Annotated in this window: 57 protein-coding genes (1 of these 57 running past the window's edge); 32 read left to right on the forward strand and 25 right to left on the reverse strand. The window is 50.9% G+C overall.

The genetic code is table 11. The features are described from left to right. The 3 genes from LWL52_RS09965 to LWL52_RS09975 all read right to left on the reverse strand — a co-directional run. Positions 1–342, reverse strand: the start of a protein-coding gene (locus LWL52_RS09965) for a 1-phosphofructokinase family hexose kinase (RefSeq protein ID WP_242919377.1). 624 nt of this gene lie to the left of the window's left edge; 342 of the gene's 966 nt are visible here — the first part of the coding sequence; it begins with the start codon at positions 340–342; the stop codon falls past the left edge of the window. A gap of 246 nt (positions 343–588) precedes the next feature. Further along, entirely contained in the window at positions 589–1,428 is an 840-nt protein-coding gene (otsB, locus tag LWL52_RS09970; RefSeq protein WP_242919379.1) for a trehalose-phosphatase, read from the reverse strand. A gap of 135 nt (positions 1,429–1,563) precedes the next feature. After that, positions 1,564–1,734: a hypothetical protein gene (locus tag LWL52_RS09975; protein ID WP_242919381.1), complete on the reverse strand. Its 171-nt coding sequence runs from the start codon at positions 1,732–1,734 to the stop codon at positions 1,564–1,566. A gap of 230 nt (positions 1,735–1,964) precedes the next feature. Here LWL52_RS09975 and pgi point away from each other — a divergent pair, with 230 nt between their 5' ends. Then, entirely contained in the window at positions 1,965–3,617 is a 1,653-nt protein-coding gene (pgi, locus tag LWL52_RS09980) for a glucose-6-phosphate isomerase (RefSeq protein WP_242919383.1), read from the forward strand. Positions 3,618–3,757: 140 nt separating this feature from the next. Here the strand turns inward: pgi and LWL52_RS09985 are convergent, their stop codons facing one another. Beyond that, complete coding sequence (locus LWL52_RS09985; RefSeq protein WP_242919385.1) at positions 3,758–4,501, reverse strand: HAD family hydrolase; 744 nt, start codon at positions 4,499–4,501, stop codon at positions 3,758–3,760. A 423-nt stretch (positions 4,502–4,924) separates the two neighbouring features. Between LWL52_RS09985 and LWL52_RS09990 the strand changes: the two genes are divergently transcribed. Further along, positions 4,925–6,532 (forward strand): hypothetical protein, encoded by a 1,608-nt coding sequence (locus LWL52_RS09990; protein ID WP_242919387.1) that lies wholly within the window; start codon positions 4,925–4,927, stop codon positions 6,530–6,532. Position 6,533: 1 nt separating this feature from the next. Here the strand turns inward: LWL52_RS09990 and LWL52_RS09995 are convergent, their stop codons facing one another. Further along, entirely contained in the window at positions 6,534–7,595 is a 1,062-nt protein-coding gene (locus tag LWL52_RS09995) for an NAD-dependent epimerase/dehydratase family protein (RefSeq protein ID WP_242919389.1), read from the reverse strand. A gap of 163 nt (positions 7,596–7,758) precedes the next feature. Next, complete coding sequence (locus LWL52_RS10000) at positions 7,759–8,847, reverse strand: DNA topoisomerase IB (protein WP_242919391.1); 1,089 nt, start codon at positions 8,845–8,847, stop codon at positions 7,759–7,761. Between the two features lie 147 nt (positions 8,848–8,994). Here LWL52_RS10000 and LWL52_RS10005 point away from each other — a divergent pair, with 147 nt between their 5' ends. The 7 genes from LWL52_RS10005 to LWL52_RS10035 all read left to right on the forward strand — a co-directional run bounded on the left by LWL52_RS10005 (position 8,995) and on the right by LWL52_RS10035 (position 14,566). Further along, positions 8,995–9,399: a hypothetical protein gene (locus LWL52_RS10005; RefSeq protein WP_242919393.1), complete on the forward strand. Its 405-nt coding sequence runs from the start codon at positions 8,995–8,997 to the stop codon at positions 9,397–9,399. Positions 9,400–9,761: 362 nt separating this feature from the next. Then, positions 9,762–10,601 (forward strand): M48 family metalloprotease, encoded by an 840-nt coding sequence (locus LWL52_RS10010; RefSeq protein WP_242919395.1) that lies wholly within the window; start codon positions 9,762–9,764, stop codon positions 10,599–10,601. A 49-nt stretch (positions 10,602–10,650) separates the two neighbouring features. Further along, on the forward strand, positions 10,651–11,793 hold the full coding sequence (locus LWL52_RS10015; RefSeq protein ID WP_242919397.1) for an App1 family protein phosphatidate phosphatase: 1,143 nt from the start codon (positions 10,651–10,653) through the stop codon (positions 11,791–11,793). A 148-nt stretch (positions 11,794–11,941) separates the two neighbouring features. Continuing rightward, entirely contained in the window at positions 11,942–12,574 is a 633-nt protein-coding gene (locus tag LWL52_RS10020; RefSeq protein ID WP_242919399.1) for a hypothetical protein, read from the forward strand. Between the two features lie 31 nt (positions 12,575–12,605). Next, positions 12,606–13,007: a VOC family protein gene (locus LWL52_RS10025; RefSeq protein ID WP_242919401.1), complete on the forward strand. Its 402-nt coding sequence runs from the start codon at positions 12,606–12,608 to the stop codon at positions 13,005–13,007. A gap of 249 nt (positions 13,008–13,256) precedes the next feature. Then, positions 13,257–13,907: an NUDIX hydrolase gene (locus tag LWL52_RS10030; protein WP_242919403.1), complete on the forward strand. Its 651-nt coding sequence runs from the start codon at positions 13,257–13,259 to the stop codon at positions 13,905–13,907. 50 nt (positions 13,908–13,957) lie between these two features. Further along, positions 13,958–14,566, forward strand: coding sequence for a pseudouridine synthase (locus tag LWL52_RS10035; protein ID WP_242919405.1), 609 nt, complete (start codon positions 13,958–13,960; stop codon positions 14,564–14,566). A gap of 298 nt (positions 14,567–14,864) precedes the next feature. On the opposite strand, the gene LWL52_RS10040 is transcribed toward LWL52_RS10035, so the two are convergent. Next, positions 14,865–15,320 carry a YybH family protein gene (locus LWL52_RS10040; RefSeq protein ID WP_242919407.1) on the reverse strand — a complete coding sequence of 152 codons (456 nt, stop codon included), beginning with the start codon at positions 15,318–15,320 and terminating at the stop codon, positions 14,865–14,867. Between the two features lie 117 nt (positions 15,321–15,437). Further along, entirely contained in the window at positions 15,438–16,175 is a 738-nt protein-coding gene (gene mtgA, locus LWL52_RS10045) for a monofunctional biosynthetic peptidoglycan transglycosylase (RefSeq protein ID WP_242919409.1), read from the reverse strand. A 181-nt stretch (positions 16,176–16,356) separates the two neighbouring features. On the opposite strand from mtgA, the gene LWL52_RS10050 reads away from it, so the two are divergent. Next, positions 16,357–16,992, forward strand: coding sequence for an LON peptidase substrate-binding domain-containing protein (locus LWL52_RS10050; protein ID WP_242919411.1), 636 nt, complete (start codon positions 16,357–16,359; stop codon positions 16,990–16,992). A gap of 27 nt (positions 16,993–17,019) precedes the next feature. Then, on the forward strand, positions 17,020–18,249 hold the full coding sequence (locus LWL52_RS10055; protein WP_242919413.1) for a metallophosphoesterase: 1,230 nt from the start codon (positions 17,020–17,022) through the stop codon (positions 18,247–18,249). 2 nt (positions 18,250–18,251) lie between these two features. On the opposite strand, the gene LWL52_RS10060 is transcribed toward LWL52_RS10055, so the two are convergent. The 3 genes from LWL52_RS10060 to LWL52_RS10070 all read right to left on the reverse strand — a co-directional run bounded on the left by LWL52_RS10060 (position 18,252) and on the right by LWL52_RS10070 (position 20,457). Beyond that, positions 18,252–19,160: a diacylglycerol/lipid kinase family protein gene (locus tag LWL52_RS10060; protein WP_242919415.1), complete on the reverse strand. Its 909-nt coding sequence runs from the start codon at positions 19,158–19,160 to the stop codon at positions 18,252–18,254. A 138-nt stretch (positions 19,161–19,298) separates the two neighbouring features. Next, positions 19,299–19,475, reverse strand: a complete 177-nt coding sequence (locus LWL52_RS10065; protein ID WP_242919418.1) for a hypothetical protein — start codon at positions 19,473–19,475, stop codon at positions 19,299–19,301. 172 nt (positions 19,476–19,647) lie between these two features. Further along, positions 19,648–20,457 (reverse strand): M48 family metallopeptidase, encoded by an 810-nt coding sequence (locus LWL52_RS10070; RefSeq protein ID WP_242919420.1) that lies wholly within the window; start codon positions 20,455–20,457, stop codon positions 19,648–19,650. Positions 20,458–20,843: 386 nt separating this feature from the next. Between LWL52_RS10070 and LWL52_RS10075 the strand changes: the two genes are divergently transcribed. Next, positions 20,844–21,041: a hypothetical protein gene (locus LWL52_RS10075; RefSeq protein WP_242919422.1), complete on the forward strand. Its 198-nt coding sequence runs from the start codon at positions 20,844–20,846 to the stop codon at positions 21,039–21,041. 79 nt (positions 21,042–21,120) lie between these two features. Here the strand turns inward: LWL52_RS10075 and LWL52_RS10080 are convergent, their stop codons facing one another. Continuing rightward, positions 21,121–21,927 (reverse strand): murein L,D-transpeptidase catalytic domain family protein, encoded by an 807-nt coding sequence (locus LWL52_RS10080; protein ID WP_242919424.1) that lies wholly within the window; start codon positions 21,925–21,927, stop codon positions 21,121–21,123. A gap of 245 nt (positions 21,928–22,172) precedes the next feature. Between LWL52_RS10080 and LWL52_RS10085 the strand changes: the two genes are divergently transcribed. Continuing rightward, complete coding sequence (locus tag LWL52_RS10085) at positions 22,173–22,571, forward strand: hypothetical protein (RefSeq protein WP_242919426.1); 399 nt, start codon at positions 22,173–22,175, stop codon at positions 22,569–22,571. A 39-nt stretch (positions 22,572–22,610) separates the two neighbouring features. On the opposite strand, the gene LWL52_RS10090 is transcribed toward LWL52_RS10085, so the two are convergent. Then, on the reverse strand, positions 22,611–23,006 hold the full coding sequence (locus LWL52_RS10090) for a hypothetical protein (protein WP_242919429.1): 396 nt from the start codon (positions 23,004–23,006) through the stop codon (positions 22,611–22,613). A gap of 310 nt (positions 23,007–23,316) precedes the next feature. Here LWL52_RS10090 and LWL52_RS10095 point away from each other — a divergent pair, with 310 nt between their 5' ends. Continuing rightward, entirely contained in the window at positions 23,317–23,553 is a 237-nt protein-coding gene (locus LWL52_RS10095; RefSeq protein WP_242919430.1) for a hypothetical protein, read from the forward strand. A gap of 72 nt (positions 23,554–23,625) precedes the next feature. Here the strand turns inward: LWL52_RS10095 and LWL52_RS10100 are convergent, their stop codons facing one another. Together LWL52_RS10100 and LWL52_RS10105 are read right to left on the reverse strand one after the other, a co-directional pair. Continuing rightward, on the reverse strand, positions 23,626–24,084 hold the full coding sequence (locus tag LWL52_RS10100) for a DUF4199 domain-containing protein (RefSeq protein WP_242919432.1): 459 nt from the start codon (positions 24,082–24,084) through the stop codon (positions 23,626–23,628). A 49-nt stretch (positions 24,085–24,133) separates the two neighbouring features. Beyond that, positions 24,134–24,604 (reverse strand): DUF4199 domain-containing protein, encoded by a 471-nt coding sequence (locus LWL52_RS10105; RefSeq protein ID WP_242919434.1) that lies wholly within the window; start codon positions 24,602–24,604, stop codon positions 24,134–24,136. 337 nt (positions 24,605–24,941) lie between these two features. Here LWL52_RS10105 and LWL52_RS10110 point away from each other — a divergent pair, with 337 nt between their 5' ends. Further along, positions 24,942–26,567: an ABC-F family ATP-binding cassette domain-containing protein gene (locus LWL52_RS10110; RefSeq protein WP_242919436.1), complete on the forward strand. Its 1,626-nt coding sequence runs from the start codon at positions 24,942–24,944 to the stop codon at positions 26,565–26,567. Positions 26,568–26,604: 37 nt separating this feature from the next. Next, positions 26,605–27,312 carry a hypothetical protein gene (locus LWL52_RS10115; RefSeq protein ID WP_242919439.1) on the forward strand — a complete coding sequence of 236 codons (708 nt, stop codon included), beginning with the start codon at positions 26,605–26,607 and terminating at the stop codon, positions 27,310–27,312. A gap of 86 nt (positions 27,313–27,398) precedes the next feature. On the opposite strand, the gene LWL52_RS10120 is transcribed toward LWL52_RS10115, so the two are convergent. Beyond that, positions 27,399–27,548 carry a lmo0937 family membrane protein gene (locus tag LWL52_RS10120; protein WP_242919441.1) on the reverse strand — a complete coding sequence of 50 codons (150 nt, stop codon included), beginning with the start codon at positions 27,546–27,548 and terminating at the stop codon, positions 27,399–27,401. 68 nt (positions 27,549–27,616) lie between these two features. Further along, positions 27,617–27,769, reverse strand: a complete 153-nt coding sequence (locus tag LWL52_RS10125) for a lmo0937 family membrane protein (RefSeq protein ID WP_242919443.1) — start codon at positions 27,767–27,769, stop codon at positions 27,617–27,619. 443 nt (positions 27,770–28,212) lie between these two features. Here LWL52_RS10125 and LWL52_RS10130 point away from each other — a divergent pair, with 443 nt between their 5' ends. Beyond that, a complete protein-coding gene (locus LWL52_RS10130; RefSeq protein WP_242919444.1) occupies positions 28,213–29,106 on the forward strand; it encodes a 3-hydroxyacyl-CoA dehydrogenase family protein in 894 nt (297 codons plus the stop codon). A 382-nt stretch (positions 29,107–29,488) separates the two neighbouring features. On the opposite strand, the gene LWL52_RS10135 is transcribed toward LWL52_RS10130, so the two are convergent. Continuing rightward, positions 29,489–30,301, reverse strand: coding sequence for a 2,3,4,5-tetrahydropyridine-2,6-dicarboxylate N-succinyltransferase (locus LWL52_RS10135; protein ID WP_242919445.1), 813 nt, complete (start codon positions 30,299–30,301; stop codon positions 29,489–29,491). Positions 30,302–30,350: 49 nt separating this feature from the next. Here LWL52_RS10135 and LWL52_RS10140 point away from each other — a divergent pair, with 49 nt between their 5' ends. The 10 genes from LWL52_RS10140 to LWL52_RS10185 all read left to right on the forward strand — a co-directional run bounded on the left by LWL52_RS10140 (position 30,351) and on the right by LWL52_RS10185 (position 41,316). Further along, positions 30,351–31,499 carry a glycosyltransferase family protein gene (locus LWL52_RS10140; protein WP_242919446.1) on the forward strand — a complete coding sequence of 383 codons (1,149 nt, stop codon included), beginning with the start codon at positions 30,351–30,353 and terminating at the stop codon, positions 31,497–31,499. A gap of 65 nt (positions 31,500–31,564) precedes the next feature. Then, the gene (locus LWL52_RS10145; RefSeq protein ID WP_242919447.1) at positions 31,565–32,563 is read left to right on the forward strand and encodes a 3-oxoacyl-ACP synthase III family protein; all 999 of its coding nucleotides are present in this window, start codon (positions 31,565–31,567) and stop codon (positions 32,561–32,563) included. 132 nt (positions 32,564–32,695) lie between these two features. Then, positions 32,696–33,352, forward strand: coding sequence for a metal-dependent transcriptional regulator (locus tag LWL52_RS10150; RefSeq protein WP_242919448.1), 657 nt, complete (start codon positions 32,696–32,698; stop codon positions 33,350–33,352). 44 nt (positions 33,353–33,396) lie between these two features. Beyond that, positions 33,397–35,292 carry an Nramp family divalent metal transporter gene (locus LWL52_RS10155; protein ID WP_242919450.1) on the forward strand — a complete coding sequence of 632 codons (1,896 nt, stop codon included), beginning with the start codon at positions 33,397–33,399 and terminating at the stop codon, positions 35,290–35,292. 226 nt (positions 35,293–35,518) lie between these two features. After that, positions 35,519–36,082, forward strand: coding sequence for a thioredoxin family protein (locus LWL52_RS10160; protein WP_242919452.1), 564 nt, complete (start codon positions 35,519–35,521; stop codon positions 36,080–36,082). Positions 36,083–36,767: 685 nt separating this feature from the next. Beyond that, positions 36,768–38,156, forward strand: a complete 1,389-nt coding sequence (gene mnmE, locus LWL52_RS10165) for a tRNA uridine-5-carboxymethylaminomethyl(34) synthesis GTPase MnmE (protein WP_437179355.1) — start codon at positions 36,768–36,770, stop codon at positions 38,154–38,156. A 227-nt stretch (positions 38,157–38,383) separates the two neighbouring features. Beyond that, on the forward strand, positions 38,384–39,019 hold the full coding sequence (locus tag LWL52_RS10170) for a hypothetical protein (RefSeq protein ID WP_242919456.1): 636 nt from the start codon (positions 38,384–38,386) through the stop codon (positions 39,017–39,019). A 665-nt stretch (positions 39,020–39,684) separates the two neighbouring features. Further along, positions 39,685–40,002 carry a hypothetical protein gene (locus tag LWL52_RS10175; RefSeq protein ID WP_242919458.1) on the forward strand — a complete coding sequence of 106 codons (318 nt, stop codon included), beginning with the start codon at positions 39,685–39,687 and terminating at the stop codon, positions 40,000–40,002. A 271-nt stretch (positions 40,003–40,273) separates the two neighbouring features. After that, a complete protein-coding gene (locus LWL52_RS10180) occupies positions 40,274–40,681 on the forward strand; it encodes a hypothetical protein (RefSeq protein WP_242919460.1) in 408 nt (135 codons plus the stop codon). Between the two features lie 257 nt (positions 40,682–40,938). Beyond that, a complete protein-coding gene (locus LWL52_RS10185; protein WP_242919462.1) occupies positions 40,939–41,316 on the forward strand; it encodes a hypothetical protein in 378 nt (125 codons plus the stop codon). Positions 41,317–41,554: 238 nt separating this feature from the next. On the opposite strand, the gene LWL52_RS10190 is transcribed toward LWL52_RS10185, so the two are convergent. From LWL52_RS10190 to LWL52_RS10205, 4 genes are read right to left on the reverse strand one after another with little or no spacing between them, the layout of a single operon-like run. Further along, positions 41,555–42,373, reverse strand: a complete 819-nt coding sequence (locus LWL52_RS10190; protein ID WP_242919464.1) for a hypothetical protein — start codon at positions 42,371–42,373, stop codon at positions 41,555–41,557. After that, positions 42,370–42,546: a hypothetical protein gene (locus LWL52_RS10195; RefSeq protein WP_242919466.1), complete on the reverse strand. Its 177-nt coding sequence runs from the start codon at positions 42,544–42,546 to the stop codon at positions 42,370–42,372. The genes LWL52_RS10190 and LWL52_RS10195 overlap by 4 nt, the downstream gene beginning before the upstream one ends. Continuing rightward, positions 42,546–43,631 (reverse strand): toxic anion resistance protein, encoded by a 1,086-nt coding sequence (locus LWL52_RS10200; protein ID WP_242919468.1) that lies wholly within the window; start codon positions 43,629–43,631, stop codon positions 42,546–42,548. The genes LWL52_RS10195 and LWL52_RS10200 overlap by 1 nt, the downstream gene beginning before the upstream one ends. A 4-nt stretch (positions 43,632–43,635) precedes the next feature. After that, entirely contained in the window at positions 43,636–44,076 is a 441-nt protein-coding gene (locus LWL52_RS10205; protein WP_242919470.1) for a hypothetical protein, read from the reverse strand. 288 nt (positions 44,077–44,364) lie between these two features. On the opposite strand from LWL52_RS10205, the gene cphA reads away from it, so the two are divergent. From cphA to LWL52_RS10220, 3 genes are all read left to right on the forward strand, one after another. Further along, the gene (gene cphA / locus LWL52_RS10210) at positions 44,365–47,007 is read left to right on the forward strand and encodes a cyanophycin synthetase (RefSeq protein ID WP_242919473.1); all 2,643 of its coding nucleotides are present in this window, start codon (positions 44,365–44,367) and stop codon (positions 47,005–47,007) included. A gap of 607 nt (positions 47,008–47,614) precedes the next feature. Next, on the forward strand, positions 47,615–48,508 hold the full coding sequence (locus LWL52_RS10215) for a phosphorothioated DNA-binding restriction endonuclease (protein ID WP_242919475.1): 894 nt from the start codon (positions 47,615–47,617) through the stop codon (positions 48,506–48,508). 46 nt (positions 48,509–48,554) lie between these two features. Continuing rightward, on the forward strand, positions 48,555–48,863 hold the full coding sequence (locus tag LWL52_RS10220; protein ID WP_242919477.1) for a hypothetical protein: 309 nt from the start codon (positions 48,555–48,557) through the stop codon (positions 48,861–48,863). 331 nt (positions 48,864–49,194) lie between these two features. Here the strand turns inward: LWL52_RS10220 and LWL52_RS10225 are convergent, their stop codons facing one another. Both LWL52_RS10225 and LWL52_RS10230 read right to left on the reverse strand, forming a co-directional pair. After that, positions 49,195–50,598, reverse strand: coding sequence for a S8 family peptidase (locus LWL52_RS10225; RefSeq protein WP_255748974.1), 1,404 nt, complete (start codon positions 50,596–50,598; stop codon positions 49,195–49,197). Between the two features lie 1,178 nt (positions 50,599–51,776). Next, positions 51,777–53,027, reverse strand: coding sequence for a metallophosphoesterase (locus tag LWL52_RS10230; RefSeq protein ID WP_242919479.1), 1,251 nt, complete (start codon positions 53,025–53,027; stop codon positions 51,777–51,779). A 389-nt stretch (positions 53,028–53,416) separates the two neighbouring features. On the opposite strand from LWL52_RS10230, the gene LWL52_RS10235 reads away from it, so the two are divergent. Beyond that, positions 53,417–53,728, forward strand: coding sequence for a hypothetical protein (locus LWL52_RS10235; protein WP_242919481.1), 312 nt, complete (start codon positions 53,417–53,419; stop codon positions 53,726–53,728). A gap of 40 nt (positions 53,729–53,768) precedes the next feature. On the opposite strand, the gene LWL52_RS10240 is transcribed toward LWL52_RS10235, so the two are convergent. After that, positions 53,769–54,665, reverse strand: coding sequence for an aldo/keto reductase (locus tag LWL52_RS10240; RefSeq protein WP_302467789.1), 897 nt, complete (start codon positions 54,663–54,665; stop codon positions 53,769–53,771). Between the two features lie 366 nt (positions 54,666–55,031). Here LWL52_RS10240 and LWL52_RS10245 point away from each other — a divergent pair, with 366 nt between their 5' ends. Next, the gene (locus LWL52_RS10245; RefSeq protein ID WP_242919483.1) at positions 55,032–56,318 is read left to right on the forward strand and encodes a citrate synthase; all 1,287 of its coding nucleotides are present in this window, start codon (positions 55,032–55,034) and stop codon (positions 56,316–56,318) included. Positions 56,319–56,494: the final 176 nt, after the last annotated feature.

Here is a 56,494-nt window from a genome sequence, read left to right on the forward strand (position 1 = left end):
GCCAAAGCGGTATTGGTTACCGGTGCTGTCTTCTTTCACCATCAGGTTTTCGCGCGTCCAGTTTTTGGTTTGCACGGCCCAGAAATCAACCCCTTCCTCCTTTAACAGGTCGCACAGCACCTTGCCGGCAGGGCCACCTGCCAGCAACCAGGCACACGACCGGCCTCCCAGTTTATGCACTGCCCGGGAGACATTAATACCGCCCCCTCCCGGTTCGTAAACCGGCGTTTCGCAACGCAGTTTCTTATCCGGCTGCACCTGCCTGACATGCGTGCTCTTGTCGAGCGCCGGATTGAGCGTGATGGTGATGATGTTGTGCATGGTGTTTTTATTTGGGGACATAAGACAAAGGGCGTTTTGGGACGTAAGACAAAGGACACAAGACATAGGACTCGTTTATATTACCTTATACTTACATACACGATTACATAACTCGCTTTGGTTAAGTATAAACATACTTCTCTAAGGTTTTACGGCTCATCTTTTTAGGCGCAATGCAACTGCCCGCTCCTTCCTGCAGGGTACTACTAAACAAAGTATAATTCTAGCCCCTTATGCCACTGTATACCTCTGCTCAGAACAAATCTTTTAAGAAGCTGCAGGATGCTGCCGGATCGTATGGGTAAGGGATTTCAGGAATGCCTGCACCTCTTCTACGTCCTCTAACCGGTAGGCTGCTGCCGTTTGTTCATCGTGTTCTCCTACCATAATCCCGATGCCGCGGCCCTGCAGCGTAGCAAAAGCATCTTCATCCGTTAGGTCATCTCCAATGTAGAGCGGCACGATGCCAGGCTGGTTTAACTCCAACTCACGGAGCAGCCATTCCACCGCCTTCCCTTTATGCCAATCCAGGTTTGGTTTCAGTTCAAGCACCTTTTTGCCGGGACCTTTCTTTAGCTCCGGATGATTTGCGATCACCTCATTTGTAACACGCAGTACCTGCTCCACCTGCTCATCGGGTACATTGCGGTAATGCACGGCAATGGCATAGCGCTTCCGCTCCACCAGCACGCCTTCCGCCTCCTGTAACTTCTCATTCAGTTCCTTGTAGGCTTCGTCCAGTGCAGACAAAGCAGCTTTGGCGCCGCCCGGCTCGGTATGCATGTTGTTAGGTCCGGAGATATCGAAGCCGTGGGAACCGGCATAGTAGAGGTTGTCCAGGTGCACCAGTTGTTTTACATCAGCTCGGTCGCGGCCACTCACCACAGCCACCAGGCAGACCTCTGCCAGCTGCTGTAACGTTTCGCGCATGTGGGAGCTCAGGATGGCTTTTGTCGGATCTTTTACAATGGGGCTCAGGCAGCCGTCATAATCCAGGAATACCGCGGGCTTTTTGCCTTGCAGCAATGCCGGAACATTGCTTAAAGCGGAGGGCAGCTCGTTCGCATCCTGTTTCTGAACAGCTACTCCGGGTTGATTTTTTGTCATACTATGGTCTGAAATGAATGCCGCACTAGCTTGGCGCTGTGTGGCAAAGGTATTTTTTGTGTTCGATACGATTATAGGCCCGGTTCCTTCCGGCAATAGCGCCGGAAAACTTCACACGGCAACTGGTACAGCGTTTTACGGAATCCCTTCTGTCTGCTGCTGTGGCGGCACATGCGGTCCTTGCTCTGGCCGGGTCGCGGGCTGTTTGCCGCCATTCACATAGCCTTTATGCGGCGAGCTGCCTGTTTTTTTCTTTTCCTGCTCAGTTTGGTCGGCTTTATCAGGGGGTAAGTGCTGCTTTTCCATAGTTGCTTCTGTTCGCATCAATTTGCTTATACCTGGGAGTGGCCATTGCCATTCCCTTAGCACTACGCAGCTGCTCTTTAAATGATACTGCTACCTGTTGGACAACGAATATCCAGTGTGCGCAACGCCACCTGCATTCTAACGCGTACAGTAGTATAATCCGGAGTAAACTAAATTACTAAAAAGTAGTAGTTTTGCGCTCTACAACCTTCATCACAAAGAGGAAAGCTATGCTGAAAAACGATAACCCAACCGATACCAAAGCCTGGCAGCAACTGCAGGCGCATTTCCGGGAGTTGGCTCCCCAACACCTGCGCGACCTTTTTGCTCAGGATCCGGAACGATTCAGCAAACTCTCGCTGCAGGCCAACGACATGCTCTTCGACCTTTCCAAAAATCGCATCACCGAAGAAACGCTGGACCTGCTCACGCAGCTGGCCGAAGAGGCGGATGTGCCGGGCGCCATTGAAAGTATGTTTACAGGCGAGAAAATAAATGTAACCGAGGGCCGGGCGGTATTGCATACGGCTCTACGAAACTTTACTGATACAACGCTGGAGGCAGAGGGCGAAAATGCCCTGCAGCAGGTACGCCAGGTGCAGGAGCAAATGCGGCAGTTCAGCGATAAACTACAAAACGGCACCTGGCTGGGGTATATGGGCAAGCCTATAACACAGATCGTGAACATTGGCATCGGCGGCTCGCACCTGGGCCCGCAGATGGTAACCGAAGCGCTCAAGAGCTATCAGAACCGCAACATCAATGTATACTTTATCTCCAACGTGGATGGTACCGATGCGGCCGAGACCCTGCGCCTGCTAAACCCGGAAACAACATTGTTCATTATCGCCTCCAAGACGTTTACCACCAAAGAAACCCTGGCCAACGCCCACACTGCCCGCAGCTGGTTTCTGGAGCAAGCAAAAGACGAAAAACAGATCAGCAAACACTTTGTGGCCCTCTCCACCAACATCGAAGCAGTGACAAAATTCGGCATCGCGCCGGAAAACATCTTCCAGTTCTGGGATTGGGTGGGTGGCCGTTATTCGCTTTGGTCAGCTATCGGGCTTTCTGTTGCTTGCGCCCTGGGGTATGAGCATTTCGAGGAGCTGCTGCGGGGCGCCGAAGCCATGGACAAACACTTCCGCCAGACGCCGCTACGCCAGAATATTCCGGTACAGATGGCCTTGCTGAGCATCTGGTATACCAACTTTTTTAACTGCCAGACACACGCGGTGCTGCCCTACGACCAATACCTGCGCCTGCTGCCCGACTACCTGCAACAGCTGCAAATGGAGAGCAACGGCAAAAGCACCGACCGCAACGGTCAGTTTGTTACCTACAACACGCAACCCATCGTATGGGGAGCTGCCGGCACCAACGGGCAACACTCCTTTTACCAGCTCATCCACCAAGGCACGTTCCTAATCCCCTGCGATTTCATTGCGCCGGCACAAAGCCATAATCCGCTGGGCCAGCACCACCCGATCCTGTTGTCCAACTTTTTTGCGCAGACAGAAGCGCTGATGAAAGGCAAAACAGCCGAAGAAGTGCGCGCAGAGCTGCAGCAGAAAGGCGGCATGAGTGCTGAGGAGATTGAAGAACTGGTGCCCCACAAAGTATTCCAGGGCAACAAGCCTTCCACGTCCATCATGTTCCCGATGCTCACGCCTTTTATACTTGGCGGGCTAGTAGCCATGTATGAGCATAAGACCTTTGTACAGGGCGTTATCTGGAATATCTATAGTTTCGATCAGTGGGGCGTGGAACTGGGCAAGCAACTTGCCGGCACAATTGAAGCAGAGATTGAAAAAGGCAAGCCGGGTCAGCACGACAGCTCCACCAACGGGCTGATCAACTACTACCTGGCAAACCGCGGCTAAGATCTGCTAAAGCTAAAAAGAAGCGGGGCGAAGAAAACTTCAGAAGTTTTCTTCGCCCCGCTTCTTTTTTCTGTCCGGTATATGCAGCTAAAGCGGCTTATACTTGTTTAGCCCGCATGTTACCTGCTGCCGGTGGGCATTCAGGCATTCTCAAATCCTTGTATGATGAGGTCGGCGCCACTTTCCTCTAAGGGTGCTTTATTTCCGCCGCGGTCTATCCCTACCACAAGAGCAAAATTGCCAGCTTTGGCGGCCTGAATGCCTTTCGGAGCATCTTCAAAAACAGCTGTTTCGGATGGGCTTACGTTCAGGCGTTTAGCGGTCTCCAAGAAAAGGTCTGGGGCCGGTTTGTGCTGCAGTCCTTCTGTTGCTGCGGTGAGGCCATCTACGCGCTCTTCAAAAAAGCGCTCCAGTCCTGCCCGCTGCAGAATATCGTGGCAGTTTTTGCTCGAAGAAACCACGGCAATGCGGCGGCCGGCTTTTTGCTGTTGCTTCAGCCACTCTACCGTATCCTCGTATACTTCCACACCCTGTTTAATCATCTCCTGGAAATACATGTTTTTTAGGTTTCCCAACCCTACCACAGTCTCTTTGCCAGTATAGTCTTCCGGCGTACCTTCCGGCAGCTCGATGCCTTTTGCTTTAAACAGGTTGCGCACGGCTGTATGGCGGGGCACGCCGTCTACATAAGCGCTATAATCTTTTTCCGCATCCATCGGCTCGTAAGCCTTCCCGTCCTGCTCGCCACGCTTACGCAAAAACGTATCTACCATGCGTTTCCAGGCTTCGGCATGGATCATCGCTGTATGCGTAATAACGCCATCCATATCCAGAATAAGAGCTTTTATATTTTTTTCCTGCAGTAGGTTATTAAGGGTGCTCATGCTGTTCGTGTTAAAGTTTTATAATACACTCACTTTACTGATGATCGAATTTTGATGGTTGAAGGTAGCAGATTTTTTTCGGTTTCTGAACTATGTACCCCTAAAAGCACTATCCGAATCAAAGAATTATGCCCCGAAATGCCTGCTCTCTTACGCTTATCAAAATTAAAGGATCAAAATATTTTCTATCTGATATATACTTACTAATCCGGCATCTCCCGTAAAACGTCAGGTAAACCTACCTGCACCGGGCAGGACTGTTTAAAACCAGGGCCAGGCATTGCCAGAACTTTTGTGTCGCAAAAAAGGTACAACCCGCTGCAGCCGCGCTGCTGTTGCGGCAAAACCTGCAGCCAAGCTTTTGATGGGTGTCTGACACCAGATTTCCGGACCTTAACGTATGATCCTCTTTACCCGACCCTTATGCCGATGCAGCTGAAGAAAGCATGCCTGGGAGTGCTGCTACTTTTAAGTATGCTGCTTGGCAGCTGTGCCGATGCTGATTTTTTCCAGAAGGATGCGCGGGCTACCCCTGCAGAACGAGGCGGCCAGGCACCGGCCGGCCCGGACAGCGCCTGGGTAGTAGCCGGCCGCCATTACGACCGAAACAGCCTGTTCCGCCTGCTTTGGGGCAACCATAACCGCAACCTTTGGGCTACGCCGGTCAAGCTGCCCGTTTTTCGCCTGCACCAGGTAAAAGGAGGCCTGCGCGTAGAGGAGAAAGGCGGCGGCTTCCAGACCACCAGCTTCCACCTGCTGGATGCGGAAGGGCGCGCTTATACTTTCCGGTCCCTGGACAAAGATCCGGCCGAGGTGGTGAGTGCTTTCTGGCGCCGCACCTTTGTGACCAACGTGCTGCGCGACCAAACCTCGGCCGCCAATCCGTTTGGCGCGCTGGTGGTGCCTGTGCTGGCTGAAGCTGCCGGGGTACGCCATACGAATCCGGCGCTATACTATGTTTCCGCTACCGATACATCGTTTGGAGAATATGCTCCGCTGGTACAGGGTAAGTTATTCTTACTGGAAGAGAAGTATAAATCTCCGGCCGACCTGACACCTGCCTTTGCCCCTGCCACTGATTTTGCTGATTCCGAAGAAGCGTTGCGGCTTCGGTTTAACACCAACACGCACCATTTTGATCAGCAGGCTTTTGCCCGCGCCCGCCTGCTGGATGTGCTGCTGGGCGATTGGGACCGCCACAAAGGACAATGGAACTGGGCAGTAGTGCAGCAGGGAACCGATACCATGTATGAGCCCATTCCGGTAGACCGCGACCAGGTCTTCTTTCAAATGCACGATGGCCTGATCCCGGTGATTGCCACCAGCAAACTGCTCGCCCGCAAGCTTCACTCCTTTGGCCCCGAGGTCGATGATGTGGCTGCTTATATGATCAATGCCAGGTTTATAGATGACCGCTTGTTGAACGAGTTACAGGAAAGGGATTGGATTGCCATTAGCCGCCAGCTGCAGGTGCAGCTCACCGATGCTGTGCTGGCAAAAGCCTTGCACCAGTTGCCCCCGCCCATATACACGCTAATCGGGCCCCAGCTTCTTGAAAACCTGCAGAAAAGGCGTGATGCCCTGGTAGAAGTGGCCGCAACGATGTATGCGCTCCTGGCCGAAGAGGTGACCATTCCTGGTTCCGACCAGGAAGAAATTTTTCACATCCGGCGCTTGAGCAATGATCGGACAGAAGTAACCGTACGCCGCAAGGCCACCGATCAGCGGCCTAACGCGCAGCTTTATCACCGCATATTTAAAGGTAACGAGACCCGGCAACTTACCCTCCATGGGCTAGCCGGGGATGATGAATTTGTGATAGAAGGGCAGGTGGATAATGCTATTCCACTGGCTGTATATGGTGGTCTTGGCGAAGATAAAATAATAGACCGTTCCAGTGTAGCGGGCTGGAAAAAGATGACTTCGGTCTATGACACCGAAAGAGGCACCGAGATAATACCCGGCCCTGAAACCCGCGTGCTGACTACCCGCGATGTGCGGGTGCATGCGTACGACCGCGAAGGCAACTAATTCAGGAAACAGCCGGTGCCTGCCGGAGCTCTTCCGCGTAATATGTTTTAAACCAATCCATCGTTTTTTTCAGTCCTTCGGCCAGCGGCGTGTTAGGGCGGTAATCCACAGCCTGCATCAGGTCTTCCACATCGGCATACGTGATGGGCACATCGCCGGGCTGCATGGGCAGTAACTCGAGGTGCGCCTTTTTACCAAGCTCACGTTCCAGTATCCCAACAAAATCCATGAGCTGCACCGGTTGGTTGTTCCCTATGTTATAAAGCTTATAGGGCGCCCGCGACAATGCAGTAGCCGGCGTAGGCTGTACTTCCAGTAACCGCACGATGCTGTTCACCACATCATCAATATAAGTGAAATCGCGGTGCATGTCGCCGTAATTAAAAATGCGGATCGTTTCTCCCCGGGCAATGGCACTGGCAAAACTATAGTAGGCCATATCGGGGCGGCCCCACGGGCCATACACGGTAAAAAAGCGTAGCCCGGTCGTTGGAATATGATACAGGTGGGCGTAGCTGTGCGCCATTACCTCGTTGGCCTTCTTGGTAGCCGCGTAAAACGAAATAGGATGATCGGTGCTGTGTGTGGTGGCAAAAGGTACTTCCGTATGAAGGCCATAAACGGAACTGGAAGAAGCAAACAGCAGATGCTTGACCGGGAACTGGCGGCACGCCTCCAGCACATTGGCAAACCCGACCAGGTTGCTGCCCACATACGATTGCGGATGCTCCATACTATACCGCACCCCCGCCTGCGCAGCCAGGTTAATCACAATGTCGAATTGCTGGTTCCGAAACAGGCTTTCCAGTTCGTGGTGGTCAGCCAGGTCCAGTTGAATAAAGTGCAGGTTGGGGTAAAGGCTGCTGGTGATTAATTCGTTGTAATGGATCTGCTCTTTAGCGAATCCCTGTAACGCCAGCCGGTCATACTTTAGCTGTGGTAGATAGTAGCTGTTGATCGAGTCGAGGCCTACCACCTGGTGGCCTCTTTGCTGCAGCGCGAGCGCTAAATGATGGCCTATAAAGCCAGCAGTGCCTGTAACCAATATTCTGTAGTCTGGCATTGGTTCTTCCTGGGTTAAATGGGTAGCGGTAGCCTTCTGTTTAGAGCGGCTATACTGTAGGTGCACTTCCAAGCAACAAAACGCACCCCCCTATTCGTCCCGGAGCGGGCATTTTTCTGCTGCTAATAAAGCGTGTAAAGTTAATGTGCCAACAAAGATTCTACTAACTATTCGCTTTCTTTTTCTCCTGCGCTACCCGTTCCAGCATTTTCAAAACCAATTCCTCTGTGCCGGAGAGATAGGCATTTTTCGAAACGGTGGCATCGTGCCGCTGCAGGTACCGGATGAGCTTATCTTCCCGGAACAGGTTCACGACCTCGGGATGGATATAGTATTTGCTGCAAACCGAGGGCGTGTTGCCCAAACCTTTGGCTACTCCCTTTACCGCTTCTTTAATGCTTTTGTCCTTGTCCAGTTCCGGCTGCTCGTGCAGCACCTGCTCCAGGCACTCCACCATGCGTACAGTGCCGCCCCAGGTCCTGAAATCCTTGGCGGTAAATTCCTCTTTGGTGGCCTCGCGCAGGTACTCATTCACATCCCCCGATTCGAGCGTTTGCCGCTCACCGGCTTCATCGTAATACTGAAACAGGTCATACCCTGGAATATCGCGGCACGCTTTCACCAGTCGCGCCAGGCGCCTGTCCTGCAGATCGATCTCCTGCTCCACTCCTTTCTTGCCCCGGAAAGCAAATTTTATTTTGCTGCCTTCAATTTTTACATGCTTATCGCGCAGGGTAGTGAGGCCATACGAGTTGTTGGCTTCAGCATACTGCCGGTTGCCGATCCGGATCAGGGCATTGTCCATGATGGTAAGCACCAGTGCGGTTACTTTACGGCGGTCCATTTTCGGCGAGACGATGTCCTTGGCAATGCGTTCTCGGAGTTGGGGCAGGTGCTTGCCAAAGGCGATCATGCGGCCGAACTTGGTCAGGTTGCGTACCTGCTGCCACTGCGGGTGGTACACATACTGCTTGCGGCCTTTGTCGTCGCGGCCAGTGGCCTGTAGGTGCCCCTTAGGCGATTTGGAAATCCATACATCCGTCCAGGCCGGCGGAATAACCAGTGCCTGCAAACGGGCCAGTACCTGCTCGTCGGTGATGTGTTCTCCTTTTTCATCCAGGTAAAAAAAACCTTTCCCGGCCCGCTTGCGGGTGTAGCCGGGCTTGGTATCCGATGTATAACGCAGGCCGGCCCAGGCAGCTGACTGGCTGTGGTCGGCGTATAATTCATGTAATTTAATGTTGCTGGCCATGTACGCAGGCTGTAAATTGCCTCTCCTCCTGCACTACATACTAAGCATGTTTCTAAAAGTTGTATCAGAAGTATAGCCCGGTGCAGCGGCAAACCAACAAACTGCTTTATCTTTGCCGGAAATAACCACCTTTTAGCCCGATAGCTCATGCACAAGAATATGTCTTACCTCTATGCCTTTTTCGGCTTTTTTCTCATCGCCTGTGGTGCCGTGGCTGTCGACCTAGCCGGCGAGCAAGCCAAAACGGCCCTGATTACCGGTATTATTGGCGGGCTGCTGGGCCTGACGGCCGGCCACTTCCTAAACCGGGGCAAACGCTGGGGCTTTATACTGGGTGCCACCGAAGCCGGCTTGCTGACGTTGGTGCTAGGCTGGCGCTCGGCTACCTATTTTACACGCCTGCTGCAGGAAATGCAACAAACATCCGCGGAACTCGACACGCAAACAGCCGGAATGGCTTTCCTGCTGACCACCGCCATGCTCGTGATCGCTTTGCTCACCGTAACGGTATCGATTATGTTTGGCAAGCAGGTTATCAGCGAAACAAAATAAAATTTTTCTCCATTCCGGATTGCACTCCTTCTGGTCTACTGCGCAGCAGCTTTTCTGCTACCGTTATTTATACTAGTCCCGTGATCCTCAAGCCCAAACACCAGCCAATTGAGAATCCTATGCCCTTTTAAAAGCATCTCCGGCACCTCTTCTTTTAAGCCCTTGTTTGCACAAGGGCTTTTTTATGCCCCCTTTTTTCCAGGCAAGGCTGCGGGCCTGTGTAACCCATGGCAAGGCTGGTTGCGTACAGCAGGTTGCAAAAGTCGTTTGGGTACGTATAACCAGGGTAGCAGGCATGCAGCCCGGTGAACGACCGGCACGGTTGTTTTGCCCCACCTTTAAGTATAGGTTCTATTTCACGTATGAAACGATTTTTTTCCTATCCCCTCTGGATAGTGGCTGTTACCGGCACCCTTTTACTCAGCAGCTGTGATGATAATGAAGGTGTTATTTTCTCTGTGCAGGACGATATTAAATTGGGCCAGCAGGTGGCCCGCGAAGTAGACTCTACCTACCAGGCCAAAGGCCAGCTCCTGGACCGCAACAGCACCAATGCCGATGTGCAGAAAGCCTACGCCAGCCTGGACCGCATCTTGAACCGCGTCCTGAACTCAGGTAAGGTCAAGTATCGGAACGAATTCCCGTGGACGGTGAAGATTATCAAAGACGATACCGTACTGAATGCTTTTGCCACGCCGGGCGGCCACATGTATGTGTATACCGGCCTGATCAAGTTTTTGGAGGACGAAGACTACCTGGCCGGCGTACTGGCCCACGAGATCGCACACGCCGACCGCCGTCACAGTGTGCGCCAGCTGCAGCGCGACTATGGCATTGCCATTCTGCTTTCTGTAGCGCTGGGCAACGACCCCGGCACGCTGAAGCAAATTGCCGCCCAGCTGGGTGGCACGCTGGCTGGCCTTAAATTCAGCCGTGATGCCGAGACCGAAGCGGACACCTACTCGGTCACATACCTGGGCGGCACCAGTTACTACGCCTGCGACGGCGCTGCCGGCTTTTTTATGCAGCTAAACCAACAGGAGCAGCAGCAGGGCACGCCGCCTGAGTTTCTGAGCACACACCCTGACCCCGATAACCGCATTGCCAACATTGAGCAGGAGGCGCAGAAACAAGGCTGCAAAACAACCACCGCGCCCGACACAGACCTGAACGAGCTGAAAGCTGCCTTGAACAGACTATAAAACAGATGCCTGCTGCTGCAAAGCGCAGGCATTTTTTGCATTTTATACTATGAAAGAGAACTTTAAAGACAAAGCCGCCAACTCCATTCTGCAGGCAGAGGCAAACCTGGATAACCTTACCTTCCGGCTAAAGCAAAAGCTTGGGCTGAAGCAGCCGCTCCAGATCGTGCCCTACCGCAGTTATGGCACCGAGAACAGGCTGTATGTAAAAGGCCGAGTGCTTGTGAACAAAGGTATAACCCGCTCCGAGGAAAACGACACCTTGTGGGAGAATCTGCTCAACATGTACCGCCGTTTCGAAAGCGATGAGATACCCAATGCGCGCGTGCAGCTGTGCCTGCAGAACGTGCCCCACGAGATCACCACCGACGAAGAAGGTTATTTTGTGCTGAACCTGGAGCCTGCCGTGCCGCTGCAGCTCGACGACATCTGGCATGAGATAGAACTGAAACTGGTCGACGCGCCGATAGCCATTACGGAGGAGGTTACTGCCACAGCTTACGTGCTGGTGCCGCCACCTGATGCCGAGTATGGCATCATCTCTGATATCGACGATACCGTTGTGCGCACGGGGGCAACCAGCTTGCTCGAAACAGGACGTAACGTGCTGCTCAACAATGCTCACACCCGTATTCCGTTCCATGGCGTGTCAGAGTTTTACAAGGCGCTGCAGTTAGGGCGCAATGGCAAGCGCAACAACCCGTTCTTTTACGTGAGCAGCAGCCCCTGGAACAACTATGATCTGCTCTACCACTTCCTGGAGCTAAACGGCATTCCGCAGGGCCCGCTCCTGCTCCGCGACTTCGGCCTGGACAAGAGCAAGTTCCTGCAATCGGACCACATGAGCCACAAGTATAAAGAGATCGAAAACATCCTGATCACCTATCCCAAGCTCAACTTTATACTGATCGGCGACAGTGGCCAGCAGGATGCCAGTATCTACCACGAGGTAGTGAAAAAGCACCCCGGCCGTATCATGGCCATCTACATCCGCGACGTTAACATTCCGAAACGCACCCAGGCAGTGACCACCATTGCTGACGAGCTGAAGAAAAGCGGTGAGGTGGAAATGGTACTGGTTAAGCAAACCACCGCTGCCGCCAAACATGCCGCCGACAAAGGCTTTATCTTTACAGAACAAGTGCAGCACGTCGAAAATAAAGCCGCCCTCGACGAAGAAGGCGATAAGTAGCCGGGTTGCTTGAAGTATAGTTACCAGAAAGTCCATGAAAGTATAGGCACGCTTATACTTTCATGGATTTTTTATGTATGGTTTTTTGCTATATTTAGCATCGTGCTTATTCCCATTAATAAAATTAACTGCAACGATATTAGCTGATATGGCGACAAAAACCTTTTATTTAGATAATGAGTCAACGGAGTCAGTAAGTATAAGCCATGGCTTAAACTGGAAGAATTTAACCATCGAAAAGGATGGGGAGATGATCGGACAGGTTGAAAATGTCAAAGCATTAGAGCAAGGCCAGGCATTTCAGCTTTCTGATGGCAGCGTCCTCTCCCTTAAGCTGATCAAAAAGTTAGGCTTCATGCAGGAACTGGAGATCCTGCTAAATGGCACTCCCATTCCTGGCAGCGGCACGGAACCAAACCAGCAGATCAAACAAGTATATCATCTCCTTCTTTTCATAGCAGGCATAAATGCCATACTTGGATTAGCTGCCGAATTAGCCGACATCGGCTTCTTAAAATCGCTTGGCCTAGGATACGGAACAGTCGTGATTGGAATTGTATATGCCCTCTTAGCCTATTTCGTAAAATTCAGGCATTCTGTCGTTGCCTTGTATATTGCTATCGGCTTGATGCTACTGGATATCATCTTCACCCTGGTTTTTGCAGCTGAAATGGGCGGAAATCCAACGTCGGGTTTGCTGATGAAAGCGTTCCTTACCTACTCGCTGTTTAGAGGTATTCCTGCTTTAAAGAAGGTCCGTGACCAGGTGCTAACTTACTAATGCAGCAGCTTTCTTACTAAAAAACTATACTATGAAGCTCGACATCTATGTAAATTATCCGGGGACTTGCAAAGCAGCCTTTCAGTTTTATGAACAACATCTGGGCGGCAAGATCACGATGATGATGACGCACCAGCAGCAGCCCAATGCCGCTGCCCTACCTGACAACCTGAAGAATGCCATTCTTCATGCCCGCATCGAGATTGGAAACACGGTGCTCATGGGCGCCGACATTCCGCAGGCCGAGCCCATGCGGAGCGCCTATCTTACGCTCCGGCTTAATACGCCACAGGAAGCCGAACGCCTGTATGCCTTGCTTTCGGATGGCGGCCAGGTTTTCATGAAAATGGAAGAGACCTTTTTTGCCTCCCGCTTTGCTATGCTCCGGGATAGGTTTGGTACGAACTGGATGATCCTGCATGAAAACCAATAACTAAGAAGAAAGTATTGTTAAAGGGATAGAGCGAAAACCCGGGGAAGCTGGTACAGTTCAAGCAAACCACCACTGCCGCTAAATTTGCCCAAGCAAAAGTATGATCATGACAGGACAGGTGCAGCACCTCGAAATAAAATCTCTTTTCACGAACAAGGGGATTAGGAAATAGCTCCGGCTCGTGGCCTGTATTTTGCGCTGAATTACTAAACAAAAAGCGTAAATTTGAAGCTGCCATACGACAGGCATATGAAGGAAGAAGACCGAAGGAGCATACACGTGAATAAGGAGCTTTTAGAAGACATAAAACGGCTGAAAGCGATTGCGGAAGTGGGGCTGCTTTACAGTGCTAACCCCTACGATAACGAGCGCTACCTGGAACTGCAGGAAATAAGCTTCAAGCTGCTCAGTACGGTTAGCGGACACGAGGCGGAAACGCTTAAAGCCAGTTTTCCGATGCTAAAAGACTACGCTACAGCCAAAGTGGATATTCGGGGACTGGTGCTGTCGCCGGATCAAAAGATCCTGCTGGTAAAGGAAAGCGCTGACGGCAAGTGGGCCTTGCCCGGGGGTTGGGCCGATGTGGGGCATAGCCCGAAAGAAGTGATCGTAAAAGAGATCCGGGAAGAAACCGGGCTTGAGGTGCAAGCTGAAAACCTATTAGCTGTTTTTGACAAGAAAATGCACGCCCATCCGCCCCAACCCTTTTATGTTTATAAAATGGCCTTTTTCTGCAGAGCGCTTTCCACCCAAATCACAAAAGGCTTTGATGTGCTGGACGTCGGCTATTTTGACATAGCTGAACTGCCGGAGCTGTCCGAAGACAGGATCCTGAAAAGCCAGATCGAGTTGCTGTACAAAAAAGCAGTAACAGGCGATTGGGCAGCTTACGTAGATTAGCACCTCAGCTTACCAATGTGTTATCACCTTACCATTTGAATCTCTGCATAATGCACCGCCATTTTATCGTCCATAAACCCTACGGGTACCTAAGCCAGTTTACCGCCGACCCGCTGAAGCAGAAAAAGAAAAAAGTGCTGGGCGAGTTGCATGATTTTCCGGAGGGTACCATGGCCATCGGCCGCTTGGATGAAGACAGTGAAGGCTTGTTACTGCTGACCACAGATGGTAAAATGAGCGAGTATGTGCGCAGTAAAAAGATAGCCAAAGAATACTATGCCCAGGTAGATGGCCTGATCACGGACGAAGCGCTTGCACAGTTGCAGCAAGGTGTTGCCATTACGGTAGGCAAAGAGAAGTATACGACCCTACCCTGTGCCGCTTTCCGGTTAGAAACAAACCCGGATTTTGCCGAGCGCAGCCGCCGCATCCGTGACGAGCGGCACGGGCCGACCAGCTGGGTATCGATCACGCTAAGTGAAGGCAAAAACAGGCAGGTCAGGCGCATGACGGCTGCTGTTGGCTTTCCTACGTTGCGGTTGGTGCGGGTGCGGGTTGGGACTATCCACCTAAGCGATCTGCAAACGCAGGTGGTAAAAGAGGTGGCGAGCTTTCTGCCAGCCGGCGAGGAATTACCGGATGCCGCTACGGAGCTTTAGCTGATCGTTTTCAAAGATCTCGCTAACTGCGTGGCAATGCTATTTATTAACCCACCCTCTGAAAAGCAGTCCCATTTTATACTTTGATAAAGATCCGGCGCATAATCCTATTTCTTTCCTGGCAGCAAATATAGCCGGCCCCCTACCCGTTAGAATTACACACCGACATCAATTACAAACATAAGTTTGGAAACTTGCGCCAGAAAAACGCCTGCAGGTGCGGCATACAAGGACACAACAGATTACTGTCCTTTGTCTTTGTCCTTAGTCTTGTATCTTGTGTCCTGTGTCTTTCGTCTCAGCTCGAATGATCGGCAATGATTTTCCAGCCGTCTTCAAATTTTCTCATTATCACCGAAAAGTGCCCTTCCAGATCTCCCAGGGTTGCCTCGCGCTGCAGGTGCCACTTGCCTACTACCAGCATAATGTCGGGTGCCAGCGGCCGTACCTCCTTTTGGTCGAAGGTCAGCTTGCCCATAGCTGAAGCATCCGGATAGCTTACTTTATAGTTGCTCAGGGTCTGCTGCCAGCCGTAGGTCAGGCCGCGCTTGCCTACAAACAACAGCGAATCGGATTTCCAGTAGCCCGCCATGTAGCATTCCAGGTCTCCCTGGCTCCAGCAGGTGCTTTGCGCTGCCAGTACCTGGCGCACGGCAGCCTGATCAGTGGCCTGGCTTTGAAGGGGTTTACTGCACGTGCAGGCAGCTGTCAAGCCAAGGCAAGTCCAAAGGATTAGGTAAAAGGCTGTTCTCATGTTTTTCGGGTTGAGGTAAAATCAACGTATAAATATCGTGTTGCCCCAAGTATGGGTCTCTAACGGCAGCTTTGTTTTCCGCTGGCCCTGCTTCTTTCTGCCAGCGGCAGGCCTAGGTTATTTTTCCGCTTTTGCAGGAAGTATGGCTTCGATATACGTGGTGCCTCCCAGCCGCCCCATGGCGCGGGCAATGCGGCTGCGGCGGCCGCGCACAAAAGCAGAGGGATTCCGCACAGAATATTTGATCGGGTTAGGCAATACCGCCGCCAGCAGGGCAGCCTCCTGCCGACCCAGTGCTTTGGCCGGTTTGCGATAATACTTCTGCGAAGCGGCTTCCACACCAAATACGCCATCGCCCATTTCTGCAATGTTGAGGTATACTTCCAGGATGCGTTCCTTGCCCCATAACACCTCGATGAGCATGGTAAAATAAGCCTCTACCGCTTTGCGCAGGTAGCTGCGGCCATGCCACAAGAATACGTTTTTGGCAACCTGCTGGCTGATAGTGCTGCCGCCCCGGATTTTCTTCTTGTTGTCCTGGTTACGCTTAAAAGCATCCCAGATCGCATGAAAGTCAAAGCCGTGGTGTATCAGGAAAAGCTGGTCTTCGGAAGTTACGACGGCCAGGGGCAACTGCGGCGACATTTCTTCCAGGCTTACAAATTTATACTTAATGGCAGGCTCCCCTTTTTGGGCAGCACCAGCCTCTGCGCGGCGCTTGATCATGTGCAGCGTAGCCGGCGGCGACACCCACCTATACAGCAGCACCCATACTATACTTAAAAGAAACAGCGTTAGCACCAGTTTCGCGAACAGCAGCTTTACCTGCCTCAGCCCCAATCGCTTTTTTGACATACCCGCACAAGAGTTAAAGGGCGCAAAGGTAATAGTTTGTCCTATATTTCCAGTAGCTTTCTTGCTTGCCCCAGACCAACGCAGGCCCCTTTTGTCGCGTACGTTATACAAGGCATCCTTCTTCCGGCAACGCTTAACCAAAAGACCTGTGTGAGGTTATACTGGTAAAAACCTATGAACTATGAGCAAATACCTCCCGCTGTTTCCCCTTAACATCGTCGTGTTTCCGGGCGAAAAGCTGAACCTGCATATTTTTGAGCCGCGCTACAAACAACTGGTGCTCGATTGCATCACCCAGGATAAAACCTTTGGCATACCAACCTTTGTACAAAATGCGGTGGGCAAGTATGGCACTGAGCTGGAGATCCTAAGCATCGAGAAAAAGTATGAGAACGGAGAAATGGATATCCGGACGCGCGGCCTGCACATCATCAAAATAAAACAGTTTGACAGGATGGCGCCAGGCAGGCTTTATGCCGGCGGCGAGGTGGAGGTGGTGGAAGACATTGCCGATGAGGACATTGTAGTAAAACTCCGGATAAAGGAAATCCTGCTGAAGCTCTACCAGGCCCTAGGCGTGAACAAGCTGCTGGTAGAACTGCCCGAAGATTTTAAATCGTTTGATATTGCCCACAACCTGGGCCTGAGCACCGAACAGGAATACGCCCTGCTGCAGTTGCCCGGCGAAAGCATCCGCCAGCAAGTGATCCTCCAGCACCTGGAACAGCTCCTGCCGCTGGTGCTGGAAACGGAGCGGCTCAAAGAGCGGGTGCGCCTGAACGGCCATTTTAAGCACCTCACGCCACCTAACTTTTAGTCTACTTTCCGGGTTTAAGTCTGTATTATGCTGCTATACTTTCTCATCATTATTCCGGCCCTTTTTATCCTGTTCCTGGTATTCAGTTACGGGCAGGAGCGCCAATACCGACGAAAGCCTTTTTACCGGCTCTCGGATGTGGGCTGGCAGCACTGCGCCCCGCCCGCTGATGCCCGCCGTGCGTACTCCGTGGCGTTGCTGGGCGATGTAGGCGCTGTGGCAACAGATGGTAGTGACCCGGTGCTGCGCATGCTGGCCGCATGGCAGGAAACAGCGGGTGCCGATGCCATGACTATTTTCCTGGGAGATAACCTGTACCCTATCGGGCTTCCGCCGGTTGGCCACCCTTACCGAGCCACAGCCGAAAAAAGACTCGATTTGTTGTTACAGCAATTGCAGCAATATCCGGGGCGAGGCATTTTTCTGGGCGGAAACCACGACTGGAACAAGGGCCGCAAAAACGGCTTTGCACAATTACAGTTGCAGGAGAATTATGTGAACGAACATGGCGGCAAAAACATCCGGTACCTGCCTGCGCATGGCTGTCCCGGCCCTGTCACCATTCAGCTAGCCGAAGGGTTGCTGCTGCTGGTCATCAACACGCAGTGGTGGGTGCAGAAAGGCGAACGGCCGCTGGGCGAGGCATACGGCTGCCCTTATAATCATATCGAGGAGTTTTATGTGGCGCTGAACCAGGTGCTGCGCCAAAACGCGCACCAGCGGATACTGGTGGCAGCACACCACCCACTATACAGCAATGCCCTGCATGGGGGCAAGTTCACCATCAAGCAGCACCTTTTCCCGCTTACTACGGCCAACAAACGCTTTCTGATCCCCTTGCCTGTTTTTGGGTCTTTATACCCTTTTTACCGCAAGCTTTTTGGCGCCCACGAAGATATGTCGCACCGCAGGTATAAGAAAATGCGCAAGCGCCTGCTCCGCATCTTTCACCGCTACAGCAACATCATTTATGTAGCCGGCCACGATCACAACCTGCAGCACTTCGAGGTACGGCACAACCATTACATTGTGAGTGGCTCAGGCAGCAAAACAGCCTTCGTGAAAAAAGGCGGTAAAGCTACGTTTACGCTGGAGCAGCTAGGCTTTTTTGTACTGGATTATTATAGCAACGGGCAAGTATGGCTCGAGACACGCGTGGCTGCAGAAGGTGGAGATGCGGCCGGCACGGTGGTATTCCGCAAGGAGCTCACCAGCATCCTGCGGCCGGCAGCGGTGCCGCAAAACCAACCGGCATAAGGTCAGGCCACAACATCTCCGGGCTCGGGTAACACGACGCGCAAGCTTTTGGGGTGCATGGTCACGGTTACTTCTGTCCCCATTTCTACGGGCTCCCCGTCAATGTGCATCACCTCCTCATCCAGGTTATAAATGGTGGCTTTGCGGCAGCTGAATTTTTGTGTATACACCGAGTCGTCGATACTATCAGTATAGAGCTTGTAGAGGATACCAATGCCGGCAGCTTTTGGGAAGGGCTCGATCAGACAGATCTCAAAGCGGCCGTCGTTGAGGATGCCATTGGGATTGATGCTGGCATTGCTTCCAAAGGCATTGGCATTGGCAATGGTTACCATAAACGCTTTGCCCTCGAACGTGTCCTGGTCGGTTTCGATGCGGTAGCGTTTGGGTTCGTAGCTCAGGTATTCCTGCATCGCGATCCACGCATAGGAGCCGGGCCCGCGGGTGTCGCCATCGCTGAATTTTTGCACCACAAGGGCATTGAAGCCAAAATCGCTGAGGTGGATGGAAGGATGGCCGTTAAGATCGACGGTATCGATGCTGCGGACCTGGTGGCGGTAAATGAGTTTGAGCGCGTCTTCAGTATCCTGCGGAATATTGAGGTCTTTGGACAGGCCGTTTCCGGAGCCCAGCGGAATGATGCCCAGCGGCGTGGACGTACCGATCAGCAGCGAGGCCACCATACTGACGGTGCCATCGCCGCCTACTGCAAACACAGCATCATACTTATGCTCTCTCAGGCGCTGCTTTACCTCTTCTCTGTCCTTCTCCCCTGACGTTTTATAGAGGTCATACGTGATGCCGTGCTGCTGGCAGGTAGCACTTATTTCTTCTTCCAGTTCATCTTTTTCAACATCACCGGCAATCGGGTTTATGACAAAAAGCAAGTGTTGGGGCGCTGTTTCTTCCATGGGTGCAAAAGGGGTTGTTCGTTGCCTCTGATACGCAAAAGAAGTTGCAAAGTAGCGGCTAAAAAAAGAAACTAACCCCAACACCAGCTGAGGTTAGTTTCCGGAGTCAGCGCGAAGCTGGTAAAGGGGCGCCGAAGATTACTTGGAACCTTTGGAGCCGGAAGATTTGGAAGAGCCGCCGGAGCTGCTCTTGCCTGAAGCATTTTTGCTTGTGTCAGATTTGGCAGATGTTGTTTTATGGGCATCTGTTTTACCTGACGAAGCACCTGGCTTCTTCATATCTTCTTTGTCATTTTGATTTTTGCTGGTAGGCATACCAATTTTGTTTTCGTGTCGGAATGAATTTTACGCCGTTTCAGTTATTCGACCTACCCTGGCAGGGCAGATTACGGAGATGCCAGCCTGCTTTTACAAAGTATAAGCAGCTGATTTAGTTATACATGCACTTTATCATTTAGTTGCTGGTTTATGCAAATTGTTGCCTTTCTTACTGCTGTAGTCCTTCCGGCAGCCCGTCCGGGTACTCTTCCTTAATGGCGCGCTCGATCTCGGCTACGCGGTTGCCCGGGTTGGGGTGCGTCTGCATAAACTCGGGGCCTCCTGCCCCACCGCTGGCCTGCTCCAGTACTTTCATCACCTCGATCATCGCGCGCGGGTCGTACCCTGCCTCCCCTGTCAGGCGCACCGACAGCCGGTCGGATTCCAGTTCATCCTGGCGGCCGTAGCGCATGTTCACCATTTTGCCTACCATGGCGGCGGCAATGGCGCCGGTGCGACTAGCCGGGTCGCTCGGGTCATAGGTTGCAATGGCGGCAGCGCCTGTCAGGCCCTGCGTCAGCTTTGATTTGGCCAGTTGCTGCGCCGAATGGCGGGCCACCACGTGCCCGATCTCATGGCCCAGCACGCCTGCCAGCTGCCCTTCGGTACTAAGGCGCTTGAGCAAACCCGCTGTAATAAAAACCTGCCCGCCGGGCAAGGCAAACGCGTTCACCGTCTCTTCATCGGCCAACAGGTGGAAATCGAAGTCATATGGTGAGGCTTTCACATCGGTGCTCTGCACCAGCCGCTGCCCCACCTCTTTCACTTTGGCAGCCGCCTGCTGGTCCGGATGCAGCCCGCCATACTGCTGCGTCATCTCCGGCGCCGCCTGCAGGCCCAAGGCTATTTCCTGCTGCACCGTCATGTCGACGTGCTGTTTCTGGCCCGTAAACTCGTTCTCCTGGGTGTTGCACCAGTACGTGAACAGCGACATGCCCGCCAGCAGGAGCGCAATTATAAATTTAATAATTCCTCTCATGTTAAAGTCTTTTAAAAGTTCTTTTGCATTAAGCGACAGGCCCGTAATTTATGCCTGCTGCGGAAGTATAATCCGACCTGCAGCTTGCCATCCCGTCACGTCCTCTTTTACAAAGTATGAGTACAAAAGGTAGGTAAGGAATGCTAAGCCCAACCCATCTCAGCCGTAAAACGCGTCTGCCATACCTGTGGTTACTGCTATCCCTCGGTTTATACTTTCTTCACGCCTGCCCCGGAGCGCACGGCCATTAAATTGCATTTGAAATAACATTCCCGGGCTGCCTGAAGCAATCTAAGGGAAGTATAGATATCCGCGTTTATAGAACTTCCGTAATACAAGTACATCAGCGCTCGGCGTCTGATAACTAACCTTAAAAAAATAAAACGATGAATATTAAAAGAACATTTGGTGCTATCCTAACGATCTTAGGCATCATCGGGATCATCTGGGGAGCGTACGCTTTCGTGATGGGCGGCGATGGTGTGGCCGTTGGCAAATTTACGGCCGCGGTGCCGTTTATCGTGGGCCTGATCTTTTTCTTCTCCGGCATCGGCCTGGTAAAAACAACAAAAGATCAAACCTGAAGTACCTCTCCCCTACAAAGTATAAAAGCCCGCGCAGCTGTAGCTGCGCGGGCTTTTATACTTGCACTAAGTATTACGTTCAGATCTGCTGCACTGGGCTTAGTTCGCTCAGGGCAAAGGTTTCCACCGCCTGGGTATTGTCTAAAAAGCTGGACATATAATTTTGGTCTGCTCCGTTGATGTAGAGGCAGCTATTATCCTTGATAGTGTTGATGATCGCTTTGGAGAACTCCAATGGCACGGCCGGGCAACCCAGGCTGCGCCCTAAGCGGCCGTATTGTTTTACAAAATTCTCGCTCACATAATCTGCGCCATGTACCACAATGGCACGCTGCATGGCGTTGGAATTATACTTGGGGTCCATGCCATTGAGCCGTAACGACAGGCCATGCTTGCCGGTATATGTTTTGCCGGTCAGGTAAAAACCAATGCTGCTCTTAAATGAGTTTGGCTCGTTAGAGAACTGCCGGGCATCGGCTTCTCCTGTGTTGCGGCCATGTGCCACCAGGGTATTATACAACAGCTTTTTCGTGTTTACATCAATAATCCAGAGGCGTTTCTGGTTGCTGGCCTGTGTAAAATCAATTACAGTTAAAACGGAATTGGAAGGCGCGATTAGCTGGCGCTGCTTAAAATTATGATAGCCAACAAAGGCTTTCTCAAACACCTCGTAAGACAAACCTGCCGTTTTCAGACCTGCTTCGTTGTACACGTCGAGGGCATGGTCGTCGAAGGCCATTTTCTTTTCCGTAAACGTTAAAGCGTTGGTTGTGCGGGCAACTGTGTGCACTTCCTTGCCGAGGGCTTGCGCGCCGGTAACGGGAACTTCAAGGCTGGCAAATGAAAGTAAAGCGAGGGTAAGGGTAGTTAAAACTGCTCTTATCATAGTATGTGTTAAGCTTTGTTTACGCGATCAGATAAAGCAACAGGAAGTAAAGTGCAAATTGTTCCCGGGAACTACCAATGCCTTACATTTCGGTATTGCCGATGGATGTATCAGCCAAAGTTTAAACGGGTTAGCCTAACGAAAAAGTATAGAATGGGGCAATATAAACTGGCAGCAGAATGTTTTTAGCTTTTGGCTTGTGTGGTAATGCCGCAAGCTGCAACTTTGGGTTACAAAACAGCGATATGTTAAAGCGATTATTTTATATTCCCCTGCTAAGCCTGCTGCTTACTTCGTGCTATACGCCCGAAAACCTGCGCGATTTCGACAGCGAAACCTGGAAAGCCGACCGCTTTGCCTGTAACGGTAAGCGCAGTGAGCTGGTGCAGGAGTTTGAGAAGATCCGCCAGAACCTGTATGGCCAGAAAGAGTATGTAGCGCGCAACTTGCTCGGCAAGCCCGACCAGGAGGAACTGCTGGAAGGCAACCAGCGCATTTATTACTACTACCTGGAAAAAGGCGAGCAGTGCACCGACCGCAGCAAACTTTCGGATGCCAACTGGGCAGAGGTCCGCATCAATGCTGTTGGAAAAGTATCGGAAATATCTTACAAGTACCCTATAAAAACAGCAAAGCCCGGTTAAGCCGGGCTTTGCTGTTTTTATAGCTTTTGCTGAGAAGCGCTACTTGTCGTTTTCGCTAACATAACTCACGTTCTGCCTGCCTTCCAGTTCCAGAAACTGATGCAGCTGCTGCTGAGTCAGCACCTGTTTCAGGGCTTTGTCGTTTTCCAGGTTGATGCTGCGCATCAGCTTTGCCCGCTGAATGGGGTCCTTGGCAAAAGTAAGTTCTGCCTGCTGTAGTTGTGCATACCGCGTCTGGTTCATGCGGGCCACCTGCTCTGCCTGTCTTTGATCCAGCAGCAGTTCTTTCTGCATTTCTACGGTAGCCATGGCCGGGCCATCCAGGTTAAGGGCCAGCACCTGCTTATCCAGTTTTTCGTCTGTTTCATGCAAGCCCTGTGCGTAAGATGCCAACACGCCAAAGCAAGCAGCAGTTAATAGTATAATCTTTCTCATAAATCAGCTTTTAGTTCTGCCCTTCTTTTCATCCACTGGTATTGTTATACCCTAAGAACGATTTTTGAGAGAACAGGTTAGCCTATTCTGTAAAAAAAGTATATAAGTATAGCTGCCACTCGTAGCGGGCCAACATTGATACCAGCAATGATCAAAAAATGGATTTACTGGCAACTGCCATCAAACAAGGTACTGTTCTGTAACCATCACTCCCTGATCGGGTATACTATAGCAGAAGCACGAAATAGCATTTTTAAAGTATAACCGTAAACGAGGGCTTAATGCCCTGTATTGCATTTAGCGCAACACTATGAGAACAACGCACTATAATCCTAGTAAATTAGAAGTAGATTTTGCAAAAGCGATAGAGGCCCTGGCTCCGCAATTGCTTACCAAATTAGATCCGGGCGAGGAAGTGATCAATATAGAAGCTGTTCACGATTGTGACAACCCCAGGGTCATCTATAAACTGAAAGACAAGGAAGGCGATCTGCACGAAGTAGTGGTGCAGATCATCCAGCGGCCCGATGTAATTGTAAAGCAGTAAATGAACTAATGCAAAAAGGCGGCAGCACCCTTGGGTGCTGCCGCCTTTTTGCATTAGTCACAGAATGACCTGTTACGGGCTTCCGGGCACTTTGTGCTCATCGCGTTTAAAAAACTGCATGGCAATAAACGAGATCATCACCCCGGAGATAACGCCTTCCATCATCAGCACCATAAAGATCACAAAGCCGGGCGTAGCAGCCAGCCCCTCCCCCAGGTAAGGCTGCGAGGAGAGCTCTTTGAGTAATTTCCCGCTGCCGATTTTAACATATAGCACCATGAACACCGCAAACAGCAAGGTAGCTACTGCGGACGTAATGATACCGGCGCCAAGACCTTTAAAGTAGGATATCTGCCCATTTACACTTTGCTTATACCCCCGGATGGCCATCACCACGCCAATGGTCAGGATGATCCCGTTCAGGAAATGCAGGGCTGTATAATGCGTGAGCCCCAGCAGATCCATGATCAGAAAATAAACGATCAGGCCCGCTGTGGTCAAAAGGCCGTATTTGATTCCGATCTTTTCCATAGTATAGGTTTGGTAAAGTGGGTGAAGGCGTTCAGTTAGCAGCCGCAGCTCAGGCTTGGTTTGGCAAGGTATGGTCCGGCCGTTTGAACCATTGCATGGCAATAAAAGCAACTAAAAACCCTGGCCAGGTACCCTGCACAATGGTTACCAGGAACATGGTCAGTATCGAAATGCTATGCGGAAACAAACCGCTGGCACCTAAAGTCTCCAGGTATTGCTGATCGAACAAAACGATAAAGAGCACCAGGAAAATACCAAGAATGACGCTCGATACGGCAGCCGTGATAGCACCGATAGCCAGCCCCTCAAAGTAATTGATCATGCCGGCGCGCAGCTTTTTATACTTCGAAATAGCCACCACAATACCGATGACCAGGAAGATGCCACTCAGGTACGACAGTTCCACAATATCGGTAAGGCCAAGCAGGCGCATGATTAAAAAGAACAAGATGTGCGCAATGCCAACCAGTAATCCGTACTTTATCGCCAGGTTCTGATAAGATACTTTTGAGTATGCCATAGTTTCGTGTGTTAGGTTTTGTATTATCGTTTCCGTGAAAGGAACAGATCAGCGCTGTAAATGGTTATACGTAAAGTGTTTTATGGTTCCGGCACTTGGCACAAGCGCGCTTTTCACCATGGGTATATTATCAAAATTATATACTCGATAAGGTTAGGGAGCGTTGTAATTAGGGCGATATTTTTTTATTACCAGCTCATTACTCCTATGTCGGAGGCTGCAAAAATTGCCGGCAGGTTTACTTTAGGCCTTTGGCAGAAAGCACTTTTCATCAGAGCCAATTTATTCGTATTTTTGCGGCGGCAATCTATTTTAGAATCCTCACTTAGTTTTATTTATGATAAGTACCAGCAATGTCAGCTTGGCTTACGGCAAGCGCACATTATTTGAAGATGTTACCATCAAGTTCGTACCTGGCAACTGCTATGGTCTTATTGGCGCAAATGGCGCTGGAAAGTCAACGTTCCTGAAGATATTATCTGGCGAGATCGATCCCAATACCGGCACGGTTGATATTCCAGCAAACGCCCGCCTGGCGGTGCTGAAGCAGAACCACTTTGTGTATGACGAATACCCGGCGCTGCAGACCGTGATCATGGGCCACAAGCGCCTTTGGGATATTATGGCCGAAAAGGATGCTATTTATGCCAAGCCGGACTTTGATGAGGCAGATGGATTGCGAGCAGCCGAACTGGAAGGCGAATTTGCCGATCTGGAAGGCTGGAATGCCGAGTACGAAGCGGCCGAGTTGCTCAGTGGCCTGGGCATCAGCGAAAACCTGCACCACTCCCTGATGAAGGACCTGAGCGGTAGCGAAAAAGTACGTGTGCTGCTAGCACAGGCGCTGTTTGGCAACCCCGACATCTTGCTGCTCGATGAGCCTACCAACCACCTGGACGCTGAATCGATCATGTGGCTGGAGAACTTCCTGGATAATTTTCAGAACACGGTGATCGTGGTATCGCACGACCGCCACTTCCTGGATGCCGTGTGCACGCACGTGGCCGACATCGACTATGGTAAGATCCAGATGTTTGCCGGTAACTATGGCTTCTGGTACGAGTCCAGCCAGCTGGCCTCCAAGCAGCGGGCCGATGCCAACAAGAAAACCGAAGACAAGCGTAAAGAGCTCGAAGAGTTCATCCGCCGCTTCAGTGCCAACGCTTCCAAGTCGAAGCAGGCCACCTCGCGCCAGAAACTGCTCGAGAAACTGACCGTGGAAGACATCAAGCCTTCATCGCGCAAGTACCCTTACATTGCCTTTAAACCGGAGCGTGAAGCTGGTAACCAGCTCCTCAACGTAGAGAACCTGACCAAAGCTATCGATGGCCAGACGATCTTCAGCGATGTTACTTTTATGGTGGACAAGGGCGACAAAATTGCCATCCTGGGCCGAAACGATATAGCGGCTTCTACCTTCTTTAAAGTAATTGCCGGCGAGCTGGCACCTGATAGTGGCGAGTATAAGTGGGGTACCACCATCACGTCTGCTTTCTTTCCGAAAGACAACGAGGAGTTTTTTGATACCGATCTGAACCTGGTGGATTGGCTGCGCCAGTACTCCACCGAAAAAGACGAAAGCTTTATCCGCGGCTTCCTGGGGCGTATGCTTTTCTCGGGCGAAGAGTCGCTGAAGAAAGCCAATGTGTTGTCGGGTGGTGAGAAAGTACGCTGCATGTTTTCGCGTATGATGCTGCAGTCCGGCAACGTGCTCTTATTCGACGAGCCGACCAACCACCTGGACCTGGAGTCGATCACAGCCCTGAACAATGCGCTGCGCGATTTTGACGGCACCATTCTGTTCTCGTCTCATGACCTTCAGTTTGTAGATACCATTGCCAACCGCATTATCGAGTTGACACCGAACGGCATTATAGACAAGCGCATGAGCTACGAAGCGTATCTTTCGGACGAGTCGATAAAGGAGCTGCGCAAGAAAATGTACGCTACTGCTGTTGTTTAACGTTACCAGTGGCAACTACCGCTAAGAGCTAAACCTGATGAAGAAAAATCTGCGCCTTATAGAATGTATGGCCGCCTGGCTCCTGCTGCTGCTTCTGGTAAGCCAGCAAGCTGCTGCCCAGACCCCTGATTCTGTGAACCGTAAACCGTCATTGCCTACCGGCCCGCCTGTTCCTACCGAGCAGCCCCGGCCGCAGCAAAGACCTACGGTACGCCCACCCGTAGCGCAGCCCCCGGTAATGACACCACAGGCACGGAAGCAGGAAGACGAGCAGGAAAAGCTGGCTCCGATCGATCGTTTATACTATGGCGGCAGCTTTGGCCTGCAGTTTGGCAGTTATACCAACATCTCGCTGCTGCCCATACTTGGCTATAAGGTCACCAACCGGTTTAGTGTCGGCACAGGCGTTGTCTATCATTTTATCCGGAGTGGCGGCATGAGCCTGAACAATTACGGCGGGCGCGCTTTTACACAGGTAGAACTCTTTGATATCGGCGACGGTGCGCTGCTGGCGCACGCCGAGCTGGAGGCAATCAGTACCGAGTCCTTATACTTTGATCAGCAGGGGTATTATACCCAGCGCAAAATGCTGGCGCTGCCCATGGCCGGCATCGGTTACCGGCAGCGCATCAGCGACAAAGCCTCGTTTGACCTGCTGCTGCTCTACAACGTGAACGACGACCCGGCTAACCCTTACAGTAACCCGGTAATCCGCGCCGGTTTTAATATTCCTTTCCGTAAATAAGGACTTTACCTAAATAAAAAGAGCCGCCACAATTTTGTGGCGGCTCTTTTTATTTATTATCCTTCTTGTTTAGTTATCCTAAACCACTAGCCCCGGATAAGCCGGAGGAGTACTATGATCACGGCAATTACAAGCAGAATGTGGATCAGACCACCAACGGCATCCGGGAAACCCAGAAAGCCTATTAGCCAGAAAATTACCAGTATGGCTGCAATGATATACAATAGATTTCCCATAGTTGTGTATGTTATAAGTGTCTTAATGATTGTTTCTCATGTTTACTAACGAGGAATTGTGCCAGAAGTTAGGCTCCTCGTATCAAGCGCAGTACTACGGCAATTACTGCCAGTACAAGAAGTATATGGATAATACCACCTACAGCATCCGGGAAGCCCAGGAAACCGATTAACCAGAAGATTACCAATACAACCGCTATTACATAAAGTAAATTTCCCATAATTTTAGTTTTTAGCTTTTAGTTTAGTTTACTTCTGCCCCCTTTGCTTTCTGTCGAAACACCGGCTAAGCTTTTCAGCCGTGGGGCAAAAGGTATTTGTATTTTTTTATTTTAAGCTTTTACGCAGCTATATTCTAAAGGATTTATATTTAAGTATTTTTTTGTGTAAGCTTTCCTATAAAAGCTAAATTCCGGATTTTGCACCCTTTTATAAACACATATTACATCCCTGATAGCCAACTATTTCAGCCACTTCGCTTAAGCAGAAAATATTTTTTCATACTCTTATCGTTATAAAGGGCCGCTCACATTTAAAAAGAAGTGGTTTACGCCAGCAAAACGTGCTTTAAATAGAAGTCTTCCAAGAGCCTTTCGCAGGTACAGGTCTGTTCGGGTTTTTCTGCTAGTTTTGTATACGTTTATCACTCACACGATCGATCCATATGAAAAAAATAGCAGTTATCGGTTCCGGCACCATGGGTAACGGCATTGCGCACGCCTTTGCACAAAATGGTTTTCCTGTTTCATTAATTGACATCTCGGAAGAAGCGCTTCAGAAAGCCCTTGGCACGATTGCCAAAAACCTGGACCGCATTGTAGCCAAAGGAAACTTAACCGAAGAGCAGAAAGCACACACGCTACGCAACATCACCACCTACACCTCGCTGCAGGAAGGCGTGCAGGAAGCAGACCTGGTGGTGGAAGCTGCCACCGAGAACGTAGACCTCAAGCTTAAGATATTCCGTGACCTGAGCACCTTTGCCAAACCGGAAGCCATACTTGCCTCCAATACCTCCTCTATCTCTATTACCAAGATCGCCTCGGTTACCGAACGCCCTGCGAACGTAATCGGCATGCACTTTATGAACCCGGTGCCAGTGATGAAGCTGGTGGAAGTGATCCGCGGATACTCCACCTCAGATGAGGTGACCCGCCAGGTAGTAGAAATAACCGAACTGCTGGGCAAGATTCCGGCCGAAGCGAACGATTACCCGGGCTTTGTCGCGAACCGTATCCTGATGCCGATGATCAACGAAGCGATCTACAGCCTGTTTGAAGGCGTAGCTGGCGTGGAGGAGATCGACACCATTATGAAACTGGGTATGGCCCACCCAATGGGACCGCTGCAGCTGGCCGATTTTATTGGCCTTGATGTCTGCCTGTCTATCCTGAATGTGCTGCACGAGGGATTTGGAAATCCGAAGTATGCGCCGTGCCCGCTGCTGGTTAATATGGTACAGGCCGGCCACAAGGGTGTTAAATCCGGCCAGGGCTTTTATACCTGGACGCATGGCTCCAAAGAGCTCATCGTAGCAGACCGGTTTAAGAAGAAGTAAGTTATTGTTAAATTGTTAATGATTTAACCCTTTCAGGAATCATAATAAACTAAAAGCCGCTGCAAGTATACTTGCAGCGGCTTTTAGTTTTAAAAATCGCGATTCTGGCGCCAGTATTTACTTGTGCCGTTTGGTAGTGTGAGTCTCCGGACTCACATATATTATCTATATTATAACAGCTTTCTCAACACGCAAGTTTGGAGACTTGCCCACTTAAAAGGCACTAGTTAATTCTGGCGTCAGCTTGCATAAACGCAATAGGTATACTTGCCTTCCTATCACCCATTATACTTTAAACAAAAGGCCTCTACCGGAATACCAGCAGAGGCCTTTTGACTCTTATCTATACTTTACGAGCAACGGAAAACGAATATTGCACCCCTTACACCGCTACGGCATGATCGCGCAGCACATCGTTTAACGATGTTTTCAGATCGGTGCTCTCCTTGCGCTGGCCGATAATCAGGGCGCAGGGCACCTGGAAATCGCCGGCAGGGAAATGCTTGGTATACGAACCTGGGATCACCACCGAACGAGGCGGCACATACCCGCGGTACTCTTTAGGCTCGCTGCCCGTTACATCTATAATTTTAGAGCTACCGGTAATGGTCACACCTGCTCCGATCACCGCTTCTTTGCCCACACGGCATCCTTCCACCAGTATACTTCTGGAACCGATAAAAGCCCCGTCTTCAATGATTACGGGCGCTGCCTGCACAGGCTCCAGCACGCCGCCAAGGCCCACGCCGCCGCTCAGGTGCACATTCTTGCCTACCTGTGCGCAGCTTCCAACGGTTGCCCAAGTGTCCACCATAGTGCCGGAATCCACATATGCGCCGATGTTTACATAAGACGGCATCATCACCACGCCGTTTGCCAGGAACGCTCCGTAGCGCGCAATGGCATGCGGCACCACGCGTACGCCCAGGCCGGCATAATTGCGCTTCAGCGCGATCTTGTCATGAAACTCAAAAGGACCTACCTCGATGGTCTGCATGGCCTGGATCGGAAAGTAGAGCAGCACCGCTTTCTTTACCCATTCATTTACCTGCCATTCTTCACCCACAGGTTCTGCCACGCGCAGCACTCCTTTGTCCAGTTCATCTACCACGGTGCGGATCGCCTCCACCGTGATTTTATCCTGCAGCAGGGCCCGGTTCTCCCAGGCCGCTTCTATTACTTCTCTTAATGCCATGTCTGATTCGTTGCTAACAATTAAAGCATAAAAGTATTAAATTTAACCGATGCCTGAAAAGAGAATCCTGATTGCTTCGCTGTTAAAACCTGTAAACGATACCCGCATGTATGAGAAGCTGGGCCGCTCGCTGGCCATGCTGCCCGATGTGCAGGTACATATCTGCGGGTTTGAGGCGGCTCTGCCTGCCGATGCGCCAGCGAACATGTCCTTCCACCCGATCTTTCATTTCAGGCGCTTAAGTATAAAACGGGCCAGCGCGCAAGTGCTTTATTACCGGCTACTTTGCCACCTCAAACCCCAGGTAATTATAGTATGTACGCACGAGTTGCTGTTATCTAGTTTATACTTTAAGAAAAAGCACGGGTGCCGGCTGGTGTATGATGTGCGTGAAAATTATGCCCTGAACCTGACGGCGCAACACAATTATAATGCAGGCCTCAAACACCTGCTCGCCCTAGGAGTCCGGAAGATAGAAAAAGCGGCCGCCACAAGTATAAGCCACTACCTGGTGGCTGAACAGAGTTACCTGCAGGAGCTGCCTTTTCTGACACGCAACACCACGCTGGTACAAAACAAGTATAAACCCGGCGCCAGCTATACGATGCCCGTTACCCCTGTAGCTCTGCCCGCCGGACCGTTGCAACTGCTTTATTCCGGTACCATTGCCGAACTATACGGGGTATTCGAGGCGATCACGTTTGCCGAAGCGGTACACCAGCTGCGGCCGGGTTCCACCCTTACTATAATAGGGTATAGCGCGCGCGCCGAAACCTGGCACCAGGTAAAAAAACTTGCCGAAGGCCGGCCCTACATTCGCCTGGTGGGGGGCGATAAACTGGTGCCCCACCCCTCTATTGTGCAGCAGATCCAGCAAAGCGACCTGGGCCTGCTCCCCTATCAGCCGAATGCCAGCACGTTTCGCTGCATCCCCACCAAACTCTATGAATATGTAGCGCATGCGCTGCCGGTTGTGGTACAGGCAAATCCGCTCTGGCAACCAATTGTGGCCCGGCATGCGGCTGGCGTAAGTATTGACTTCAGGACCTGCGATGTGGCGGCGCTGTTGCAGCAGCTCCGGCAGCAGCAATTTTATACAACGGGAGTGCCGGCCGAGGCGTTTTGGAAAGAGGAAGAACAGAAGCTGTTGGTAGCCATTACCCCGTTGCTGGAGCATGAAAAGATTAAAACTTCCTAAATTTATTTTTAGACGAATCTAAATTTATTTTATAACCGTATATTTGTACGCAAATCTCTTATACTATGCGAAATTCAAAAATTGCCGGTGTTGGCCACTATGTTCCGGAAAGGGTTGTGACCAACAAAGACCTGGAGAAGATCATGGATACGTCTGATGAGTGGATCAGGGAGAGAACCGGGATTGTGGAGCGCCGCTACTTTGTAGAGGGTGTTGATACGACCTCTAACATGGGCGCAGAGGCTGCCCGCAGGGCGCTGAAAATGGCCGGACTGGAACCAGCAGACCTGGACATGATCGTATTTGCGACCTTAAGCCCGGACTATGTATTTCCGGGATCCGGAGTGCTGTTGCAGCGCGAACTGGGCATCAAGGAAATCCCAGCGCTAGATGTGCGCAACCAATGCTCGGGCTTTGTGTATGCCCTATCGGTAGCCGACCAGTTCATCAAAACCGGCATGTATAACAATGTGCTGGTGGTAGGTTCTGAGATCCACTCCAGCGGCCTGGACTTCTCGACACGGGGCCGCGGCGTTTCGGTAATCTTTGGCGACGGTGCCGGCGCGGCAGTGCTCACCCCTTCCGATAGCAACGAACAGGGCATACTTTCCACCCACCTGCACGCCGACGGCGAATTTGCTGAAGAACTGGCGACCATCGACCCGGGCAGCAATAAGAAAAACCGCCTCACCCACGAGATGATCGACGAAGGCACCATTTACCCCTATATGAACGGCAACACCGTGTTTAAGCACGCGGTTACGCGCTTCCCGGAGGTGATCACAGAAGCCCTGCAGAAAAACAACTATCAGCCCTCCGACATTGATATGCTGATCCCGCACCAGGCTAACCTGCGCATCACGTCCTATATACAGCAGAAAATGCAGCTGCCGATGGAAAAAGTGTTCAGCAACATTCACAAGTATGGCAACACCACGGCAGCCTCCATTCCCATCGCCCTGAGCGAAGCAGTGTTGGAAGGACGCATCAAGGAAGGTGACCTGGTGTGCCTGGCCGCTTTTGGCAGCGGGTTTACCTGGGCCTCAGCCCTCATCCGGTGGTAGTTTTAATTAACTGAGTTTTGAATCACTGAATAACTGAACCTTGTATCAATGATGGAGTGAAGGGGCGGAGTTTATATTTACTGTCATCCCATTCAATGATTCAAAATTCAGTTATTCAAAATTTAAAAAAGCGTGCATAGCTTCACCGAGGAAAACTATATCAAAGCCATCTACAAGCTGTCGGGCGGTGGCGAACAGGGCGTGAGTACCAACGCGCTGGCTGATGCGCTGGCGACCAAAGCAGCTTCGGTAACCGATATGCTGCGCCGGCTGAGCGCCAAGAACCTGGTGCACTACATCAAATACCGGGGTGTCACGCTCACGGAAGCGGGCGAGGCAGTGGCGCTGCAGATCATCCGCAAGCACCGGCTTTGGGAAGTGTTTTTGGTAGAGAAGCTCCACTTTAGCTGGGACGAGGTGCACGAGGTGGCCGAAGAACTGGAGCACGTGCGCTCCGAACTGCTCATCCAGCGCATGGATGCGTTTCTGGGGCATCCCAAGTATGACCCGCACGGCGATCCGATTCCATCGGAAGATGGGAAGATGAAGCCGAAAAAGCAGAAGCTGCTAGCCGACATGGAAGTAGCGGAAGCCGGGGTGGTAGTGGGCGTAAACGATTCGCAGCCCCTTTTTCTGCAACACCTCGACAGGATGGGTATTTCGCTGGGGAGCCGGATCGAAGTAGCGGATCGCATACCCTATGACAACTCCCTGGAGATCCGGCTGGAAGGCAGTAAAACCCTGCACCTCTCCTACGAGATCACAAAAAACATCTACCTGTCGGCCTGAGGCAGCACAGGAAATCAGGCAAGCAAGTATACTTTATACAACCCATGGAAACCAAGTTAACGCAGGAGCCTTTATCAGGTAAGTCTTTAGGCGAGGTTCACTCTTCTATTGATACAACGAGCCAGACAGGCTTCTGGAAAAAGCTGTTTTCTTTTCTGGGGCCGGCCTACCTGGTAAGCGTGGGGTATATGGACCCAGGCAACTGGGCGACCGACATTGCCGGGGGCAGCCAGTTTGGGTATAAGCTGTTGTGGGTGTTGCTCATGTCAAACCTGATGGCCATTCTGCTGCAAAGCCTGAGTGCCCGCCTGGGTGTGGTGCGCGGCAAAGACCTGGCGCAGGCTTCCCGCGAGGCTTACCCCAGCTACATCAATATCCCGCTCTACATTCTGGCTGAAATTGCGATTGCCGCCTGCGACCTGGCCGAAGTGCTGGGCATGGCCATTGGTTTGCAGCTGCTGTTTGGCTTGCCGTTGATCTGGGGCGTCAGCCTGACAGTGCTGGACACTTTCCTGCTGCTTTTCCTCATCAACAAGGGCATGCGCAAAATGGAAGCGTTTATACTGGTGCTAGTTACCATTATAGGCGGCGCCTTTGTGCTGGAAATGTTTTTTGCCAAGCCCGATGTAGGCGAACTGGTGCAGGGCTTTATTCCTTCCATCCCGAACAGCGACGCCCTCTACATTGCCATCGGTATAATCGGCGCTACTGTAATGCCGCATAACCTATACCTGCATTCCTCGCTGGTGCAAACGCGCAAGATCGAGCGCAGCAGCGACGGCATCCGCAAAGCGATCCGTTTCAACAACATCGACTCGGCTGTTGCTCTGAACCTGGCCCTGTTTGTGAACGCAGCCATCCTGATACTGGCGGCGGCCGCTTTCTACAAAAACGGCATGTACACCGTTTCCGAGATCAAAGATGCCCACAAGTTCCTGGCGCCATTGCTGGGCAGCGAGTGGGCGCCGGTGCTGTTTGCCGTGGCCCTTATCGCGGCCGGCCAGAGCTCCACGCTTACCGGCACGCTAGCGGGTCAGATCGTGATGGAAGGTTATTTGAACCTGCGCATCCAGCCCTGGCTCCGGCGTATGATCACCCGTTTGCTGGCAGTGGTGCCTGCCCTGTTTGTGATCATCTATTTTGGCGAAGATGCCACCGGCGAGCTGCTAGTGCTAAGCCAGGTTATACTTAGTTTGCAACTGGGCTTTGCTGTTATTCCGCTCATCCATTTTGTAAGCCATAAACAGCAGATGGGGGAATTTGCCGCCGGCAAGTGGGCAAAAACCGGCGCCTGGCTTTCCGCTTCCATTATCGTGGTATTAAACGCAAACCTTGTCTACGAAGAGCTCACCGGCTGGCTACATACTTCACAGCACGCTTTGCTCATCGGGTTTGCGGTGGTTCCTGTGGTGATGGCCTGTGCCCTGTTGCTGCTCTATATTACGTTCCAGCCTTTCGTCCGGAAAGTGCGGGAACATCATACACCAGCCCCGCATTTTCAGCCGGTAAGCTACCAGCAGCCACTTGCCAGGCCCGTTTACTCCAAAATAGCCATCACACTCGATTTTACAAAAGCCGACAAGCAGGTCATCAACAATGCCCTGGCCATCGGCACGCCTGCCGCCGATTACCTGCTCATACACATTGTGGAAACGGCCGGCGCCCTGGTTATGGGTCCTGAAATCGACGATTATGAAACAGACTCGGACCGGCTCAACCTGGAGCGCTATGTGCAGGATCTCCGCAGCAAAGGTTACCACGTCACATACCAGTTGGGCTTTGGCAATCCTAAAAAGGTTATCCCCAAAATAGTCAAGCGCTACGAGGCCGAACTGCTGGTAATGGGCTCGCACGGCCATAAAATGATGAAAGACCTGATCCTGGGAACCACGATCGAAGCGGTGCGCCATGCCGTTAACATACCTGTACTCATCATCTGACAGCCCTCGTAGAAATAAGTATAAGGAATTGCTTGCTTCCTGCACAGGTTTGCCGGAGTCTATACTTCCTTTCAAAATCCTTCCAGAACAATCATAGAAGATTGGAATAAACAAGCGTCTCGCTGGATTTATACGCTAGTATGGGAGCGGAATTTTAATTGTGCCGGTTGATGTTTACCTTACAGTTGAAAACCGGAAGATTATACTTCTGAAAGCGCCACAAGATATGCTTAAAACGCCCCTGATCGGAACAGCCGCTGCCCTTACCCTGCTGGCTTCCGTCTACAAAGTAAATGAAACTGCCGCGGCAAACTTGCCGGGCACGGAGCTGGCTCAACCAAGTATAAAAGCGGAGCCCATCCACTGGCTTACGATCGAAGAAGCGGCAGCGCGGCAAAAAAAGGAGCCTCGCAAAATGATGATCGACGTGTATACCGACTGGTGTGGCTGGTGTAAGAAGATGGATAAGACCACATTTGCCGACCCGGAGCTGGCTGCCTATGTGAACGCCCATTACTATGCCATTAAATTGGATGCAGAAGGCAAGGACCCGATCACCCTGGATGGCCATACTTTTAAGTATAATCCTGAATACCGCTCGCATGAACTGGCAATAGCCCTACTGAACGGGCAAATGAGCTACCCGTCCACAGTTTACCTGGACGAGGAAATGAAAATGCTCTCGCCGGTCCCCGGCTACCTGGATGCACCTGCTTTCATGAAGATTCTCCGTTATTTTGGCGGCAATCACCATAAAACCATGACGTGGCAAGAGTATGAGAAGAAGTAGTGATGAGATTGCTTACCTCTGCTCCCTATAGTTAGGCAGCATCTTGTCTGGCAGCATTTAAGGCTGCGCAGTAAAAAGGCACTTCTATTTACGCCCTTTCGGACTTCTCAGTCCGAAAGTCACCCGCTGGGGATTTCTTAATCCCCGTTATTGTGGTTACCGTAGATTAGGAAATCCGGACTAGCCTACTAGTGAAGTATAGGCGCAATAGATTCTATGTAGTTGCAAAAAGCGTCACTCCCTTTCACAAAGATCCTTTCAGAATGACAACATCAAGCAGAAAAGGAAGGCACCGCAGGCGAGGCGAAACCCCAGCAAAGCGCTTAAAAATTGAAGTATAGTTTAGCACTACATCCCAGCATTTAACCAACTTTATTCCGCACTATACACATGCCAATCGCATACTGGCTATCACAGGTAACCACCACCTTAACACTGCACTCAAACAGGCGGTAGAAAACGTATAAAGCCAAAGTATAGTGAACTCAGGACCGACGAGAAAAAGACATATACAACGTAAAAACCAGCCAGGCTCAACGTATAAACAACAATACTGGTCCATGCAAAACGTCACTACTCACGAAAGCTTCACCGAGAAGTGTCCTGCCAAGGTATCCGAAAGCCATTACCTTCTAATCCTCCTGAACTTATCGTAACTTTGCATCTGCCTTAAGAATAAGAAACGATTAGTTTGATACATACCCTCACCACCACCGATACCATTGTAGCCGTTGCCACTGCGGCGGGTACGGGTGCTATTGCTGTCATCCGCTTGTCCGGACCTAAGGCCATCAGCATTACCAATGCCGTTTTTAAAGGCAAAGACCTGGCCGGGCAGCCCAGCCATACCATCCATTTCGGTACTATCCGCGATGGGGAAAAGGTGCTGGACGAAGTGCTGGTGTCGCTGTTTGTGGCGCCCCACTCCTATACCAAAGAAAACGTAGTGGAGATCTCCTGCCACGGCTCCGATTTCATTGTGCAGCAGATTGTAAAGCTGTTGCTCAGCAAAGGAGGGCGCCTGGCCAATGCCGGAGAGTTCACCAAACGCGCTTTCCTGAACGGGCAGTTCGACCTGGCGCAGGCCGAGGCGGTAGCCGACCTGATCGCTTCCGATTCTGCTCTCTCGCATGAGGTAGCCATGAAGCAGATGCGCGGCGGTTTTTCGCAAGAGATCAAGCGCCTGCGGGGCGAGTTGGTGCATTTTGCCTCCATGATTGAGCTTGAACTGGACTTTGGCGAAGAAGACGTAGAGTTTGCCGACCGCGAACAGCTGCGGGCGCTCATCAACAACATTCAAAGCATCATCCGCGAACTTTTAAAATCATTTGAACTAGGCAACGTCATCAAGAACGGCGTGCCGACCGTGATCGTGGGCAAGCCGAATGCCGGAAAATCCACCCTGCTCAACCAACTACTGAACGAAGAAAAAGCCATCGTGTCGGATGTGCCGGGTACTACCCGCGATTTTATTGAGGACGAGATTAACATTGGCGGCATCACATTCCGTTTTATTGATACGGCCGGGCTGCGCGAAACCACAGATAAAGTGGAAGCCATTGGTGTGGAGCGCACCATGCAAAAGCTCAGCCAGTCGTCGCTCATCATCTACCTCTTCGATATAACCGAAGAAACAGCCGAAGAGGTGCAGGCAGAGCTGGACCGGCTGAACCCAGACAAGCGCCCTATACTTGCTGTGGCCAATAAAATGGACCAGGCCTCGCCGGAGAAACTGGCTGCGCTACAACAAAGTATAACCGGCGTGCTGCCGATCTCTGCTGCCCAGGGAGCAAACCTGGACGAGCTGAAGCAGGCCCTGGTAGACAAAGTAACACTGGGTAAACTCAACACCCAGCAGCAGACCATCGTGACCAACCTGCGCCACGTCGATAGCCTGAATAAGACCTATGCGGCGCTGGATGATGTACTCAATGGCCTGGCTCTCGGCATCAGCAACGACCTGGTAGCCGCTGATATTCGTCGTGCACTGTATAGTTTGGGTGAGATTACAGGCGAGATCACGACGGATGATCTGCTCGATAATATTTTCACGAAGTTCTGCATTGGAAAGTAACCAGCCATACTTCTAACAAACACTAAAAAAGCCGGCGCATAATTGTTTGCCGGCTTTTTTATTTCTCCGCTTTCGGGTTATGCAAATATCTACTTTATTGCATATAATTGCGGCTCACTTTGTTCATCAGCTAAAATCAAGCAAACGCAGGTTATTCAAGCTGTTCCGGACAATAAAATAGGAGACTACTATTCAAACTATATTACTTTCAACCTTCAACTTCTTTTATGAGAAAACTTTTACTTCTATGCTTGTTCGGACTTGGTTGCTTTTACGAGGCTGATGCTCAGCAAGCGGCTATTTTAACAAATGATTCGACAACCCAGGAAAGCGTTGCCCCTTACAAACCTGTTCGGTTGTTGTTAAGCGGTTCTTTTGAGTTTGGTGGCGACGAAGTGGCGAAAGTATACTTCACGAATGGGGATGACCAATCGGTAAAAGCAGGACAGGGTGTTTCTGCAGCCGTAGGAGCTGAATTCCGGTTCCGGAAAGTAGAAAACCTACTATTACGCGCTACCGTTGGCTACAAATACGTAACCACGCAGGCTGATAACGTGCACATCAGACTCACCCGGATACCGCTTCATTTTACAGCTAACTGCATGGCCACGGACAAGATCAGGCTGGGAGCCGGCATTGTGACCCACCAGGCGATCAAATTCAACGCAGATGGCATTGGCGAAAACCTCACCTTTAAAGCCGCGGCCGGTCCTGTTTTTGAAGTTGCTTACAGCGGCATAGGCTTGTCGTATACCATCATGAAGTACCAGGATAATGCGCATACTTCCTACGCTGCCAACGCCATTGGGGTAACCTTCAGTGGTGTCTTGCCCCGCATTACCCAAACCAAAACAAGCAAATAAGTACGATTTGTCTTCTCATATCCTTATGGGAAATAGCTTATAGAAGCTGCACTTCCTTTTTGTAAAAGCCCGTCATGCCGCCCTGCATGATGGGCTTTTTTCATGATTCAGCTATTCTCTTATTAAAGGTAGGTACCTGGAAGCACGCTGAACGGGTGCATCGTATATAATGTCATGGTAGTAGAACCCTTCAGGCAGGAGCTATACTTTAAGTGCATGCTGCTTGAAACTACCATCCTAAACAAACGACTTTAGTTGCCTTTCGCCTGGTAAGTATAAGTATCCTTTGCATGCCAGCTTTACGCAGCTACTTCCATGTTTCTGTTCCCTCCCTTCTTATTTCGACGCACTCCTGTGCAAATTCCAGTGCGTATAAATGCGTAGCTGCGCGCTATATACCAGTATTTACATGTAATTAAACGGTATATCCCATTTCTTCAGAAGCTGGTAACAGGCCAACCCCGTATAGGGAGCAAACGCAACGTATAGTGTGGAATTGAAGGGATTATTATACTGATTGATTGAAGGCTGGGAAGCGGACGTGCTGGAATGGGTGCTTTGCATGGCCCTTCCCTTTCTTTCACACATGAAGCTGCATACCAACCTGCCGTGAGGGCAGAAAAATAAAAACAGGAGCTGGCTATACGGCCAGCTCAAACAAATATATGATAGAACTCGAAGAGTTGGCCGCCAGGCTCAGTAACAGCAACCTGCTGCTTTTAAAAGAAAACAATACCTACTTAGAGTGTCAGTTTGTAACAGGAGGCCTTGTTTGCCATGTAGTACCCGTCAGGAACAAAATTCTTGCCCAGGCCCTGCAGCAAAAGAGCATACGCGGCATCATAGAGGGCACCCATTACCTCAGCTTCCAAAATAACTTCAGCAGTTTCTGCTTACATGTCAGAGCCCGGGTACTTTATGCAGAATTAAGGGCCAGCACGGCCGAATACCAGCTGAGCTACCCGCAACTTGCCGTAGCATAATGCCTGATGGGATAATGGCAGGTACCACCTGTTATGCAGCATCCCCGCCGTTGCTTTTCTTCTTTCCGGCTTCAACTTGCCTGATTTCCTCTTCACATACAATCGCAAAATATGCTGCCGAATCAGCAGCAGGGTGCCGTAAGGATAAGTATGTTTATAGAATTCCCTTTTACTTTAACACTTACACAAGCCATGGGCTGCAGGCACAGGTTTATCGTTAGAAACAGGGCAAATACTGTATATTAGCACGTACTTTTAACTGTAAAGCCCCATGATTCTCTTTGAGAATAGTATCATCAAGCTCGATTATACGCCTGCTACCGACATTCTGGCTGTCGGGTATCCGGATCTGCACGGCTTTCTGCTTCCTGAGATCAAGCACAACATTGATATCCTGATCGATACTGTCAAGAATTATGATGTAAAGAAGGTGCTGCTCGATGCATCCCATACGGTTATGTCGGTGGGTATGGAAGAAAGCAGGGAAGTAACCATTTACCTGGCCCAGGGCTTTTCCAGAACCCGCGTCGAGAAGATCGCCCGTCTCCAGTCGCTGAACGAGACCATTGAAATGCGGGCAAAAGCAACAATGCAACATCTGGCCGAAATACAGCTGCTCCCCTTTCAGTTGCAAAATTTTTCGGTGAAAGCCGACGCGTTAGCCTGGTTACAGCATTAACCCGATAGCACCTATACCTGCCGGCACATACTTTTTCGTTATGTACCCTTTAAGCTGGTTTTTACCTGAAAAATCTGGTATAAAAAGCAGCCTTTCTGTTGAAGACCGAACGTAGCTAAACCCGTTATTTGCGGCATTCGCTTAGCTAAGGCAAACGCGCCTAAAACAAAACACGGTTTATACTTACTAAACTAAGTATAAATTACTTCCGTATACAAAATCCATAAAACTTTTTAACGGATTGAAGAGGAGGAAACGTGCAGTTTGATATAGATAAGTTTTTTGACCGGTTACAGGAACAGGGGCTTTCAAAGCGGGAAGCCAGCCAGGCGGTTTTCAAGGAAATAAAAGATGCGGAAAACCAGAAGATCGCTTTTTTAGACCAAGCCAGTGAGAACCCTGATTATTATAAATTGATAAGCAATCACATCGATAGCTATATTATTTACCTGAAGGTATTACATAACCGCATTGCGCCACACGAACAGGAAATGCCGGAAGTGCAGCCTTACGATACCTCGAAAGCAGTAGCCTACCACACCATGAACCTGCTCATGCAACTCGAGCAGTTAGAGCGATCAAGGTTCACCAAAGTATACAATGCATCCCGTAAAAACAGGCCGGGCGCAGCCTGATGGCAGCCCTAACATTTAAGAACTAAATTGCAGACATTCTATGGCGCAAGCATCCGCTTGTGCCTAGTCCGTTCTTGTGCCAGGCTCTTTTAACAATAAGAGTCCGAAGTACAGAAGCAATGCAGGCACAAGCGGACGCTTGCGCCAGTAGATGTCTAGAAGTGCCAGTTGGCTGCTACCCATGCTCAGAGGTTAACGCCAGCATACTTATAGGTATACCTTAAATACTATTTGTCCCTTACTGTTGCTTCCGGAAAGTACTGACCGGGAACAGGCGGTGATCGTCCAGCATCAGCACATAAGGCGAGCCGTTCCAGTGAATGACAGGCACCATCTCCGGGGGCTGTGCAGGTTGGTGTATGGGAATGGCTACCAAGGCATTGCCGATATAAGTGATATCCTCCAGGCCAAGCCGGTCCGCCACATAGGAGACAAACATTTCTTTTTCTTCTGGGGAGGAAGTAAACCCAATCTTGTGCGGGATAAGGCTGTCGGGGGCATCCTCCCGTAGATAAATAAGCTTAGTATAGGTGTTGATCGAGATCTCCGGCACGGTCAGGCGGGGCACATTGGTGATCGACCCGGCAATGTCGGCCAGCACCCGCTCGCTGGTTTCCAGGTTCTGCCTGCGGGCTTCTTTCACTTCTTTCCGCTCTTTCCGGAACGGGCCAGACACCATCCTTCGGATAACGGCATCAGCCCTGGCGGTGGCCGAGCGCGTGGACCTCACCTGCTGCCGGTGCACATCCAGGATCACGGTAAAGGTATTCAGGAAATGGTCCGTATGCTGCAGGTGAAAAAGCTCCAGCTCATACGCCCGGCTCCGCTCGGCCAGGTAAGTATGGATGCGCTCTGTTTTGTCGTGCACGTCCTTTATTTTTTGCGCGTAAGGCGTGCCTTTATACCTGCCCTGCAGCGCCTGCAAGGCCGAAAGCCTTTGTTTGGAATCCCGGATATAGGCTGCTTCTTTTACGTTGATGGGGACAGGCGTTCCTGCAACCGTCCTGTTGCCTGCAGGCCCTTTTTGCCCGAAGAGGCCCTGCAGAAAGTCTCTCATTTGGTAAGGATCTTTTTAAGATGCTGCGTTTCAATTTCCACCTGTATCTTTTCCGATGCTCTCAGTTCCTCTAAATACCGGTCCAGGTTTTGAAGGTATAGGTCCAGGAGCGCTTCCTGTTCGGAATTCAGAAAATTGTCGGGCGAGGGTTGCTGCGCTTCTTCCAGGGCCATTATTCTGTTTCAATTTGTTTCGATTTGCCAAACGAGCCGATGATCTTGCTGTTCAGTTCCTCCTGCACGGCCGCCAGCTCCTTCACAGCTTCCAGCCTTTTTTTACTTCCTTCTTCCGATATCTTCAGCACGGCATCCACCGTCTCCACCATGTCGCGGTTCACTTTTTTAAGCGTGTCCACATCCACAATGCCGCGCTCGTTCTCTTTGGCCGCACTCACCACGTTGGTCTTCAGCAGCTGCGAGTTTTTCAGGAGCATCTCGTTGGTGGTATCGGTTACCTTTTTCTGGATCTCCAGCGCCTTGCGTTGCTTCTCCAGCCCCAGGGCAATGGCTACCTGCTGGCGCCATACCGGTATCACCGTCACAATAGAGTTCTGTATCTTCTGCGCCAGCACATCATTGGTGGTCTGTATCATCCGGATCTGGGGCATCGACTGCGTGGCAATCGTGTGGGAGAGCGTTAGGTCATGGACTTTCTTTTCCAGGCGGTCTTTAAAGGCCACCATATCGCTGAGGCGCTGCACGGCCAGCTCGTCCTGATCGCTTTGTTCCACCTCGGCCTGCAAAGCCGGGATAGTCTCTGTTTCAAGCTCTTCGATCTTCATTTTACCCGCCGCAATAACGGCGCGCACCTCGTGGATGTATTCCACCGCCTGCTTAAACATCACCTCCAGGCTGGTGGAGTCTTTCATGATACTTTGCCGGGTCTTCTCCAGGCGTACCACCACCGCATCCACATTCTCGGCTACCGAATTATACTGGCTGGCTAGGCGGGCTGTCTTATCTTTTATCTTTTTTGCAAAGGGCAGCCGCGACAAAAAGCCCCGCTTCTCCTCCTCGTCTACCTTGATCATGTTGATCTGGGCCAGCAGGTCGTTGATGGCCGTACCGGCATCGCCTGAGTCTTTGGCTTTTACTTTGGTGAGCAGCTCATTGGAATAATAGCCCAGCTTGCGCTGCGTCTCCACACCGAAGTTAGTAAGGGTTTCGGGCTTTGTCGGATCAATGGTCTTCGAGAGGTCCCGGGCGCGCTGCTGTAGTTGCTCTTTGTTCTCGGGAATGGTGATGTTGGTGTTTTCCATGGGGTTATTCTCCAAAATGCTGTTTTTGCAGGTTATCTAAGGAATTTAGGTTTTTGTTGATGTTGGCAAGTCGGTCGCTGTTCTCATACCATTCTATTTCGTTTAGCGGCAGGTAGTCGCCCAGCAGGTCGCGGACTTCCCGCAGCAGGGCCTCCCCTTTCCTGGTCCGGAACGCCGGGTTTTTGTAAGCGGCGCTGAGGTATTCCACCTTTACCTGTCCGCCACTGGTTATGGCCAACTCCCTGACTTCAGCCACCAGCTCCGACGATTGGTTCTGTTCGGTGACGATGGTTTTATACACGCCTTTGTGCTTTTCTTCCAGGGCCGTGGTCAGCAGCGCCCGGGCTTCTTTTATCGCCTTACGCAGGCGCAGGTTAGGGTTGATATAGTGGCCGAACATGTACCCTAGCGCGGCTCCTATGAGTAAGGTCCAGAAAATAAGCATATGATTTTTAGCTATGTATGCGATAAAAATACTTTATACCCTATACGCGGAACGGGCCAGAGCAGTCGATTTTAGCGGAAAGCAAAACCGGCAGCCGACTACGTACAACTACGTACACTATCAACGCAAAACACGCAATTTATTTTACAGTTACTGATTTCATCCTCCTGGTGCTGCCAAAGCCCGCCCGGGTTACGTATACCAATTACCTTCTTCTATGTCTTTCTGCCTCCGGCCTTTAACGGAAAAAGTTTTAAAACGGCGTGCGTAGCAGGACTTTATTTAAAAATGATGGAAATTCTTGAGCTTAAAATAATGCGGGGACCCAATTACTGGTCTATCAAGCATCCCAAGATCATTGTGCTGAAACTGGACCTGCAGGACCTGCAGCATTCCCACACAAGCGACGTGCCGAACCTGGCACAGAAACTTCAGAAGCTTTTCCCGGAGATTATCAAACATCGTTCCTCAGAGGGGACGGAAGGCGGCTTTCTGCGGCTGGTGAACGAAGGAACGACCTTTAGCAAAGTGGTGCAACATATTGCGCTGGAATTACAAACCATGGCAGGTATGAACAGCGGGTATGGAAGATGCTATGGCACCGGCCAGCCGGACATAGATTACGTGGTATTCTCGTACCAGCAGGAACGGGCTGGCGAATATGCCGCCGAGGCCGCCGTGCGCATTACGGATGCCCTGGCCCGGGGCGAGCGGGTGAACGTGATTCAGGATGTGGCCCGGATGCACCAGATACGGGAAGATGAGTATTTCGGCCCCAGCACCGAAGCCATTGTGCAGGAAGCTGTGAACCGCAACATCCCATACATCCAGAACAAGCAAAGCGACCTCATCCACCTGGGGTATGGCGTGAACCAGAAGCGCATTCAGGCGGCCATGACCAATAACACCTCCTTTTTTGCCGTAGAGAATGCAGGCAATAAAAACGTGACCAAGGCTATACTGGAAGAATCCGGAATTCCGGTGCCACAGGGCCTTACGGTATACAATACCCACGAACTGGAAGAAGCAGTGGACGTACTGGGCTACCCTATCGTAACCAAGCCGCTGAACGGCAACCAGGGAAAGGGCGCCAGTATTAACCTCCAGACCTGGAAAGAAGTGCTGAAAGGCTTTGCCGAAGCCCAGCGCTATTCCGAAGCCGTGATAGTAGAACAGTTCATCCAAGGCAACGACTACCGCATGCTAGTGATAGCAGGGAAGTTTGTGGCAGCGGCCCGGCGCACGCCGGCCATGGTAACGGGCGACGGCACTTCTACGATCCGGCAGCTGGTAAACCAGGTGAACAAGGACCCTAGGCGCGGGGTAGGCCACGAAAAAGCGCTCACGCACATCAAAATAGATAAGATCTCACGGGGTATCCTCCGAGAGCAGGGCCTTACACTGCAATCGGTGCTACCAGCCGGGCAGGTGCTTTACCTCAAAAGCACGGCCAACCTGAGTACAGGCGGCACGGCAGCCGATGTGACCGACCTTGTTCACCCTTATAATATCCTGATGGCCGAGCGGATTGCCGGAACTATCGGGCTGGATATCTGCGGCATTGATGTGATGACGAACGACATTGCCATACCACTGCCCGAAACAAGAGGCGCCGTAATAGAAGTGAATGCCGCGCCGGGTTTGCGGATGCACATCTCCCCTACTGAAGGGCTACCCCGCAACGTGGCCGAGCCGATCCTGAACATGCTGTTCCCCTATGGCTCCCCTTCGCGCATTCCGATCGTGGCGGTTACAGGCACCAACGGCAAAACCACCACCACCCGTCTGATCGCCCATATCCTCAACTTTAAAGGCTACAAGGTAGGCTACACCACTACCGACGGTATTTACATACAGGGCCGCAAGATCATCAAAGGCGATACCACAGGTGCTTACAGCAGCGAGTTTGTGCTGAAAGATCCTACCGTAAACTATGCCGTGCTGGAGTGCGCGCGGGGTGGCATGCTGCGCTCGGGCCTTGCCTTTCGGCAGTGCGACATTGGCGTGGTGATGAACGTGTCGGAAGACCACCTGGGTCTGGGCGACATTAATTCCGTAGAAGAAATGGCCCGGGTAAAAGCAGTGGTGCCCAAAACGGTGTGCTCCAACGGGTATGCGGTTCTGAATGCCGACGATGACCTGGTATTTGGAATGGCTAGCAGCCTGCGCTGTAAGATTGCCCTGTTCAGCATGGACGAAGAGAACCCGCGCATCATCGAACATATTTCCAAGGGCGGGCTGGCGGCCGTGTATGAAGCCGGCTATATTTCCATCTTCAAAAACACGTATAAGATCCGTATCGACCGCGTGGCCGATATCCCGCTTACCTTTGGCGGCAAAGCCCGGTTCAACATCTACAATGTGCTGGCCGCCACACTGGCCGCCTATACTTCGCACATGGAGATCAACGAGATCCGGACCGCGCTCCGCACCTTTATACCTTCTGCCGAAACTACGCCCGGCCGCATGAACCTCTTTAAACTGCCTAAAGCCGAAGTGCTCATCGACTATGCCCATAACACGGCCAGCATGGAAGCCATCAGCGACTTTATCAACCAGTCGGACGCAAACCATAAGATCGGCATTATTGCGGGTGTAGGCGACCGTCGCGACGAGGATCTGAAAGCAGTGGGCCGCCTGGCAGCGGAGGTGTTCGACGAGATCATTATCCGCCAGGACAAGGACCTGCGCGGCCGCAGCGGCAAGGAGATCAACCACCTGCTGAAGGAAGGCATTTTTACCGTAAAGCCCTACCTGGAGCCCCGCGAAATAAACCAGGAAACGCGTGCCCTGGCTTATGCCCTCGAGTACGCGCCGGAAGGGTCCTTTATCGCTCTCTTTGCCGAAGATATACCCGAAGCCGTAAAGCTGGTAGAGAACTTCCGCGTGATCCAGCACCGCAACGCAGCCTCCGATCAGCAGGAAGTATAAAGTACCTCGTTTTGGTTTGATCAAAAGCCCTCGCAGTGTCTTCGGATGTTGCTGGGGCTTTTTGTTGGGGGAGGGTTTGCTTGAACACCACCATAAACGTGTATAGGTCCACATTGAGATAGTCTTTCTTGATGTACGGATAAAAGAAGTATACTCAAACTAGAGGCAAAATGAAATCTTATATTATATTTACTATATATAGACAATATTATTCCTCTCTATTCAAATGAAAAAACACATACTCCTGCTTTTATTTATACTATTTGCGTTTGCATGTCAGGCTCAGACAGTTTATAAAACCCGAACTGGTGCTAAGTATCATGTGAAGACATGCCACTATTTGAAAAGCTCTATTGAAACTACTGTAGCTCAGGCGCAGGCTGAAGGACTTACTGCCTGTAGTGTTTGTAAGCCATCCGGTGGTAATTCAGCAGCTATAAACAGGTCTGAAATCAATACTGACAACCAAACTGGAAGTTCTTCTTCTAGTACAACAACATCGGTTAGTGTACAATGTTCTGGCACAACGAAAGCTGGTGCAAGATGTAAGCGTATGACTACAAGCACAAACGGCAGGTGTTACCAGCATTAATTCTATCCAAATTATATGACATCAACTGACCTCCTCTCCCACTTCCAGAACATTAATACCTGGAAAAGCAAAGGCACGCGTGCACCGCACAAGCCGTTGCTTATACTTATGGCTTTGGGAGAGATACAAAGAGGAAACACAGGTTTTATACCTTACATAAGTATAGAGCCTAAGCTGAAGGAATTGCTCATTGATTTCGGGCCGTTTAGAAAAAGCTATTACCCTAATTTCCCATTTACTAAGCTAGCGAATGATGGGCTGTGGCAACTCAATGAACCTGGTCTGATCAATACCAAACAAGATTATACTTCAAAGTTTCTGCGGGAACACCACGTAGCTGGCAAGTTTCCGGATCAAGTAACACAACAGCTCAAGCAAAATCCGGAGCTACTGAAAAGTATAGCTGAAGTTATACTTGAGCAGAACTTCCCGGATACGCTGCACCAGGACATACTAGATGCAGTTGGTCTGGATTTAACAATAACACCTTCAGACCGCATTATCAAATCACCCCGAAAACGTGACCCTCTTTTCAGAGAAAGTATACTGAAAGCCTATCAATACCAGTGTGCAGTCTGCGGTTTTAGTGTTCGGCTGCGGCACCAGTTGCTTGCCCTGGAAGCTGCCCACATCATGTGGCACCAGGCGGGCGGCCCTGATGTGGAAGTAAATGGTTTAGCCTTATGCGCCACGCATCATAAGCTTTTTGACATGGGCGCTTTTACCGTCACATCAGAGTTGAAGATGCTGGTATCAGATGAAATAAACGGGCATGGCGCTAACGAATGGCTGCTGCAGCACAATGGCCGGTCCATTAAACCGCCGCAGAAGAAAGCCTTCTACCCTACTCCCGAATTCACCAATTGGCACGTGAACGAAGTTTTTAAAGGCGGCTATCGCGATCTTTAAGCGATACTTGCTACCTTACGTTCAATCTTTACCAGACTGCCATAGTATGTCGAAACAACCGCATTACACCCCCATTGTCCGGGAGGCTTTCAGCCTATACCTCGACGAGGTCATCGACCTGGATACCTTGGCAGAACGGCTTCGGGAAATTGAGCTGCAGGTACTGGCTGATGACGAGGAGGATGAAACGGGCAAAGGCTTGTGGTTCCGCTTCTTCGAAGGCGATCCACTGAAAACCACCATCGCCGACATTGAAAAGGAGCTCAGCGACCCTGCCCATCCCAGCTACAACATTTTACGGCAGGGCATTGCGTTTGGCCTGCAAGCCGATGAACTGGAAGTGCACTATACTTAAAAGCTAGCCGCAGCCACTGAAATCAAAGCAAACTTTACTCCCTAAACAGCACACCCAAATGACGGACCTTATTGACCTGGCTTTGTTTATCTGCTACTTCCTGCTTGGTTATGTAGCAGCCGGTATCCTGCGCACTTACCTGTACAGAAGAAGCCAATAGTTCTGAGCCATCTTCTGTAGATCATACTTTAACCAAGGCGATTACCTGCCTCCCATTCTCTGATCATACTATCTTCCGGTACCTGCTACAGCGCAAGCCCAAACAGGTCTATAAACAAAAAGCCGCTCCGGAAGGCTCCGAAACGGCTTTTATTAAACAAACAGTAATTTCTTAGAAGCCACTTACATTTAGGCGGCCACCAGTTACGCACTTACCGGATAGCGAAGCTGTCGGGATAGCGCTGCTCAGTATCGCGTTCTTAATAGCGGCTGCCGTAGAGCCCGGATGTGAGGCCGCATACAGGGCCACACCACCAGTTACGTGCGGTGTTGCCATCGACGTACCGTTGTAAGAGGCATAGCTGTTGTAGGCCACAGACGAGTAGATAGCTGAACCTGGCGCGCCGATGTCCACAGTTGTAGCACCGTAGTTAGAGAACGACGACTTGGCACCTGTGTTGGTAATGGCCGCAACGGCTATTACGTTCGGCAGGTCCATGTTAGACGGATAGCTTTCCACGGCGTCGTTGTTATCGCCTACACCATCGCTGCCACCGTTTCCGGCTGCCGCTACGAACAGGATCTCCTTGCTGTTGGCACGGTTAACGGCATCATATAGGGCCTGCGAGAAACCGCCGCCGCCCCAGGAGTTGTTGCTAGCTACGATGTTCATGCCATGGCGTGTTTTCAGGTCTGTCAGGTAATCCACGGCTTTCACGGCATTAGCTGTTGTACCGCCTCTACGCCCCAGAAACTTGCAGGAGATGATGGTTACGTTCCAGTTAACTCCTACTACGCCTGCGCCGTTGTTTTTACCGCCTATGGTGCCGGCTACGTGCGTGCCATGGTTGTCGAGGCTGCCTCTTGTGCCGCCATCGTATACTTCGTTGTCGTTGCCATCAAAGTCCCAGCCATGCACGTCGTCCACATAGCCGTTGCCATCGTTATCGATGCCATCTACCGGGTCATTCGGGTTTGTCCATACCTGGCCGGCCAAGTCAGGGTGCGTATACTGCACGCCTTCGTCGATGATGCCTACCACTACAGAAGAAGAGCCGGTGTGGCCGGCTGCCCAGGCTTCCGCTGCCTGGCTGCCATACTGGTTAGCCGGCGAGGAAGCATCGCCATACATACCCCACAGCGAGCCGTTCGTAAAGTAAGGGTCCGAGCTGGTGGCGCTGGCCTCGTAAATGTAGTTTGGCTCGGCAAACGCAATTTCGGCGGCTCCTTTTAGTTTACCTACTGCTTCCAGTGCAGCCATTGGCGTGTGCACCAGCACTAGACCTTCCTTATCGCCGAAGCGCTCCATGGTTTTGGTCAGGATCTTTTCTTTTACATTGCCGCTGATATGGGCCAGGGCTTTCGCACGGGCTTCTTCAGAAACACCGGCTTTGAATTTCACGAGCACTTCGTTGGCTACAAAGTTACGTCCGTTGCTCACAGCATCCTGCTGCTGTGAGGTGGCTAATTCCTTGTTTTCTAGTAAAGCTTCCTGATCGCAGCTTGTCAGGAAGGAGGCTGACAGAAGAGCCATTGCAACAGCAGACTTTCCTGCTGTTAAGTAGTTTTTGATCATACGTAAGTTGTTTAGGTTAGTAACGATGTTCCTAAATTGCCAGAATAAACATATAATCGAAAGGAATAAACGCGCGGCCAGGTAACATTTGCCATCACACCCATTTACTGCATTATAGCAAAAGGTTACAGGATTTTACAAACTACTTTCAGGAAATCTAGCCTTATTCCATGCTTGAAAATGGCACGAAGTAACAATAGTAATTTTCTATACTTAATACAATTCTTTATTACCGTTTAAACATACTTCCATTTCCGGCTTGTAACAGAGCTAAAAAGAAGGTGGCCCTGCTCCGGCTTGCTTCTGAAAAGTAGTTGGGTAAGTATGACGTAGCTACCTGTAACAAACCTTCGGGCTTGGCAACTTCCCGTATAACGAACCTACATTTCCTGATAGCCGGCAGGAGCGAATTTCTGTTCAGGCAAAAACATTCGCCCGGAACTTATTAATAAAAACAAAGATTCTGTACCTTTATCTAAACCTAAAACCCTACTCCCATGGCAAAGTCACAAGACGCAAAAAAGGAGGTTAAGAAAAAGCCGGCTAAAACTACCAAAGAAAAGCAGGCCGCCAAGCAGGAAAAGAAAAAGAACAGCTACGATTAAGCTCCTCCTGCCGAAGTGATCGTGTGTTGCTCCCGCCAACCGGGTGCAGCCCCGTGAGCTACCTTCCTGACATAACAAGAAAGCCACCCGCAACCGGGGGGCTTTCTTGTTATACTTGCCTGCTATACTTGTTTTTACTAGTTCAGGCTGTAAACGCTATTGAACCAACACCTACCAAAAGGCAGTACAGTTTACTTTGGAGAAAGAAGCGCAAGATGTAGGTCTATACTATATTGAAAGCTGGCAGCCAGGAATAGAAGCCTATGCAATTTGCTCCCAAGATCCTTTCAGGATGAAAAAAAAAGAAAGCAAGCCCTTATTCCTAAGAAGGAAATTGTGCTACGAAAGCCTTCCTATAGTATAGAAGTTTATAATAGTATAGAAGCTGTTCACAACTGAAGCTATACTTACCAGATTCTTTTCCTGCAAGCACATGTCATTTCGACGTTAGGAGAAATCTGAAAGAATTAAAGACGCGAATTTCCCCTAACGTCGAAATGACGGCAAGACTACTTTCTAAATTACAGTAAGTAATCCTTCTAACAACTTACTGGTAGTATACCTGCTTTCAAATCAGGCGCTTTTCCTGCGGAGTTCCAGCACGGTCACTTCGGGCCAGATACCTACCCTACCTGAAAAACCGATAAAGCCAAAGCCGCGGTTCACGTAAAGCTGCCGGTTGTTTTCCTCGGCCAGGCCGGCCCAATGCTTGTAAATATACTGCACAGGGCTCCATCTTACCAGGGGCGTTTCTACGCCCACCTGCATGCCGTGTGTGTGCCCCGACAAAGTAAGGTGTATGTGCGTGGGGTGATGTTTCACGATCTCTTCCCAGTGCGAGGGGTCGTGCGAAAGCAGGATCTTAAAGGCTTTTTCATCCACACCAGTCAAGGCTTTGTCTAGATCGCCTTTCTGGATAAAGCCTTTGCCCCAGTTCTCCACGCCTACAAGCGTGAGCTTCTCCCCTCCTTTTTCGATCGTCACGTGTTCGTCGAGCAGCAGGCGGTAGTCCAGTTCGGCGTGATGCTGCTTCAGGCGGACCATGTTCTGCTCGTGCGCTGCCTCGCTAGGCCATTGGTGGTACATGCCGTAATCATGGTTACCTAGAATAGAGAACTGTCCGTAAGGTGCTTTGATCTGCTTGAAAAGGTCGATATAGGGCACGATCTCGGGCGCCAGGTCATTCACCAGGTCACCGGTAAACACGAACATATCCGATTTCTGTGCTTTCACCAGGTCGATGCCCCGCTGCACGGCTTCGGCATTATCAAAGCTGCCGGAATGCACATCCGAGATCTGCGTGATAGTAAAGCCGTCAAAAGCCTCCGGCAGGTCGTCGAAGTATACAACTTGCCTGTGCACGGTGAAATCATATTTGCCTTTGGTTACGCCATACAGGAAAGAGGCGAACGGAATGCCGGCCATTACCAGGGCCAGCTGGCTCATGAAGCGGCGGCGCTCCGGCAACAGCTTTTCGGTACGCTGCCCGCGCGGGCGGCGCACCAGGCGAAAGGCAGCAGCCACCACCCTGTACATATCTTCCAGGAACAGGACAAGTATAAAGATCAGGATGGTGACAAAGTATGTCAGAAAAGCATTGATGGTCCACTGCGTAAAAGCTGTGGCATGGTCGGTGGAAAAGCGTAGGTAAAAGGCATAGGCAAAACTGCCCATCAGCACAAAAAAGAGCGCCCAGTAGCCGCCATGCACCGCCTGGCGCAAGGTGGAAGACTGCCATTTGGCCGTAAGTTTTTTGATACCCTGAAACGCATACCAGTGCATAAAAAGGGAGATGATCCCCATGATTATAATCAAATTTCGCATTCGTTTTTTTAGTTTGTAAGCCGGGCACCTTTCAATAAAGTGCCCCGGAAAGGAAAAGCAGCGGTACAAGATAGGGAAATATCAGCGCTGCCAGAAACCGTCCTACACGAAACAAGCAAAAACCAGGCTATGTTTTACCTGCGTATGATTTCAGAAGATTTACGCTGCTACGAGGTATAATTTGCAATACCATAAATAGGCTGCTTCTGTATACTTGCCGTGAGCTCTTGTGAACGATAAGGCAAAAGACCGGCAAGTGGTACCTGTAACAAAGTATAGCCAGGCACTCCGCTAACGGGAGAATTTCTGCTGCGCCCTTGAAACCTGCGCTCAACTATTTATACTTGCAGGTTGTTTAAAGAAACAAACGTCCTTAAACACTTACGTACATGGAGGAGATGAACCCGGAGAACTGGAACGAGGCGCGCTACAAAGAGCTGAACACCTACTTCCGCATTAAAATAGAGCATATGCTGCGCACCGATACGCACATGCAGGAGCAACTGGAGCAAAACCCCAAACTGGAGCTTGCCGACCTGGTGGCCCACTTTTCGGAAGAAGACCAGGAGCGCTGGAAAGAGTTTATCGCGCTGGACCAGCAGAAAATGAAAGTTGATATGTGGAACCACCTGAATGGCACCGGCACGCGCTACGAACCGGGTATCGGTTTTACCAGCACCGAAGACGATACAACCTGGTAACAGGCCGCTTCCGTTGACTAACAAAGTATAACGCTAGTGTTTAGCGGTGCTGCTCATAAACGGTTGCCGGAACAGCCTGCTGCAGGGCCTGCAGCACGTCTGCTGGAAGCGGCGGGGCAGCGGCTGCCTGCAGTGCGGCGTTTAACTGCGCGGGCGTTCGGATACCCAGCACGGCGGACGTAACGGCCGGGTTTTGCAGCACGAACCGTACGGCTATACTTGTGGCCGTATGCGCACCACCGGCCTTTTCGGCAACTACACCTGCTGCCTTTTCCACTTCTGCGGAAGTATAATTGAGGTAGGCTTTGGGTGCTTTGCCCGCCAGTAATCCCTGCGCCAGGCTCCCGCGGGCAAGTACGCCAATGTGGTGCTCCTGCAACAGGTCCAGGCAACTTTCTTCGGGTCGGCGGTCCAGCAGGCTGTACTGCATCATCACGCTGGTTATCCCTGCGCGCTGCACATACTCCCGGATCACGTTGGGGCGGATAGAGGAAATGCCGTAATGCCGAATCTTACCCTGCTGCTTTAACTGTTCAAATGCGTCGATCACCTCATCGATCGGATCGTCGAGGGTGCCGCCGTGCAGCTGGTAAAGGTCGATGTAGTCGGTCTGCAGGCGTTGCAGGCTTTTCTCCACGGCTCCAAGCAGGTAGCGTTTGGCAGGGTTCCAGTCCCAGCCGCTGCCATCGGGCCGCCACTGGTTGCCTCCTTTGGTTGCGATCACCACTTGGTCGCGCATCTCTTTAAAAGCCTGGCCAACGAGCTTTTCATTCTCGCCTTTGTCGTACAGGTCGGCTGTATCAAAAAAAGAAACTCCTTTATCGAAAGCCTGTTGCAGCAAACGCACGCTGCTGGCCTCGCCCGCTGCCAGCGACATACAGCCGAAGCTCACTTCGCTCACCTGCAACCCGGATCTGCCTAATTTTCTGTATTTCATCTTTCGCTTCCAGTATGCTCTGCTAACGCTCTGCCCCGTAGAAATGTTTGTGCCCATCACCATCGCGCATTTCTGCTAAGCGCAGCCATCAGGTATAGCATAGGATATTGGAGAGGGGGTTTTCGTAGATTTTACATGCGAAGTGGCCAAAATTGTAGGCTTATACGATGCAATTACTGCCTGCTTCGCCCCGTAATATTGAAACTTTTTCGCCACTTAGCGTTTATTAATCAGGCGGCTGCATGGCCGCACATTAATATAGAGGTGATTTAATGATTAAAGGGTATACTACTTTTCATTTTATTACATTTTTACATAATTTCGCTCTCCAAGAGACATAACAACGGACATAAACCAAAAAGACACATGTCAGACCACGCTGAAATTATATTAGACGGTAAATCCTACAAATATCCAATTGTTGTAGGTACAGAAGATGAAAAAGCCATTGATATCTCTAACCTGCGTTCCGACAGCGGTTATATTACATTAGATTCTGGTTATAAAAATACGGGTGCTACCAAAAGTGCGATCACCTTTCTGGATGGTGAGCTGGGCATTCTGCGTTACAGAGGTTACCCGATCGAGCAACTGGCTGAAAAGTCGAGCTTTATCGAAGTAGCTTACCTGCTCATCTACGGCTCACTGCCAACAGAAGCAGAACTGAAAGACTTCAGCAACAAGATAAAAGTGCATACCCTGGTAAACGAGGACATGCGCAAGATCCTGGACGGATTCCCTTCAGCGGCGCACCCAATGGGCGTACTTTCTGCCCTGGTTAGCTCCCTGACTGCTTTCTACCCTGAGTCGCTGAACCCGAACCAGTCAAAAGAAGAAGTAGACCTGTCGATCATCCGTTTGATCGCCAAGATCTCCACCATCGCGGCCTGGTCGTATAAAAATTCGATTGGCCATCCGGTAAACTATCCGAAGAACAACCTCGACTATTGCTCAAACTTCCTGCACATGATGTTTGCGTACCCTACCGAGGACTATGAAATCAACCCGGTGATCGTGGATGCGCTCAACAAGCTGCTCATCCTGCACGCCGACCACGAGCAGAACTGCTCTACCTCTACTGTGCGCCTGGTAGGCTCGGCGAATGCCAGCCTGTATTCTTCTGTTTCTGCCGGTATCAATGCCCTGTGGGGTCCGCTGCACGGCGGTGCCAATCAGGCTGTGATCGAAATGCTGGAAGCCATCAAAGCCGACGGTGGCGACTCGAAGAAGTATATTGCCAAAGCAAAAGACAAGGACGATCCGTTCCGTTTGATGGGATTCGGCCACCGCGTGTACAAGAACTTTGATCCGCGTGCCACTATCATCAAAAAAGCAGCCGACGAAGTGCTGACGGCGCTGGGCGTGAACGACCCGATCCTGGACATTGCCAAAGAACTGGAAGAAGCGGCTCTGACCGATCCATACTTTGTAGAGCGCAAGCTGTACCCGAACGTTGACTTCTACTCCGGCATTATCTACCGTGCGCTGGGCATCCCAACCGACATGTTCACGGTGATGTTCGCCCTGGGCCGCCTGCCCGGCTGGATTGCACAGTGGAAAGAGATGCGCGAGCAGAAAGAGCCGATCGGCCGTCCGCGCCAGGTCTACACCGGCGAAACAGAGCGCGACTATGTTGGCATAGCGCAACGCTAAGTTATACTTACCATAAAAACAAAAAGGCTGGTCTTGCGATCAGCCTTTTTGTTTTTATGTACTTTTTGTTGTGAGGTTACTTTAGAGATTAAGGCTCGGTGTATACATTCTGCTGTACTTGGTAGCTGATCAGACTCAGTAGTTTTATACTTCCGGCTATACTTGGTAGATGGCTG

Source organism: Pontibacter liquoris (assembly GCF_022758235.1).
Lineage (GTDB): Bacteria > Bacteroidota > Bacteroidia > Cytophagales > Hymenobacteraceae > Pontibacter > Pontibacter liquoris.

What these genes read in the sequence shown, in the direction of transcription:
- LWL52_RS10085 (WP_242919426.1), top strand. Translation starts at nt 22,173, where the DNA reads ATGTTAAAGCGATTATTTTATATTCCCCTGCTAAGCCTGCTGCTTACT.
- LWL52_RS10180 (WP_242919460.1), top strand. Translation starts at nt 40,274, where the DNA reads ATGATTCTCTTTGAGAATAGTATCATCAAGCTCGATTATACGCCTGCT.
- LWL52_RS10215 (WP_242919475.1), top strand. Translation starts at nt 47,615, where the DNA reads ATGACATCAACTGACCTCCTCTCCCACTTCCAGAACATTAATACCTGG.
- LWL52_RS10065 (WP_242919418.1), bottom strand. Translation starts at nt 19,475, where the DNA reads ATGCCTACCAGCAAAAATCAAAATGACAAAGAAGATATGAAGAAGCCA.
- LWL52_RS10245 (WP_242919483.1), top strand. Translation starts at nt 55,032, where the DNA reads ATGTCAGACCACGCTGAAATTATATTAGACGGTAAATCCTACAAATAT.
- LWL52_RS10025 (WP_242919401.1), top strand. Translation starts at nt 12,606, where the DNA reads ATGAAGCTCGACATCTATGTAAATTATCCGGGGACTTGCAAAGCAGCC.
- LWL52_RS10035 (WP_242919405.1), top strand. Translation starts at nt 13,958, where the DNA reads ATGCACCGCCATTTTATCGTCCATAAACCCTACGGGTACCTAAGCCAG.
- LWL52_RS10125 (WP_242919443.1), bottom strand. Translation starts at nt 27,769, where the DNA reads ATGGGAAATTTACTTTATGTAATAGCGGTTGTATTGGTAATCTTCTGG.
- cphA (WP_242919473.1), top strand. Translation starts at nt 44,365, where the DNA reads ATGATGGAAATTCTTGAGCTTAAAATAATGCGGGGACCCAATTACTGG.
- LWL52_RS10115 (WP_242919439.1), top strand. Translation starts at nt 26,605, where the DNA reads ATGAAGAAAAATCTGCGCCTTATAGAATGTATGGCCGCCTGGCTCCTG.
- LWL52_RS10195 (WP_242919466.1), bottom strand. Translation starts at nt 42,546, where the DNA reads ATGGCCCTGGAAGAAGCGCAGCAACCCTCGCCCGACAATTTTCTGAAT.
- LWL52_RS09995 (WP_242919389.1), bottom strand. Translation starts at nt 7,595, where the DNA reads ATGCCAGACTACAGAATATTGGTTACAGGCACTGCTGGCTTTATAGGC.
- LWL52_RS10015 (WP_242919397.1), top strand. Translation starts at nt 10,651, where the DNA reads ATGAAAGAGAACTTTAAAGACAAAGCCGCCAACTCCATTCTGCAGGCA.
- LWL52_RS10230 (WP_242919479.1), bottom strand. Translation starts at nt 53,027, where the DNA reads ATGCGAAATTTGATTATAATCATGGGGATCATCTCCCTTTTTATGCAC.
- LWL52_RS10050 (WP_242919411.1), top strand. Translation starts at nt 16,357, where the DNA reads ATGAGCAAATACCTCCCGCTGTTTCCCCTTAACATCGTCGTGTTTCCG.
- LWL52_RS10120 (WP_242919441.1), bottom strand. Translation starts at nt 27,548, where the DNA reads ATGGGAAATCTATTGTATATCATTGCAGCCATACTGGTAATTTTCTGG.
- LWL52_RS10005 (WP_242919393.1), top strand. Translation starts at nt 8,995, where the DNA reads ATGCACAAGAATATGTCTTACCTCTATGCCTTTTTCGGCTTTTTTCTC.
- LWL52_RS10000 (WP_242919391.1), bottom strand. Translation starts at nt 8,847, where the DNA reads ATGGCCAGCAACATTAAATTACATGAATTATACGCCGACCACAGCCAG.
- LWL52_RS10170 (WP_242919456.1), top strand. Translation starts at nt 38,384, where the DNA reads ATGAGAAAACTTTTACTTCTATGCTTGTTCGGACTTGGTTGCTTTTAC.
- LWL52_RS10110 (WP_242919436.1), top strand. Translation starts at nt 24,942, where the DNA reads ATGATAAGTACCAGCAATGTCAGCTTGGCTTACGGCAAGCGCACATTA.
- LWL52_RS10100 (WP_242919432.1), bottom strand. Translation starts at nt 24,084, where the DNA reads ATGGAAAAGATCGGAATCAAATACGGCCTTTTGACCACAGCGGGCCTG.
- LWL52_RS10030 (WP_242919403.1), top strand. Translation starts at nt 13,257, where the DNA reads ATGAAGGAAGAAGACCGAAGGAGCATACACGTGAATAAGGAGCTTTTA.
- LWL52_RS10130 (WP_242919444.1), top strand. Translation starts at nt 28,213, where the DNA reads ATGAAAAAAATAGCAGTTATCGGTTCCGGCACCATGGGTAACGGCATT.
- LWL52_RS10190 (WP_242919464.1), bottom strand. Translation starts at nt 42,373, where the DNA reads ATGAGAGACTTTCTGCAGGGCCTCTTCGGGCAAAAAGGGCCTGCAGGC.
- LWL52_RS10090 (WP_242919429.1), bottom strand. Translation starts at nt 23,006, where the DNA reads ATGAGAAAGATTATACTATTAACTGCTGCTTGCTTTGGCGTGTTGGCA.
- LWL52_RS10220 (WP_242919477.1), top strand. Translation starts at nt 48,555, where the DNA reads ATGTCGAAACAACCGCATTACACCCCCATTGTCCGGGAGGCTTTCAGC.
- LWL52_RS10240 (WP_302467789.1), bottom strand. Translation starts at nt 54,665, where the DNA reads ATGAAATACAGAAAATTAGGCAGATCCGGGTTGCAGGTGAGCGAAGTG.
- LWL52_RS09985 (WP_242919385.1), bottom strand. Translation starts at nt 4,501, where the DNA reads ATGAGCACCCTTAATAACCTACTGCAGGAAAAAAATATAAAAGCTCTT.
- LWL52_RS09975 (WP_242919381.1), bottom strand. Translation starts at nt 1,734, where the DNA reads ATGGAAAAGCAGCACTTACCCCCTGATAAAGCCGACCAAACTGAGCAG.
- LWL52_RS10175 (WP_242919458.1), top strand. Translation starts at nt 39,685, where the DNA reads ATGATAGAACTCGAAGAGTTGGCCGCCAGGCTCAGTAACAGCAACCTG.
- LWL52_RS10080 (WP_242919424.1), bottom strand. Translation starts at nt 21,927, where the DNA reads ATGATAAGAGCAGTTTTAACTACCCTTACCCTCGCTTTACTTTCATTT.
- mtgA (WP_242919409.1), bottom strand. Translation starts at nt 16,175, where the DNA reads ATGTCAAAAAAGCGATTGGGGCTGAGGCAGGTAAAGCTGCTGTTCGCG.
- LWL52_RS10205 (WP_242919470.1), bottom strand. Translation starts at nt 44,076, where the DNA reads ATGCTTATTTTCTGGACCTTACTCATAGGAGCCGCGCTAGGGTACATG.
- LWL52_RS10095 (WP_242919430.1), top strand. Translation starts at nt 23,317, where the DNA reads ATGAGAACAACGCACTATAATCCTAGTAAATTAGAAGTAGATTTTGCA.
- LWL52_RS10235 (WP_242919481.1), top strand. Translation starts at nt 53,417, where the DNA reads ATGGAGGAGATGAACCCGGAGAACTGGAACGAGGCGCGCTACAAAGAG.
- LWL52_RS10075 (WP_242919422.1), top strand. Translation starts at nt 20,844, where the DNA reads ATGAATATTAAAAGAACATTTGGTGCTATCCTAACGATCTTAGGCATC.
- LWL52_RS10135 (WP_242919445.1), bottom strand. Translation starts at nt 30,301, where the DNA reads ATGGCATTAAGAGAAGTAATAGAAGCGGCCTGGGAGAACCGGGCCCTG.
- LWL52_RS10200 (WP_242919468.1), bottom strand. Translation starts at nt 43,631, where the DNA reads ATGGAAAACACCAACATCACCATTCCCGAGAACAAAGAGCAACTACAG.
- LWL52_RS10160 (WP_242919452.1), top strand. Translation starts at nt 35,519, where the DNA reads ATGCTTAAAACGCCCCTGATCGGAACAGCCGCTGCCCTTACCCTGCTG.
- otsB (WP_242919379.1), bottom strand. Translation starts at nt 1,428, where the DNA reads ATGACAAAAAATCAACCCGGAGTAGCTGTTCAGAAACAGGATGCGAAC.
- LWL52_RS10040 (WP_242919407.1), bottom strand. Translation starts at nt 15,320, where the DNA reads ATGAGAACAGCCTTTTACCTAATCCTTTGGACTTGCCTTGGCTTGACA.
- LWL52_RS10010 (WP_242919395.1), top strand. Translation starts at nt 9,762, where the DNA reads ATGAAACGATTTTTTTCCTATCCCCTCTGGATAGTGGCTGTTACCGGC.
- LWL52_RS10070 (WP_242919420.1), bottom strand. Translation starts at nt 20,457, where the DNA reads ATGAGAGGAATTATTAAATTTATAATTGCGCTCCTGCTGGCGGGCATG.
- pgi (WP_242919383.1), top strand. Translation starts at nt 1,965, where the DNA reads ATGCTGAAAAACGATAACCCAACCGATACCAAAGCCTGGCAGCAACTG.
- LWL52_RS10055 (WP_242919413.1), top strand. Translation starts at nt 17,020, where the DNA reads ATGCTGCTATACTTTCTCATCATTATTCCGGCCCTTTTTATCCTGTTC.
- LWL52_RS10020 (WP_242919399.1), top strand. Translation starts at nt 11,942, where the DNA reads ATGGCGACAAAAACCTTTTATTTAGATAATGAGTCAACGGAGTCAGTA.
- LWL52_RS09990 (WP_242919387.1), top strand. Translation starts at nt 4,925, where the DNA reads ATGCCGATGCAGCTGAAGAAAGCATGCCTGGGAGTGCTGCTACTTTTA.
- LWL52_RS10105 (WP_242919434.1), bottom strand. Translation starts at nt 24,604, where the DNA reads ATGGCATACTCAAAAGTATCTTATCAGAACCTGGCGATAAAGTACGGA.
- LWL52_RS10060 (WP_242919415.1), bottom strand. Translation starts at nt 19,160, where the DNA reads ATGGAAGAAACAGCGCCCCAACACTTGCTTTTTGTCATAAACCCGATT.
- LWL52_RS10145 (WP_242919447.1), top strand. Translation starts at nt 31,565, where the DNA reads ATGCGAAATTCAAAAATTGCCGGTGTTGGCCACTATGTTCCGGAAAGG.
- LWL52_RS10225 (WP_255748974.1), bottom strand. Translation starts at nt 50,598, where the DNA reads ATGATCAAAAACTACTTAACAGCAGGAAAGTCTGCTGTTGCAATGGCT.
- LWL52_RS10155 (WP_242919450.1), top strand. Translation starts at nt 33,397, where the DNA reads ATGGAAACCAAGTTAACGCAGGAGCCTTTATCAGGTAAGTCTTTAGGC.
- LWL52_RS10140 (WP_242919446.1), top strand. Translation starts at nt 30,351, where the DNA reads ATGCCTGAAAAGAGAATCCTGATTGCTTCGCTGTTAAAACCTGTAAAC.